Origin of the sequence: Methanorbis furvi, from assembly GCF_032714615.1 — an archaeon.
Taxonomy (GTDB): Archaea; Halobacteriota; Methanomicrobia; order Methanomicrobiales; family Methanocorpusculaceae; genus Methanocorpusculum; species Methanocorpusculum furvi.
In genome coordinates, this window is the sequence record NZ_JAWDKA010000007.1 from 57672 (window position 1) to 100038 (window position 42367).

At 50.9% G+C, this 42367-nt stretch carries 51 protein-coding genes and 1 tRNA gene (1 of these 52 running past the window's edge); 19 read left to right on the top strand and 33 right to left on the bottom strand.

Features of this window, described 5'->3' with window-relative positions; genetic code table 11:
* Positions 1-172: the 5' end (the start) of an HD domain-containing protein gene (locus McpAg1_RS07050; protein ID WP_338094598.1), read on the bottom strand. It extends 380 nt beyond the left edge of the window; 172 of the gene's 552 nt are visible here — the first part of the coding sequence; the start codon lies at positions 170-172; its stop codon lies off the left edge, out of view.
* A 55-nt stretch (positions 173-227) separates the two neighbouring features.
* Between McpAg1_RS07050 and McpAg1_RS07055 the strand changes: the two genes are divergently transcribed.
* Complete coding sequence (locus McpAg1_RS07055; RefSeq protein ID WP_338094599.1) at positions 228-407, top strand: hypothetical protein; 180 nt, start codon at positions 228-230, stop codon at positions 405-407.
* Positions 408-449: 42 nt separating this feature from the next.
* Here the strand turns inward: McpAg1_RS07055 and McpAg1_RS07060 are convergent, their stop codons facing one another.
* From McpAg1_RS07060 to McpAg1_RS07080, 5 genes are all read right to left on the bottom strand, one after another.
* Positions 450-2090: a class I adenylate-forming enzyme family protein gene (locus McpAg1_RS07060; protein WP_338094600.1), complete on the bottom strand. Its 1641-nt coding sequence runs from the start codon at positions 2088-2090 to the stop codon at positions 450-452.
* Between the two features lie 123 nt (positions 2091-2213).
* Complete coding sequence (locus McpAg1_RS07065; RefSeq protein WP_338094601.1) at positions 2214-3263, bottom strand: DNA primase large subunit PriL; 1050 nt, start codon at positions 3261-3263, stop codon at positions 2214-2216.
* A gap of 2 nt (positions 3264-3265) precedes the next feature.
* The gene (locus McpAg1_RS07070) at positions 3266-4009 is read right to left on the bottom strand and encodes a DNA polymerase sliding clamp (protein WP_338094602.1); all 744 of its coding nucleotides are present in this window, start codon (positions 4007-4009) and stop codon (positions 3266-3268) included.
* Positions 4010-4282: 273 nt separating this feature from the next.
* Positions 4283-4843 (bottom strand): TATA-box-binding protein, encoded by a 561-nt coding sequence (locus McpAg1_RS07075; protein ID WP_338094603.1) that lies wholly within the window; start codon positions 4841-4843, stop codon positions 4283-4285.
* Positions 4844-4934: 91 nt separating this feature from the next.
* Positions 4935-5255, bottom strand: a complete 321-nt coding sequence (locus McpAg1_RS07080; RefSeq protein WP_338094604.1) for a transcription factor S — start codon at positions 5253-5255, stop codon at positions 4935-4937.
* Between the two features lie 167 nt (positions 5256-5422).
* On the opposite strand from McpAg1_RS07080, the gene artA reads away from it, so the two are divergent.
* On the top strand, positions 5423-6286 hold the full coding sequence (gene artA / locus McpAg1_RS07085) for an archaeosortase A (protein WP_338094605.1): 864 nt from the start codon (positions 5423-5425) through the stop codon (positions 6284-6286).
* An 8-nt stretch (positions 6287-6294) separates the two neighbouring features.
* On the top strand, positions 6295-6660 hold the full coding sequence (locus McpAg1_RS07090; protein WP_338094606.1) for an HIT family protein: 366 nt from the start codon (positions 6295-6297) through the stop codon (positions 6658-6660).
* A 63-nt stretch (positions 6661-6723) separates the two neighbouring features.
* Here McpAg1_RS07090 and McpAg1_RS07095 read toward each other — a convergent pair whose 3' ends face one another.
* The 4 genes from McpAg1_RS07095 to McpAg1_RS07110 all read right to left on the bottom strand — a co-directional run bounded on the left by McpAg1_RS07095 (position 6724) and on the right by McpAg1_RS07110 (position 11717).
* Positions 6724-8634: a beta-CASP ribonuclease aCPSF1 gene (locus tag McpAg1_RS07095; RefSeq protein WP_338094607.1), complete on the bottom strand. Its 1911-nt coding sequence runs from the start codon at positions 8632-8634 to the stop codon at positions 6724-6726.
* Between the two features lie 28 nt (positions 8635-8662).
* Complete coding sequence (gene psmB, locus McpAg1_RS07100) at positions 8663-9310, bottom strand: archaeal proteasome endopeptidase complex subunit beta (RefSeq protein WP_338094649.1); 648 nt, start codon at positions 9308-9310, stop codon at positions 8663-8665.
* Positions 9311-9491: 181 nt separating this feature from the next.
* Entirely contained in the window at positions 9492-10769 is a 1278-nt protein-coding gene (locus McpAg1_RS07105; protein ID WP_338094608.1) for a hemolysin family protein, read from the bottom strand.
* Positions 10770-10892: 123 nt separating this feature from the next.
* A complete protein-coding gene (locus tag McpAg1_RS07110) occupies positions 10893-11717 on the bottom strand; it encodes a sugar phosphate isomerase/epimerase family protein (RefSeq protein ID WP_338094609.1) in 825 nt (274 codons plus the stop codon).
* A 68-nt stretch (positions 11718-11785) separates the two neighbouring features.
* Between McpAg1_RS07110 and xseA the strand changes: the two genes are divergently transcribed.
* Complete coding sequence (gene xseA, locus McpAg1_RS07115; RefSeq protein WP_338094610.1) at positions 11786-13213, top strand: exodeoxyribonuclease VII large subunit; 1428 nt, start codon at positions 11786-11788, stop codon at positions 13211-13213.
* Positions 13182-13382, top strand: coding sequence for an exodeoxyribonuclease VII small subunit (xseB, locus tag McpAg1_RS07120; RefSeq protein ID WP_338094611.1), 201 nt, complete (start codon positions 13182-13184; stop codon positions 13380-13382). The genes xseA and xseB overlap by 32 nt, the downstream gene beginning before the upstream one ends.
* On the opposite strand, the gene McpAg1_RS07125 is transcribed toward xseB, so the two are convergent.
* Positions 13357-13797 carry a DUF371 domain-containing protein gene (locus McpAg1_RS07125; RefSeq protein WP_338094612.1) on the bottom strand — a complete coding sequence of 147 codons (441 nt, stop codon included), beginning with the start codon at positions 13795-13797 and terminating at the stop codon, positions 13357-13359. The two genes, xseB and McpAg1_RS07125, sit on opposite strands and share 26 nt — an antisense overlap.
* Before the next feature lie 330 nt (positions 13798-14127).
* Between McpAg1_RS07125 and McpAg1_RS07130 the strand changes: the two genes are divergently transcribed.
* Complete coding sequence (locus McpAg1_RS07130) at positions 14128-14715, top strand: HVO_0476 family zinc finger protein (RefSeq protein ID WP_338094613.1); 588 nt, start codon at positions 14128-14130, stop codon at positions 14713-14715.
* Between the two features lie 107 nt (positions 14716-14822).
* On the opposite strand, the gene McpAg1_RS07135 is transcribed toward McpAg1_RS07130, so the two are convergent.
* Entirely contained in the window at positions 14823-15536 is a 714-nt protein-coding gene (locus tag McpAg1_RS07135; RefSeq protein WP_338094614.1) for a hypothetical protein, read from the bottom strand.
* 227 nt (positions 15537-15763) lie between these two features.
* On the opposite strand from McpAg1_RS07135, the gene McpAg1_RS07140 reads away from it, so the two are divergent.
* Complete coding sequence (locus McpAg1_RS07140; protein ID WP_338094615.1) at positions 15764-16252, top strand: Hsp20/alpha crystallin family protein; 489 nt, start codon at positions 15764-15766, stop codon at positions 16250-16252.
* Between the two features lie 125 nt (positions 16253-16377).
* Positions 16378-17919: a CBS domain-containing protein gene (locus McpAg1_RS07145; RefSeq protein ID WP_338094616.1), complete on the top strand. Its 1542-nt coding sequence runs from the start codon at positions 16378-16380 to the stop codon at positions 17917-17919.
* Between the two features lie 223 nt (positions 17920-18142).
* Here McpAg1_RS07145 and McpAg1_RS07150 read toward each other — a convergent pair whose 3' ends face one another.
* Genes McpAg1_RS07150 through McpAg1_RS07195 form a run of 10 tightly spaced genes read right to left on the bottom strand, consistent with a single transcriptional unit; the run spans position 18143 to position 25191 of the window.
* The gene (locus tag McpAg1_RS07150; protein ID WP_338094617.1) at positions 18143-19261 is read right to left on the bottom strand and encodes an endonuclease Q family protein; all 1119 of its coding nucleotides are present in this window, start codon (positions 19259-19261) and stop codon (positions 18143-18145) included.
* A gap of 5 nt (positions 19262-19266) precedes the next feature.
* Positions 19267-20028: a proteasome assembly chaperone family protein gene (locus McpAg1_RS07155; protein WP_338094618.1), complete on the bottom strand. Its 762-nt coding sequence runs from the start codon at positions 20026-20028 to the stop codon at positions 19267-19269.
* Positions 20016-20177, bottom strand: a complete 162-nt coding sequence (locus McpAg1_RS07160; protein WP_338094619.1) for an RNA-protein complex protein Nop10 — start codon at positions 20175-20177, stop codon at positions 20016-20018. The genes McpAg1_RS07155 and McpAg1_RS07160 overlap by 13 nt, the downstream gene beginning before the upstream one ends.
* Positions 20178-20191: 14 nt before the next feature.
* Complete coding sequence (locus tag McpAg1_RS07165; protein ID WP_338094620.1) at positions 20192-20965, bottom strand: translation initiation factor IF-2 subunit alpha; 774 nt, start codon at positions 20963-20965, stop codon at positions 20192-20194.
* Positions 20966-20983: 18 nt separating this feature from the next.
* A complete protein-coding gene (locus McpAg1_RS07170) occupies positions 20984-21172 on the bottom strand; it encodes a 30S ribosomal protein S27e (RefSeq protein ID WP_338094621.1) in 189 nt (62 codons plus the stop codon).
* Between the two features lie 7 nt (positions 21173-21179).
* Positions 21180-21458: a 50S ribosomal protein L44e gene (locus tag McpAg1_RS07175; RefSeq protein ID WP_338094622.1), complete on the bottom strand. Its 279-nt coding sequence runs from the start codon at positions 21456-21458 to the stop codon at positions 21180-21182.
* Between the two features lie 41 nt (positions 21459-21499).
* Positions 21500-22201: a hypothetical protein gene (locus McpAg1_RS07180; protein ID WP_338094623.1), complete on the bottom strand. Its 702-nt coding sequence runs from the start codon at positions 22199-22201 to the stop codon at positions 21500-21502.
* Complete coding sequence (gene priS / locus McpAg1_RS07185) at positions 22202-23350, bottom strand: DNA primase catalytic subunit PriS (RefSeq protein ID WP_338094624.1); 1149 nt, start codon at positions 23348-23350, stop codon at positions 22202-22204. It abuts the gene before it with no gap.
* Positions 23347-24909, bottom strand: a complete 1563-nt coding sequence (locus tag McpAg1_RS07190) for a tRNA uridine(34) 5-carboxymethylaminomethyl modification radical SAM/GNAT enzyme Elp3 (RefSeq protein WP_338094625.1) — start codon at positions 24907-24909, stop codon at positions 23347-23349. Before McpAg1_RS07190 ends, priS begins: the two co-directional genes overlap by 4 nt.
* An 18-nt stretch (positions 24910-24927) precedes the next feature.
* A complete protein-coding gene (locus tag McpAg1_RS07195; RefSeq protein ID WP_338094626.1) occupies positions 24928-25191 on the bottom strand; it encodes a UPF0058 family protein in 264 nt (87 codons plus the stop codon).
* A 213-nt stretch (positions 25192-25404) separates the two neighbouring features.
* On the opposite strand from McpAg1_RS07195, the gene McpAg1_RS07200 reads away from it, so the two are divergent.
* Positions 25405-26268, top strand: coding sequence for an ADP-ribosylglycohydrolase family protein (locus McpAg1_RS07200; protein ID WP_338094627.1), 864 nt, complete (start codon positions 25405-25407; stop codon positions 26266-26268).
* Between the two features lie 56 nt (positions 26269-26324).
* On the opposite strand, the gene McpAg1_RS07205 is transcribed toward McpAg1_RS07200, so the two are convergent.
* Positions 26325-26786, bottom strand: coding sequence for a UPF0179 family protein (locus tag McpAg1_RS07205; RefSeq protein WP_338094628.1), 462 nt, complete (start codon positions 26784-26786; stop codon positions 26325-26327).
* Between the two features lie 6 nt (positions 26787-26792).
* Complete coding sequence (locus McpAg1_RS07210; protein ID WP_338094629.1) at positions 26793-27881, bottom strand: NAD(P)-dependent glycerol-1-phosphate dehydrogenase; 1089 nt, start codon at positions 27879-27881, stop codon at positions 26793-26795.
* A 14-nt stretch (positions 27882-27895) separates the two neighbouring features.
* Here McpAg1_RS07210 and McpAg1_RS07215 point away from each other — a divergent pair, with 14 nt between their 5' ends.
* The 6 genes from McpAg1_RS07215 to hisE all read left to right on the top strand — a co-directional run bounded on the left by McpAg1_RS07215 (position 27896) and on the right by hisE (position 33337).
* A complete protein-coding gene (locus tag McpAg1_RS07215; protein WP_338094630.1) occupies positions 27896-28753 on the top strand; it encodes a DUF63 family protein in 858 nt (285 codons plus the stop codon).
* A complete protein-coding gene (locus tag McpAg1_RS07220) occupies positions 28753-29331 on the top strand; it encodes a stage II sporulation protein M (protein ID WP_338094631.1) in 579 nt (192 codons plus the stop codon). Before McpAg1_RS07215 ends, McpAg1_RS07220 begins: the two co-directional genes overlap by 1 nt.
* Before the next feature lie 155 nt (positions 29332-29486).
* Positions 29487-30689, top strand: a complete 1203-nt coding sequence (locus tag McpAg1_RS07225) for a M24 family metallopeptidase (RefSeq protein ID WP_338094632.1) — start codon at positions 29487-29489, stop codon at positions 30687-30689.
* Between the two features lie 300 nt (positions 30690-30989).
* Positions 30990-32423, top strand: a complete 1434-nt coding sequence (proS, locus tag McpAg1_RS07230; RefSeq protein ID WP_338094633.1) for a proline--tRNA ligase — start codon at positions 30990-30992, stop codon at positions 32421-32423.
* Positions 32424-32576: 153 nt separating this feature from the next.
* Entirely contained in the window at positions 32577-33023 is a 447-nt protein-coding gene (locus tag McpAg1_RS07235; RefSeq protein WP_338094650.1) for a NusA-like transcription termination signal-binding factor, read from the top strand.
* Positions 33023-33337, top strand: a complete 315-nt coding sequence (gene hisE, locus McpAg1_RS07240; protein WP_338094634.1) for a phosphoribosyl-ATP diphosphatase — start codon at positions 33023-33025, stop codon at positions 33335-33337. The genes McpAg1_RS07235 and hisE overlap by 1 nt, the downstream gene beginning before the upstream one ends.
* A gap of 101 nt (positions 33338-33438) precedes the next feature.
* Here the strand turns inward: hisE and McpAg1_RS07245 are convergent, their stop codons facing one another.
* The 8 genes from McpAg1_RS07245 to McpAg1_RS07280 form a co-directional block, all read right to left on the bottom strand.
* Entirely contained in the window at positions 33439-33588 is a 150-nt protein-coding gene (locus McpAg1_RS07245; RefSeq protein WP_338094635.1) for a hypothetical protein, read from the bottom strand.
* Between the two features lie 38 nt (positions 33589-33626).
* The gene (locus McpAg1_RS07250; protein WP_338094636.1) at positions 33627-33773 is read right to left on the bottom strand and encodes a hypothetical protein; all 147 of its coding nucleotides are present in this window, start codon (positions 33771-33773) and stop codon (positions 33627-33629) included.
* A gap of 19 nt (positions 33774-33792) precedes the next feature.
* The gene (locus McpAg1_RS07255) at positions 33793-34308 is read right to left on the bottom strand and encodes a hypothetical protein (RefSeq protein WP_338094637.1); all 516 of its coding nucleotides are present in this window, start codon (positions 34306-34308) and stop codon (positions 33793-33795) included.
* A gap of 304 nt (positions 34309-34612) precedes the next feature.
* Positions 34613-35539, bottom strand: coding sequence for a DDE-type integrase/transposase/recombinase (locus McpAg1_RS07260; protein WP_338094638.1), 927 nt, complete (start codon positions 35537-35539; stop codon positions 34613-34615).
* Positions 35540-35802: 263 nt separating this feature from the next.
* The gene (locus McpAg1_RS07265) at positions 35803-36423 is read right to left on the bottom strand and encodes a 30S ribosomal protein S3ae (RefSeq protein ID WP_338094639.1); all 621 of its coding nucleotides are present in this window, start codon (positions 36421-36423) and stop codon (positions 35803-35805) included.
* 56 nt (positions 36424-36479) lie between these two features.
* Positions 36480-36686, bottom strand: a complete 207-nt coding sequence (locus McpAg1_RS07270) for a KEOPS complex subunit Pcc1 (RefSeq protein ID WP_338094640.1) — start codon at positions 36684-36686, stop codon at positions 36480-36482.
* Positions 36677-37891: a DHHA1 domain-containing protein gene (locus McpAg1_RS07275; RefSeq protein ID WP_338094641.1), complete on the bottom strand. Its 1215-nt coding sequence runs from the start codon at positions 37889-37891 to the stop codon at positions 36677-36679. The genes McpAg1_RS07270 and McpAg1_RS07275 overlap by 10 nt, the downstream gene beginning before the upstream one ends.
* A 15-nt stretch (positions 37892-37906) precedes the next feature.
* A complete protein-coding gene (locus McpAg1_RS07280; RefSeq protein ID WP_338094642.1) occupies positions 37907-38365 on the bottom strand; it encodes a 30S ribosomal protein S15 in 459 nt (152 codons plus the stop codon).
* A gap of 299 nt (positions 38366-38664) precedes the next feature.
* On the opposite strand from McpAg1_RS07280, the gene McpAg1_RS07285 reads away from it, so the two are divergent.
* The 3 genes from McpAg1_RS07285 to McpAg1_RS07295 all read left to right on the top strand — a co-directional run bounded on the left by McpAg1_RS07285 (position 38665) and on the right by McpAg1_RS07295 (position 41187).
* Positions 38665-39876, top strand: a complete 1212-nt coding sequence (locus McpAg1_RS07285) for a BaiN/RdsA family NAD(P)/FAD-dependent oxidoreductase (RefSeq protein ID WP_338094643.1) — start codon at positions 38665-38667, stop codon at positions 39874-39876.
* A 117-nt stretch (positions 39877-39993) separates the two neighbouring features.
* Positions 39994-40066 (top strand) — tRNA-Thr (locus tag McpAg1_RS07290).
* A 662-nt stretch (positions 40067-40728) separates the two neighbouring features.
* Positions 40729-41187 (top strand): hypothetical protein, encoded by a 459-nt coding sequence (locus McpAg1_RS07295; protein WP_338094644.1) that lies wholly within the window; start codon positions 40729-40731, stop codon positions 41185-41187.
* Positions 41188-41470: 283 nt separating this feature from the next.
* Here the strand turns inward: McpAg1_RS07295 and McpAg1_RS07300 are convergent, their stop codons facing one another.
* Positions 41471-41710 (bottom strand): hypothetical protein, encoded by a 240-nt coding sequence (locus McpAg1_RS07300; protein ID WP_338094645.1) that lies wholly within the window; start codon positions 41708-41710, stop codon positions 41471-41473.
* Between the two features lie 280 nt (positions 41711-41990).
* On the opposite strand from McpAg1_RS07300, the gene McpAg1_RS07305 reads away from it, so the two are divergent.
* Positions 41991-42365: a hypothetical protein gene (locus McpAg1_RS07305; RefSeq protein WP_338094646.1), complete on the top strand. Its 375-nt coding sequence runs from the start codon at positions 41991-41993 to the stop codon at positions 42363-42365.
* Positions 42366-42367: the final 2 nt, after the last annotated feature.

Genomic DNA, 42367 nt, shown 5'->3' on the forward strand with positions numbered 1-42367 from the left:
TTTCCTCAAAGTCAATATCATGCAGAATGCCTATCGACTCCCAGAGCCTGACGTCCTCGCCAAGCTCTTCGGCAAGTCCTTTCATTACGGCAGCTGTTGCAATGCAGTGGCCGCGAAGAGAGTCTGACGTCACGTGCGACTGCATGAGAACAAGAGCCTCATCTTTTTCCATGCATATACTTGCGTTATCAAAACTCATAAAAGCACACACGCCAATTCATATAATCATGAAAGACTGGCTTCTGGATATCATTGTCGGGGTATCGTCCCTGATAGTGTTCGGCATTCTGCTGTTTGTCCTGCCGATGGTGATGCCTGCGGCATATGGATATATCGGTGCACTAATCCTCTTTATCGCATACCTTGCGGTTGCGGGTCTCACGGTTATCAAAAACTCAATCACCTGAAAATATTTTCAGGAAAAATAATTTTTTTGTTTTGGTTCGCCCTTATCGGGACATGTTTTTCTTTGATTCCAGTTCTTCGAGAGCCCGGTAATCGGTTTTTTCCATTTTGGTTCTGGGAAGTGCGGCAACAACTTCGACAACAGCCGGAACGCTCCACCGGTTGAGTCTGGCAACTGCGTACTCGATCAGTTTCCGTTCAGCATCAGCCGGATCCATCTTATGTTTCAGCGTAACATACAGCTTGATTCTCGTGTCCCGCTTCCAGGGGATACCGATCGCACAGACCTCCTTGACATCCGGATGCGTCTGCATCACCTCTTCGATCATCATGGGGTAGACATTGTAGCCGTTGACCTTTACCATCCGCTTGTGCCGCGACCGGAAACAGATGTTGCCGGTTGGAGGATCAATTTTGACGATGTCACCGGTGTGCAGCCAGATGCGGCCGTCATCATGAAGTTTCAGCACTGCATCGGTTGCCTCCTTGTTGCGGTAGTAGCCGGTCATGGTTGCATCGCTGAAGAGACAGAGCTCTCCTTCCACACCGTCGGGAACAACCGTAGTCGTCCCCGGCTCAACCGTACAGATACGGTTGCCCTGCAAAGGAACGCCGACGCACCCGGTAGGAATTGTCTGGTACTCGGCACTGGTCAGAGCACAGACACTGCATGCCTCGGTCAGGCCGTAGCCAGGCCTGAACTTTGCGGTGCAGTTTCCCTGCCGCAGAAGCTGGTTGTACCGGTTGATCAGACTGCCGCTCACACTGTCACCGCCGGCGACGATCAGTTTGATGAAGGAGAGATCCTTTCCATCAAACTCGGTGTACATCCGCTCATACATCGCAGGAACTCCGGCGATGAACGCGGTCTTTTCTTTCAGAATGGTGTGGGCACATTCCTTCGCATCAAACCGCGGCAGAAGGACAACCTTGAGACCGGCAGAGAGCGGGGTGTGGGCGGTGACCGCAAGGCCGAACGCATGAAACATCGGAAGGATTGCAAGAAACGCGTCGCCAACCTTGATCAGCTCGGCACCGACACCAACAACCAGCTGCACGGCAACGGTGTTGACCGCAAAGTTGGAGAGCATGACACCTTTGGACGTGCCGGTCGTTCCGCCGGTGTACATGATAACAGCTGTGTCCTCAGGTTCGCCTGCATGAATCGGAAGCCCGTCGTTTGCAATAGCAGCTCTGCCGTCATCCAACAGACTCTCCCACTCGGTTATTTTCTTGACGTTTTCTCCGGTGAGATATTTTCTGACAGCACGGCGGTAGACCCATCCCATCAGATATCCTTTCGGTGATTTGGGGAAGTAGGACGGAGTCCTGCATCTGATGATCTCCACATCCATTCCTGAACAGAGACCTTCGTTTATCTCGCAGGTCAGAACAATTTTGCTCTGGGTCAGGTCCACGGCATAACCGATCTCACCGGTGGTTGAGAGCGGGTGCACCATGTTTGAGACAGCACCAATCATGTTTACCGCATATACGGCGACGACACACTGGGGAATGTTTGGAAGAAAAACCGTTACATGATCCCCCGCACGCACTCCGTGAGCACGGAGTCCTGCAGCGCATGCATGAACTTCATCCAGAAGTTCACCGTAGGTGATAGAGTGGCCGTAGTAAGCGATAGCTGGACCGTTCGGTCCAGCCTGCTCCGCGCCGAATTTGAGCATTGTATAAAGGGACTTTTTGACGTCCTCCAAATAAGTTACCACTGCCAAGTTATTCCTCCATGCACCACACAATTCACTATAATTAATTCAGGCTGAGTCTATAAATATTTACGGAAAATGCGTTTAATCGTTCGGATTTTCCGCAGGGATATTTTCAGCTGCGACCTTTGCGGCAGCTTCTGCCCGAAGACGTTTTCGCTCAAGCAGTTTTTTCTTTGCCCGGTAATAATTCAGCGGATGAGACACTTTGTCGCACTGTGCGTCGCGATTAACGCAGATGCCGTGAGTGAGCATCGTCTGGCAGGCAGGCGTTGTGTACTCATGTGTGGTGATATGATCCACTTGATATATGGTCATGTCAGGATTAAAATCTGGGCTTCGTGCGAAAATTCCTGCAACCTGTGCAGGCGTCATGCCGATGTTGTTCAAAAACGCGGTCATGGCAAACCGTCCCGAGTGAGTGAGGTTGACGCCTGCTGCAGCTCCTGCAATCAGCGCCTGAATGCAGGGAGGATATGCAGACTCATCGATTGCACCGAACTCGGCAAGGGTCCTCTCCTGCAGGGACGCGGATATCTTTTCGCACCATGGTGCAAACTCGTGTTCCATCGAAGGCGGGATGGAGAGGGGGAGCTGGGAAGAAAATACTTTTCTGATCCGTTCGCGAAGCAGAATGTCCTGCTCATCATCAGAGATTTTCACCGTTCCCGCTTCCACCTCACGGTTGATCAGCCGCCACTTGGGTTCGCGGACTGCTGAGGCAAGCTCCACGTACCTGATGACCGGCATTGCGCCTGTGCCGAAACTGATGCCGAGAGTCTCACAGACATGGTTTTTCAGTTTGGCATTCTCCTCCTCCTGCAAGTAATAGTAGGCACGTTTTGCTTCCATTCTTGCAAGACGGTCGGTGAGACTGCGGTCTTTGATACAGGAAACTAAAACACGGGCAAGCACATAAGTGGCAATGTCTGCGACAAAGTCCTGGGATTCGGGATACATCTCTTTGCCGTCGATTGCATACTTTACCCGCTCAACTGCTGAGTCAAGATACTTTCGTCCAAGGACTGATGAGGCGAGCTCGTTCATCTTGATGCCGCGTGCGGCAAGGAACTCCTGGGACTCTTTCAAAAAAGGATAGTGGGTTAAGTCGCGCGGCTCGACGGCGAGACGCATGGTCAGTCTGCCTCGATTCTCGGGGCGAGGAGGTAGCCGATTTTTCCTTTGCCGTCAGCGTAGACAAAGGAGAACTGTACCGGGTGATCGTTGCCGAGACGGATCTGGACTTTGTCTGCTCTGCCGATCGACTTGCCCATGTCTTTTAAGTAGTCGAGGGAGAAGAGAGAGCGTGCAGCTGCACAGGTGATGTAGTGGACATCGTCTCCGACGAGCTCGCGTTTGATTCTGTCGCTGTCGCCTTCTGCGTTTAAGGTGAAGACTTTGGTGTCCGGGTTGACGGAAAGGGAGATTTTGTCGGAGACCATTGCGGCAGCTTTTATGGAGTCGTTGAACATTGCTCCGGAGATCTCAAAGGTTGCCGGCAGTTCAAGGTTGGGTGCGTTCGGATCTTTTCTGATGGTCTTGGTGTCCAGCAGCGTTATTGAGTATTCGTATCCGCCGAAACTGATCTTCAGTTTTTTGCCTGAGTCGTCGAGTTCGAGTGCGACGATATCGGATTTGCCGATCATTCCCATCATGGAGCGGATCTTTTCGATGTCGAGTCCGAGCTCTGCCGGTTCTGCGGCATAGGTGGTAAATGCTCCAGCCTCCAGTTCAAGGGAGACCATGGCAACATTGGAGGTATCAACCGTGATTGTACGGATGCCGCTTTCGGTGACATGAAGTCGGCATTCGTTCACCAGTGCAGAGACTGCGTCAATTGTCTCCCGGAAAATATCTGCTTCGATTGTTGCTTTTAACATCAGTGTATACCCCTTGACACACTGAAAAATGCAGTGTGACGGTCCTTAGTGGTAATATTATGTGTTTTATGTACATATATATTGCCGGTATCTTTGGGTGTTGCAGCATTATTCATCAGCAGCCACGAAAAACACACGACGCATGCCTTTCACACGCCGTTGTGTGATGCTCACTGCTTAGCAGCCTCGCAGGGACACACGAAAATTTCACCGAAAAAAAATCACGGAATCTGAAAAAAATAGAGAGCTGATGAATCTTTGTCAGGAAAATTTTCAGAGCATCTTCATTTCAGAGAGATCTTTGTAAATTTTCTGTACCGCACGTTTTGCATCCTCGGGCTTTTTGCCGCCGGTGATGATCAGTTTGCCTGACCCGAACAGTAACACGACAACTTTTGGATCATCGAGCCGGTAGACGAGACCCGGGAACTGCTCAGGTTCGTACTCGATTTTGTCGAGATTGAAGCTCATCGCAATTTTATTGAGATTGATGCGCGAGCCGAGATCGGCTGAGGTGACAATATTCTGAATGCTGTAGGTCGGGTTGTCGACGATTTCAATATTGAGGTCGCGCAAAAGACCGACCAGATATTCAAGGCCTTTGTTGAGGCTGTCAATACTTTTTGCACCGGTCAGTACAACTTTTCCTGAGCCAAAAACCAGTGCGGCAATTTTTGGATTCTGCATTCGCAGAACAACTCCCGGAAACCGTTGTTTATTGTACTCTGCACCGGGAATTTGCGCTGCTAATACAAGGAGATCCAGCTTATCGTTTACCTTTGTCGATGCGACCACATTTTCGATCTTCAAAGATTCATCGGGCAGGCCTGACATATTTATATCTAACACAAGTAACTATTTAAATACTCGGTTGATGGGTACCGGAAAAAAAGGTACGGAGATACTGCTCCGCAAATTTATCGTATTAATCGTATTCACGCCAGGTGTGTTTGCATTTGGTGCAGCGGAAAAACCGGACCTCGGACTCATCAGCACTGCGGAGCTGACGAAGCCACCACTCGGCAACACCGTGGCCACAGTTCGGGCACTTGACTGCGCAGGTGGGTTTTGTCTCTATGGACATGTCATCATCGACGATCAGGATATCATTTTCCTGCATGTAGGCAACTTTTTTCATCTGTTCCTTTTCAGTGGAGCTGATCTCTTCCACATATCCGCACTGTGCACAGCATAGTTTCCCTTCCTTGGACTTCATTAATTTCCCGCAATTCGGACAGAACATCATAGAGTTAAATTTTGGTTTTGCAACCATATATATCCTTGACCTGTCCGGGTGCTGCCCGTGGTCTCCGGCTTATGTTGATTTTTGTTTTTGGTACCGTTTGGAGTTCCTACAGAATTCCCGCAACAAAACCATATTTATCCATCAGGGAAAATATATACCAGGTTCTTATGCTGGAGCAATTGATCGAAGTTGTTGTCATCTTATCCTGTATTGCGTTCCTGCTGTTCCTGATTCCCGGGAGACATCAGAACTATGTGGCAATTGTCGGATGGGTTGCAATGGAAGCGGTGCTCCTGCTCATGCTGCCTGAGTTTTATGCAGAAGGCAACTTTGTGTATCCGCTGATTGCAATAGTAGTCATTCCCTGTATCTATATTACCGTAAAGCGGCTTCTTGCAAACGATTACAATATCCGGAGGCTCACGTATGCGGCCTCGATCGCATATCTGATCTATGCACCGTTTGCGTTTATTCCGGCTCTGGGGAACTGGCTCATCAGTGTGGTCGTGGCTCTGGTGGCCGATGTTCTGACTGCGATCGGAACACCGTATACGATGTACAACTGGAACACGTTTATGGGAGAGGTGATTCCTGGCCTTGACTTTGGTTTCCGGGTTGAGGTGGTTCTCGGCTGTACCGGCATTCAGGCGATCGCCATTCTTCTTGGTGTGGTTGCAATTATTCCGTCCAGCTGGAAAAGAAAAATCGGTCTGTTCTTTTTGGTGACGGTGCCGATTTTTGCGGTGAATATTTTCCGTAATGCCTATGTTATTACGGCATACACGCAGCAGTGGTATCCGTGGTTCCAGGAATGGTTCCCGGAACCTGAGATGTACGGGTATGCAAGTTTCTTCTGGGCACACAATGTGTTCTGCGAGCTTCTTGCGCTTGCGGTTCTGGTGGGTGTTGCGTTCGCTCTCTTCAAACTCAATCCGATGATGGTGACAACACTCCGTGATATCGGCGAGGTGTATTATTATGATCTGATCGCTCTCCGAGACAACATCTTCGGACGGAAAAAATCCGAATAACTTTTTTTATGTGCGACTGTCCGTTCTGTGATCCTGATGAGATTGTTCTTGAAAACTCTCTTGCGTATGCAAAGTATGATCTCTATCCGGTTTCACTTGGCCACATGCTGATCATTTCCAAACGCCATGCGTCATCATGGTTTGATCTGACTCTGGAGGAGCAGTCAGCGGTTGTTGCTCTTGCAGACGCTGCAAAGGAGATGCTGGATCAGAAGTATTCACCTGACGGTTACAACGTCGGGATCAACTGCGGGGTTGCGGCAGGCCAGACGGTGATGCATGTTCATCTGCATCTGATTCCCCGCTATACAGGCGACGTGCCAAATCCGCGAGGCGGGATCCGTGCGGTGATTGCGGCGAAGCAGAGTTATTGATATTCATTCTGATGCCGGATTTGAAACGCGATTCGCGTTTTAAATTTTTTTCAAAAAAAAAGTTTAGACCAGCCGGTAGGTCTCAAGATTCTGAGGAGCCACCGTCTGGATATGATATTTTTTGTAGATCGAGCTTGCAAGATCGATCGTCTTTGACTCTTCGCCATGGATCGTGAACACACGCTCCGGTTTTGGCTGGAGATACTGGACATAGTTCATCAGCTGGCGGCGGTCTGCGTGACCGGAGAAACCTTCCACCGTCTGGACCTCCATATTGATGATGATACTGCCACGTTTACCGACCGGAACCTCACGCCATCCTTTCTGGATTCTGCGGCCGTAGGTACCGTCCGCCTGATATCCGACAAAGATCAGCATGTTCTTTTCCGACTCTGCAAGATTGCTCAGGTACTCAATAACCGGTCCGCCGTTTAACATACCGCTTGTTGAGATGATAACGCAAGGGTCGTCTGAGAAGATGATCTGCTGACGCTTCTCCTGCGAGTCAACCTGCTCGAAGCACTCGGCAAGGAACGGGTTGTAGTTGTCACGGAAAATCTGATTTCTGAGATCATTGTTCAGATACTCCGGGTATGCAGTGTGCAGAGCGGTTGCCTCCTTAATCATGCCGTCAAGATAGATCTTGCACTTCGGCAGCTGGCCGTTTCTGAAACCTTCTTCAAGGGCAAGCATCAACTCCTGCGAACGTCCGACCGCGAACGCCGGAATCAGAACTTTGCCGCCGCGGGTCACGGTTGTATTGATGACCTCATACAGCCGCTCCTCTGCTTCTTTTCGGGATGGAGAGAAGTCTTCGGATCCGCCGTAGGTACTCTCCATCATCAGGGCTTCAAGCCGCGGGAACTGGGAGACCGCGGGGTTGAACAGCCGGCTCTTGCTGTAGAAAAAGTCGCCGGTGAAAGCGATGTTGTAGAGACCGTTGCCTACGTTGAAGTGGGCGATCGCAGAGCCGAGAATGTGGCCTGCGTTGTGCAGGGTCAGTTTCAGATCAGGTGCGATGTCGGTCACGTCGCCGTAGCCGAGAGCGATCGTGTGCTTGACAAACTCACGGATCTCATTGGATGAGTACGGCGGGACTTTGTCCTCTTTGTTGTTCACATCAAGGTAGTCCAGCTGCAGCATGGCCGCAGTGTCGCGGGTTGCAGGTGTGGTATAGACCGGGCCGTCGTAGCCGTAGCGGTAAAGCAGCGGAACGTAGGCAGAGTGGTCAAGGTGTGCGTGGGTCAGGACAACCGCGTCCAGGGTGGTGAACGGATAGATCTCCGGTACATTCAGGAACGGTGATGAGGCACTGCCGGTTGCGCCCGGCGACTCTCCACAGTCGATGAGGACTTTGCTCTCAGGTGTTGAGAGGAGAAACGCTGCACGGCCTACCTGACGGCAGCATCCAAGGGTCGTAAGGCGCAGCCACTGTTCCTTGTCGCGGCCCGAATACATCGAGTCACGGTGAATGCGGCGGCCGCATCTGCGGAGAAACTCTTTTCGTTCATCGCGGGTTTCGCGGAGAAACTGACGCACCTGTTTGATGGTGGTGGACGGAATCGGCGGAGTCCGGACAACCTTCGGGGTCCAGCCGGTCTTCATCGTGATGTCGCGGAGTGTTCCTCCGTTCTTACCGATCACAACACCGGGTTTTTCTGCTTCGATGAGCACTTCGCCGGTGTCGGTGTCGAAGAAAATATCGGTGATGCCTGCGGTGTCAGGGACGACGCTTTTGATCATGTCGTATGCCTGTTCCGTGTCGCCGAGGATGTTCGGTCTGACCACGATGCGTTTGCGCAAGTCACGTGCGAGGGTTCGGATGAGATCCTGTTCCTCGGCAAAGCGCTTGGGGTCGTCGGTGTAGATCACCATCTCCGGGCCTTCGTACTCGACGTCAGTTACCGTAACGCCGCGTGGTACTTTCCGGTTAATAGTATCTTTTAGTTCTTTGAGTCTGTCTTCAACCTGCATAGAAATCGTTTCCAAAAAAGTGTAAAAATCAGAGTGAGGCAGAGGATGCCGGGAGCATCCCTGCTATTTTCGCCTCTGGGATATGTTCAAATTTATCCCGGGTTATGACGACGACGTTGTATCCTTCGCCGGATGCTGCGTCACGCCGCATTGCTGCACGAAGTGCCCGGACCGCAAGGTCGACTGCTTCGTGTTCAGTCATGTTTGGTTTGAAGCGGTCTTCAAGGACACCGTACGCGGTGAGGGAGCCCGATCCTGTCGAGACAAAGTCTTCCTCAAGGGTTGCGCCGCCTGCTGCGTCGACTGAGTAGACCGAGGGGCCGCCGATGTCAACGCCGCCGACGAGAAGCTGGACATAGTATGGAGAGAACCGGTTCTGGTTCAGATAGTTGGAGAGAATGGTTGCGGCAGCGCCGACACTGATCTCTTTTCCGCGGCGGATCTGGTAGAGGTTGCACTCTACGTTGATGATGCGGACAAGCTGCTGGGCGTCGCCGACGCCGCCGGCGATGGTCATGCCGATCCGGTCGGTGATGCTGTGTACTTTCTTTGCCTTTTTGCTGGCGATGAGGGTGCCCATGGTGGCACGCCGTTCGGTCGCAAGGACAACACCGCCCTGGAAAACAATACCGACTGTGGTAGTTCCTGTTTTAACGTCCTGATATTCCTGTGACATGGAGACCTCGTGTAGGACACCGGCAGGGAAAACTCCGTGCTGGTAACGCTGAAAGTTCATGAGTAATACCGTTTGCAGTAAGCATACGGATAAAAGCGCTATTATTTTAATGTGCGTGGGATGAGATAAAGGTTCTCAAATATACAGAAAAAAGAACGAAAAATATTTTCAGGAAAATTGGTTACTCACCGCTGATGTCCTCATCGTCACCAGCGGTCTGGGGGAGAATCAGCTTCAGTTTCAAAATCTGCCTGCCCCGCATCTTGGTCACCACGATGGTGATATGCTGATCGGCAAGGGTGACCGACTCGCCGAGTCTGGGGATGTGGCCGAGCCGTGAAAACACAAGTCCGCCGACCGTCTCGTAACTCCCCGGATCCTCAGGAAGGCTGATTGAGAAGTGCTCATTGAGAAGCGTAACCCGGGCCTGGGCATCCACCATATAGAGACCTTCTCCGATCTCGATAATGTCTGCGACCTCATCGCCGTCCGACTCATCCATGATATCACCGACGAGCTCTTCTAAAATATCCTCAAATGTCACCACGCCGGAGAAGCCGCCGAACTCATCAAGAATGATCGCCATATGCATTCTCCGAACCTGCAGCTCGCGCAGGAGATCATCAATCTTCTTCGACTCAGGCACACAGTAGACATCAAACATCAGCGTCTTCACTGGTGCACGGTGATTTCCTGCCGTATAGGCATTGAAGATATCCTTGATGTTCAGGGTTCCGACAATGTTATCCGTATGTCCGTGATACACCGGCACACGGGAAAAACCGGTGTCGCGGAAGTGGGCGACCGCCTCTTCAAGGGTTGCGGTATCCTCAATCACTGCAACATCCGGTCGTGGCGTCATGATCTCCTTTGCGGTCGTATCATTAAATTTGAGGACCGAGTAGATCATCTCCTTCTCATCCTCCTCGATTGCCCCTTCCATCTCGCCGACATCAATCCACTCGCGAATCTCCTCTTCGGTTACTGCTGGAACATTTGCCCCGCCGTTTTTGCCGACTCTTCGGGCGCGGTCGTACACCCAGAAGAACGGGGAAAGTACAAGCGTCAGATAATAAATCGGCGTTGCAACAAGAAGTGCCACGCGTTCCATTCTGCGGGTGGCAAAGGTCTTTGGACCGATCTCACCAAAAATCAGCAGAAGCAGTGTCACAACACCGGTCGCAATCGCAACACCTGCGTCTCCGAACACCGTAAACGCAACAGCAGTCGCAATTGCTGACGCTCCGACGTTGGCGATGTTGTTTCCGATAAGAATCGTAATCAGGAAGTGATCCGGATTGTTTTTCAGTTTCTCAAGACGTTTTCCGGCGTTACCCTCTTCAGACAACGCACGAACCTTTGCACGGTTAATCCCAACAAGCGCAACCTCAGAAGCGGAGAAAAACGCGGAGAATACCAGCAGGATTATAAAAATAACGATATTCGAATATTCTATCATATTGTCCACGCCGCAACTGCGGCAGATCTATTCCTATGGCCTGAACCAGTAGTCATCATTTGCGAGTCTCTTTATAATTTATGTGAATCGTTTGGCTTAAAGTAATCGGAGATGGTGACTTTATCATGTGGCCGGCTCATCAATACAGCCGCAACTTCGAAGCTGCGAAAACCATCCCGTCTCCTTCGCAAGAATACCAATCTTATCCTCATACCCAAGACGCCGCCCGAAGTTCAGATCCTCCAGCTCAAACGTCACAAGACCCGAGTACCCGAACCTCTTCAGCTCTGTGAGGAGAGACACACCCTCCTCAGTTCCGGCAAGAGTCGTATGCATTGATGCAGCCCTGCCCGAGCTTGCATGAATATTCACTATACGGTCGCCGCACTCGGACAGAAACGAAAACGGATCTGTAGGAACAGCCGCAACCGCGTGTGCATAATCCCAGGTAAACGACAGCCACGAGTACTCATCCAGAATTCTCCGGACCGCATCAGGAGTAACCATCTGTGCATTCACCGCTGGCGGCATATTTTCAAGTGCAACCGTAACCGAAGTCCCGAACGCTGCATTTCCCACAGCATCAAGGTACGCGGTAAGGCGCGCACGATCCAGCGGGCCTGTCGGACGCTTCGCAGTACGTTTCCCCGGATGAATCGTCACCACCCCGCCGCCAAGTGAATCCATCATCTCAACACATCTGCAGGTGTACTCAATCGACAGCCTTGCAACCCCGGGATTAAACGAGCAGGGATTCAGATCAAAGATCGGAGCATGCATCGCAAGAAGTTTCGGCGAGGAAAACTGCTGCATCAGATCCAAAAGATTGCGCGGATCTGCGCCTTGCATCCAGAACTCAGGAGTCTCCATCCAGAACTCCACATAATCCAGGCCTGCTGTCTGCAGAGCAGAAAAAATTTCTCCAGGCTGATACTCATGAAAAAACATACTGGACGCACCAAGACGGATCATTGTGATCGTTACATTTCTTTCGTTCAAATACCAATCTATGTGTTATGGCAGGGAAGGGACAGCAGATGCAGCTGACATTTGATACAGCGGAGACAAACTGCCCCCAATCAAAACAGATCGCGCCGGTAATGGAAAACTCAACGCTTGATGCGGTTGCGCGCGAAGAGCCGAACGATCCTGCAGTGCTCAGCGTATCGCAGCTTGCCGAGCGGATACGTGACGCGATTGACACGCCGCAGCTGACCAATGTCTGCGTTCAGGGCGAGATCACCGGATACCGCCCGCACTCCTCAGGCCACCTCTACTTTTCGCTCTCCGAACATGGAGATGAGTCCGCCACAATGCCATGCGTGATGTGGAAGTACGCCGCAAAAACCGTATCATTCCCGGTAAAGGACGGTGCACTGGTTCAGGCAACCGGCTATGTCGATTTTTATCCGCCGTACGGCAAAATGCAGTTCGTGATAAAAAAACTCGAGCCCGCAGTCTCCGGCAAAACCGGTCTGTATCTTTTGAAGGAGCAGTGGAAAAAACAGCTGACCGAAGAAGGCACGATCCCCCGGACAGAAACTGCTCGCAGATGCCCGCCTCTGTTTCCGACAACGGTCGGTGTTGTGACATCACGGACCGGAGCGGTCTTACAGGACATCCGCAATGTGATCGGCAGACGCTATCCTCTAAACATCATCCTTGCTCACACAGCTGTTCAGGGTGAAGGAGCGCATCAGCAGATTGCAGCGGCTATTGCTTCGCTTCAGGGAAAAGCGGATGTGATCATTGTTGCACGCGGCGGCGGGAGCTTTGAGGATCTGTTCGAGTTCAATCATCCGGATGTGGTGCGGGCAATTGCAGGGTCAGCAGTCCCGGTCATCAGCGCGATTGGCCACGAAACCGACACAACGCTTGCAGACTTCGCCGCCGACCGCCGCGTGCCGACACCGTCTGCTGCGGCGGAGACCGTTGTCCCTGACAGAACGGTTCTGCTGCAGCAGCTTGAAGAGATGCGGAGATCCATCCGCGACAATCTTTCCGGGAGATTTTCGGATGAAAAGTCCTCACTTGCAGAACTTCGCGTGCGGGTGGACCCAATCAGACTTGCACGAAAACTGGATCAGATGCAGCAGCAGACCGCAGACTTTGCCGAGCGGATCACAGCGGCCCTGTCCAGAAAAATTTCTGCCGAGCGCGAGGCTTACAAAATCCAAAAGGAAAATATCATCCGCCTAACACGGACGAAGATTGCCACCGCACGGCTGGAGCTTTTGGCAGAGAAGGAGGTAATCTACGGGAGAAATCCGTATAAACCGCTCGAACTCGGGTATGCCCTTGTCTGGAAAGAGGGAAAACTCATTCGGACGGCAGCAAACATGAACGAACGCGACCAACTCAGTCTTCAGCTTGTGGACGGAATTGTGACCGCAGTTGTGGAGAAGATCAGCTATGACAGAGATACCACAGAACCAAACCTATGAATCCATGATCGCCGAGTTGAAGGCGATCGCAAAACAGCTTGACAATCCGGAAACCTCGATTGAGGATGCAGTCAGTCTGCACCAGCGCGGGTTAGCGCTCATTCAGAAGTGCGAGGAGTTTTTGCAGAAGGCAGAACTATCCATTACCGAAGTTCAGCCCGAAGAGTAACAGTCATCTCCTCTTCATTCTGCAGTTTTTCTATCAGCTCGCGCGGCAGCTGGTATGCGGTATGATCGCTGTAGACCGAGATGGTCCTCGAACAGACAAAGGTACTGCGCCGCCAGACGAGATCAGTCTCATGCGTTAAGGTAATGCCAACATATCCTTCTGAGCGTATGACAGCAGTCACGCCGCCGCAGGATAAGGTTGTCGTGAGAGTTGTGCGGGGATCCCCAAGTGCCATGCGGAATTCAGGCGAGAGATCAGCCGCGCCTTTGTCCGCACCGACCGCGATGATGCAGTCGCCGTTTGGCGAGAGGTCGGTCTCTTTGGTAATCTCAAACGTACTTTTGTGCAGCGCACGGACATTTTTGTGGCCGCGGCAGTGAATGGTCTCAACGATCTCCATTGCTTTTGGTAACATGGGGTCTGTGCGGACAAATAGATTGCTGATTTTTACGGCGTTGCCCATTAATTCTTGCCTCCCACGGAAAAGCGGAAAACACAGAAATAAAAACATCACTGAGAGGCGTGAACATCACGGAATCTGAAAAAACAATTCATTTCCGTGCTGTTCTCGTCTGCTCCGTGATGTTTTTTTCTGTGAAATTTCCGTGTGCTCCGTTTTTCCGTGGGCGGAGCTACAACGATATGTTAACTGCCAATAAACGAATTTATGGACAAAGTCGATTTTCACCACACCATTTTCTGTATCAGTAGCTTAACTATCTGGGAAAGCAACATAATCTGCACAATGGATAACGATAATGATCTGATAATTCTTGACTGTCCGGTCTGCGGGGAGGAGACGGATTTTGAAATCCTCAAAGAGCCGCCGGAAGCAGTCGTGCGCTGCACTGAGTGCGGGCACACCATGCGCATCACCTTAAAGGAGCCGAAAATTTACACCATCAAAACAATCGTCAGCTACGCCACCGAGTCGCACACCGGAACCATTGAACTGATGGAGGGTGACATCTGTGCGGTTGGCGACCTGCTGGTTGCAGAGGTCGGCGATGAGTCCTACGGTGTTGAGGTCATGTCGATTGAACAGAACGATGCACGCAGAACAAAACTGCCGGCAGAAAAGATCGATGTCCTCTGGACGCGGCTGGTAGACAAAGTCATCATCCGTGCATCACTCAACAAGGGTGCCCTCACAATTCCTCTCTACGAACAGGTACCGGGAGACAAGGTTTACACCGTGGATCACATCACCACCATCGGCGGAAAACAGTTCCGGGTCACCAGAATCAAACTGCGGAAAGGAAACGTGATCGAACGAAAGGATAAATCCGCCCAGGCGCGTGAGATCAAACGCATCTACGGCGAACGATCATAATCACTCCCCTTTTTTCTGACAGTTAACACAACAGCCGGTAATTTCATCAATCCGGCAATGTTACTGTGATGCAAAAGTATCAAAGAAAATTCAAAAAAAAAGTATTTTCAGGCAGTTGTTGTAGTGTATGCCTGAATGACCTTCATGTCAATGGTGTCATAACCATACTGAAGAACCATCTCTTCATCGGTCTTGCTGGTTACAAGAGCCGGGCGGATTGCCATGGTCACATTGCCGGTTGCATCCTCGGTCGGGAAATTCATAATTCCCATGGTGCCAACGGTCCAGTTCGCATAATCAATACCCATCTCTTCTGCACTTTCCTTGGTATAAACGGTCTTGAAGTAGTCGCCGGTCGACTGAACAGTGCGGGACTGGCCTGCACCGAGACCTATGACGCCTGAGGCAATCTGATTGTACTCCTGATTCAGCATCCGGAACGGATACTCATAGGAGGAGTTGATGAGAATTGCCGAGCCGTTCACAACATCAACCTGCTGACCTGCAATAACACCCAGATTCTGGGTTGCGGCTGGAAGTTTGTCTACAGAGGATGCGTTGAAGACGTCAATGGAGGAGGTCACCATAGGGGTATTATTGATGTACATGGTGTATTCGACCTCTACGAGATTGCCTGCCTCAACAACACCGCCGGTCGGCGTTGCGTTGCCGTTTTGATTAAAGATCGTGCTCAGACCTGAGAACGAAACAATACACATTACAACAATCAGGACACAAAAGCAGACAACGCCTATCTGGGTCCAGTTGATGTCTTTTTTCTGAGGCTTATCGCCTGAGTTACTCTTCGTCTGTACTGCCATTTCTCTATAGTATGGGAAGGGATGCCTCATAAAGTAGTTGCTGTGTTTTGTCGTCAGGTGCAGGGACGGTGCATTTTTTTTATGTATGAATCGTCCACGAAAAACGCGGGGCGAAATCTAAGAGACAAAGCCGACCACAAGATAATATTTATATAAAATTATAACTTACTATTAGTAAGTCACAATGAACCAACCCCTGAGCGAGTGACCATTGCGAGGAAAATATTATGCAACTCAAACCATACCTATTCAGTTTCAGCTCCCTCGGCGGAGAGATCGACTCACTCTTTGCAGAGATGGAAGCACGCGCAACAGCACTTATGAACCAGTCCGGAGCGGCAAATCTCCCGGCAGCAGTAAAAAGCGGAAACCTTTGTGTGTTCGGCAACGATTTTCATGTAGATCTCTGTGAAAACGAAAACGAGATCATCATCGTAACCGACCTGCCGGGAATTGAAAAAGAAGATATCACTGTCCGGCTTTTAAACCCGGAAACCCTGCTCATCAAAACCGAGCAGCGTGCGGAGATCGAAGAGACGGATGATGCAGGAACCTATCATCTGCGCGAAAGAAAAATGGGCAGCATGCAGAGAACCATTCACCTGCCGTCAGAAGTAATTGCCGACTGCGCAAAAGCAAGCTTCAAGAATGGTGTAATGGAGATAACGTTACAGAAAAAACCTACCGAAGAAGGAGTCGCAATCGATATCGAATAAGACACGATCCCCCTCAACCATTCTGCAGGACAACAATTTCCGATCCCAATAGTATACTAAAATACTCCCCTCTTTTTTCGTTCGATGCATTGATGATGTTCTGCCGCGAATAACTACCTCAAGCCATGGAAAAGAAGCAGGTCCGGGACTACATGACGCATGACGTCATCAGCGTTGATGCGGGTGAGACCATCGGTGATGTGATCCGACTGATCCGCACAACGCATCATGACGGATTTCCGGTCGTGCGGCAGGGCAAAGTCGTCGGCTACATCTCCGCACGCGACATTATCGGCGAACATCCGCTGACAACCGTGGATCAGAAAATGTCGCGCCACCCGATCAAGGCCACATCGGATCTGACGATCACCGAAGTTGCCCGCAGAATTTTCCGGTCCGGCATTCAGAAGCTGCCGGTTGTTGATGAAGATAATACTCTGATCGGCATCGTCTCCAATGTGGATGTGATCCGTTCCCAGATTGAACGGGTAACTCCGGAAAAAGTTTTCAATTTTATGAGCACGCTTCACACGCTCTATGGTGTCAATACCCATTTGAAGAGCGGAACAGTGCCGGTAAAAGATATTCAGCCGACCCAGGCCTGCGTATATCAGGACGAGCTTGAAGGCAGGATGTACGAATTGAAGATGCATCTCGCAGAGCCGGTGATCGCAGTGAGTTTCCGCGACCGGTTGATTCTCGTGGACGGGCACCATCGCGCGGTTGCGGCGCAGCGTCTGGGCCTGCCTGAGCTTGATGCGTATGTTGTGAATATTGATGCAGACATTGAGCTTGGTCTTGAAAAGACCGCTCACTCGATGGGCATCTACTCTCTTGAGGATGTTAAGATTGATGACAGCCCGGAACACTCCCTGGTAGGTCCTACGCATCCGGGTCTGATACCGTCCGAGAAAAAACTGGTTTCTGAGTATATGACGATGCATGTCTTCAGTGTGCCGGTCTTTGGAACGGTGAAGGATGTGATCCGGCTGATACGCGAGACCGGTCATGACGGGTTTCCGGTTGTGAACCGCGAGTCAAAGGTTGTCGGGTTTATTGCAGCCCGGGATATTGTCGGGGCTGCTGCTGCAGATCCGATTGCGTCAATTATGGAGAAGGTTCTTCTGAAGACTTATCCTGACAGCGGGATGACGGATGTTGCACGCAAAATGTTTCGATTCTGCATTCAAAAACTGCCGGTGATCAATCATCAGGATGAACTTATCGGCATCATCACCAATGCGGATGTGATCCGTTCCCAGATTGAGAAGGTGACGCCCGGAAAAGTTTTTGACTATATTCAGACGTTGAAGACGCTTTATGATGTGCAGCCGGTGCTTTCGTCAGGGATGGTGCCGGTCAACCGTCTGATGCCGACGCAGTCGAAGGTGTATATGGATGAGCTGGACGGCAGAAGCTACGAGATCACGAAGGGTCTTGCAGAACCGCTGATCGTTGTGCGAAGACAGGGAAAACTGATTCTGATCGACGGACACCACCGTGCGGTTGCGGCGAACAGGATGCGCCTGAAAGAGCTTGACGCATACATCATCGATATCGATCTAGAAGAGGAGCTCGGTATTGAAAAAACAGCGCGGAACATGCATCTGCGGACGTTGTCTGATGTGCAGGTGGTCGATGAGTCGCGCTGCGCATTTCTTGCGTGATGAAACGCGAATAACGCAAATAGCGCGAATAAAAAATCGCCAATGGCGATTTTTATGGAGTTATCATAGTAATATATTTTTAGACGATTCCCTCTGTTCAGAAAAAAAACGCAAACAATTTTTTTTTATTTTGAAAAATCGCCATTGGCGATTTTTTTTTTATTCGCGCTATTCCGCGAAGCGGTGAGCAGGCCGAAGGCATGCGATTCGCGCTATTAGCGTTTCAAAATTCAAACGATCCGTACTTTCCGCCGCCGCCGGGAATCAGTGTGACGCGCCCCTCACGCATTTTCACAACAGCCTCGGCAACCTCGGGCGACACCGAACAGAGATCAGCGAACGGGACCTCAAGCAGCACAGCAATCTCATTATCGAACGCCTCGATAAATCTGCAGTACATCGCCGCACACTTTTTCGTGTTCGGTGAAGACACAGCAAGCACGCGGGCAATCACTTCGCCGAGCGGAATCATCTTCACATACGGCGGCCGCACTGTCGGCTCTGTCAGCGTCGAAAGCTTCTCCGCACGCTCGCGCACGCCAAGTTTAATCCTCCCCTTATCATGCGGACATTTCCAGTGAAGAGTGTTTGCTTCAGCAAGGGAAAACTGCGTATAACAGCGGGTGCATGCCGTGCGGTTGTACTTTCCTTCCTCTGGGAAAAATCCTGCATTCAGTACAACCGCATTGTTGCAAATTGCGGCAAGGACAGCCTTAGGCGTATCGCCTGAGATCTCCATCCGCGTAAACTCTCGGCCGAGCTTCACCGGCGTCGGGCTGTGGGCATCAGAGTTCGTCAGAAAAGGAACATCAGCAAACTCAGCAATCCCTGCGCCATACGTTGAATCAGCGGAAAGGCCAAGCTCGCAGAACTCAAAACTCTCCTCACCGTAACACTCAGACGGCGCAGCGTACGCCGCAAACAGGGACGTCCACGGCGTGAACGCGTGCGCAGGGCCGATGACTCCTCCAACCTCATGTACGGCTGATGCAATCTCCTCGCCGTTCATATGCAGGTGCGGCCTGCCGGACGTTGCAAGATGCGTGCAGGATGGGGTGAAAAGCTCCTGCAACTCAGCAAACTGATCAAACGTCTCTGCCAGAATAACATGATGCACGCGTGACGAGTCCTCAACCTCGGTCTGCGGCACCACCGTAATACCGTAGGCATTGTCCACAAACGGCTCCCACATCCTCCGCCACTCAGGATGCAGCGCATCCCCGCTGCCGATCACATGAATTCCTTTTATCCTGCATCCGGCAAGAATATTTTCCGGCAGCATATCAGGTGACGTTGCCATCGAAAAACAGGAGTGAAGATGAAGATCGATATTTTTCTGCATGAAACTCACCCAATGTAGCTGAGATCATCTGGCGGGCGGGGGCCGACAGCAGACGCCGCCGCGGCTGCAAGATCTGTCATCATCTGCTCTGCAAGATCCGTCAGCTCCGTGCGGTCTGCGTGGAGGTGAACCAATCGCTCCAGCACATCAAGCACCGCAGTTGAACTGACCGGATCCACCAGATATCCTGAGGTCTCGCCAAGAAGCGCAATCCCTTCCATCCCATGCAGCCGTCCGAGCGTGATTAACAATCCTGCCGCACCGATGATTCCACCGACCGGCTCCTCAGGATTGATCACAGCGCCTGCTGCAATCACCTCCTCCTTGAGTTTTGATGAACTCAGAGCCGAGAGAACACGTGGATGCTCAATCATCCTGCCAACCCCGTAGCCGCCGAGAGTGTAGACCCGCTTAACGCCCAAGAGATCAAACACCCGCAGGTATGCCTCGGCAAGCGTGTAATGGCCTTCGGGTGTTGTGCTCTGACAGTCGCCTGCAAGAAAAAGCAGAGGCTGATGGTTTTCTGTCTCAGGCACAAAAAATATTTCATTCCTCGGCAGCCTGAGAACCGAATCCTCAGACAGATACATCTGCGGAGGAAACAGGGTTGAAGTTATCTCAGCAACCTTTACTGCGGACAGTGCACGGATGAGATGATCCACGACCAGTTTTCCAACGTGCCCCACGCCCGGCAGTCCTGCGACTGCAACCGGACATGAGTGGGCGGACACATCCTCCACATACCAGCGGACGTTTACCTGTTCCATTCGCGCACCATCCGCCGATACTTTCCATACCGGTCCTGTACAGAGTAGCGGGCAGGATGCACACTAACCGTCTCGGCCCCGCATTGGGGGCAGACGTTCAAAAGAGTATAGGTGTGATCAATCGGGCATTGCCGGATATGACCAGTCATAAACTACTCCGAAATTATTTCTGCTTACGCACCAGTTTCCCGGTACCGTCAGCACGTTCCAGAACTCCGATTGCGGCGTCTGCAGCTTTTTCCAGAACTTTTTCTGCAGTCTTGTAATCGGGTGCAACAACCTTTACCCGGTATTTGGGTGCGCCCAAGTACAGAATTTCGATCTCGGCTCCGTCAACCTTCGGCTCGGCTGAACGAAGAGCGCGGCGGATCACATTCACACCGTCGGGTTTGCTGGACGTAAGTTCAAGGACAGCAGAAACCGTAACTTTTGGAACTTTTACGTTTTCTGATGCAACCTTCATCAGCGCAGACTTTGCAGAGTCTGGAAGCGCGAACTTTTCTAATGTTGCATCACCGTAAACGACGATGTCCTCAAATGCGGCATAGAGAGATGAGAACTCCTTATACATCGCATCCTCGATCTCCTTTTCTGCAACTTTGCTCTCTGCAGAAGCGAAACCTATCCACTTGTGAGCTTTTTGTTCGTTTTTCCAGTCCTGAATTTTTTCACGGCGCTGGTGTTCATTCACATCTTTGAGGGAGAGATCAATATGGCCACGGCCTGCGTCTACGTGAAGAACTTTACAGACAACTTTTTGTCCCTCACGAATATAGTCCCGGATGTATTTGATCCATCCACGGGCAATCTCCGCAATCGGGATTAAACCCTGACGTCCTTCATACTCATCCAGGGCAACGAATGCCGCAAAGTCCTTGACCTCTGTAACGCTGCAGACGACAAGTTCTCCTTCTATTGGCCAGTCTCTTTCACTCATTGATTACATTTCCAGAATTTATTCGTAGGAGGCTACGACATCTGCTTTGATGTCTGCCTTGCCGCCGGTCGGCTCTGCAAGGACGCGTCCGCAGACGATGCACTCTACTTTGGAGGATGCTTTGTCGAACACGAGCTGTTCATGCTCGCAGTCCGGACACTTTACCTTCAGAAACTTGCTCCGGTTTTCGCGGGTTGCTTTTACCATTTTGTTCTCACTCCGTAAGTTCGAATTTGCCAGCGCGGTATCCTGCTCTCAGGTGTGCCTTACCGCACTCTTTGCACCGGTAGCGCACGTTGATCTTCTTGGTCGGCTTGTCTCCTCCCGGAACCTTGCCGAACTTACCGCGGTTTCCAACGGAGCTGCGGCGTGCCTTCTGCCGGTCAATCCAGTGGAGGCCGGTTGTCTTACCCTTCTTTACCTTTTCTACCTCGTGCTCGGTATGCTTCCGGCAAAACGGGCAGTAGGTGTTGAATTTTACTGGTCTTTTCATAATTATTGTCCCCTCTAAATCAAGGATACCGAATACCATACTTATTTGCGAAGCCTGATATTTAATGCTATGTTGCGGTTGCAAAGAATTTCTGCCATGGGTTGTGGCAGCGAAACGATATCTCCTGGCGAAAGAGCATAGCACCGTCCGCTATAATCTTGAAATTCCTCGACTTTTTGTTGTACCATGATAACGCGGTACGATTCGGGAGCAGTTTCTGCATCGGCGTTTCCATTCTGGAACACTTCATCTGCATGCGCGTCCGCAAATGAAACCTCATCCACTAAAAGCGGCTCGTCTGCTGCCGAAACGGCAGAGGCCGGAGTGAAGTGGAATGCGGTTGTGGTATCTAATATCTGTTTGCCGTCAAGAAGAGCCTTTCTGCATGACGTGGCAGAATCTGCAACAACCTCATAGAGAGTTCGCTCACCCGGAACCATTGATCTGAGCTCTTCGCGGTTGATCTCCTCACCGGTTGCTTTGGCAAGGGCAAGGGAGAAAATTTTCCTGGTCCGCTCTGCATACAGGTCGCGGATGTACTCGCGCAGGCTTTCGCGTTCCTTTAAGAGAATCTGCACTCCTTCACCGAAGGGGTCTCCCATGCTGCGGGCTTCGGCGGTGAGAGCGGTAAGTGCTGTATGAACGTCCTCGTAAAGTGCTGCCGGAATGTCAGTTAACGAGCCGCTGTTGCGTTCGTCGATTAAGTAGCCGTGCAGTTCAGAGATGCTGATGCGGTCAGGCATTTACGCACCTCCGATCTCTGCAATGCCGCGGGCGCAGAGAAACACCGCAAGAGCTTCGGGAACGGTGTTGAACCCTGCCTTCAGATCATAACGGGTACCAAGAATCGGCATGGAAAGTGCAAAAGAGCACTCGATTGGAATCTGTCGCTCGCCGAACACGACCGCATCAATAAGAGGGTCAAAGGAGTCAAGGCGAGAGATCTCAAGCGGAGTTACCCGCATGCCGGACCCTCCGTGCAGAGAGCCGGGGTGGCGGATCAACCGTTTGATGTCGGTTGTGACCGGCTCATCAGCCTGCGCTGCATAGCTGAGAATATTTTCCTGAAATGGTTTGTTCTCAGCGTCAGCAATTGCGCGGATGACCTTGTTTTCCAGAAGTTTTTCCGGGTCGGTCGCTACTGTTGCGCGGGTTGCATCAAGATTTTTCACAAATCCTGCGGCGAACTTGTCGGAAATTCCCCGAAGACCGGTGAGATATTCGGTCTGTTCCAGCTCATCCAGAGATGCAATGCGGTCGAGTTCTGCGGTGAGTGCAGACCGGTAGCGTTTCTGCCAGCCGCGGCCGTGAATTGCTGGGCCAGTGAGCATGCTCTCTGCGAAAAGTCCGGTTCCTGAGACATAGTTCACCAGTTCGCGACGTTCGGCGCTGTCCCAGCTGCGGACAGCAAGAGTCGGGATATGGATGTGATATCCGCGACCGCCGGAGAAGTTGATTCTGAGATCACGTTCAAGAAATCCAAGTTCAGCGGTCAGCATATCGATGAGTTTGAAGAGCTCCTCTTTGACCCGTGCAAGCATGACATCGTACGGCCCTCGAACGATATGGTCAGCGTCCAGATCAAAGATGAGGTCTGCACCAAGCCATCCTTTATCGCTCATCTGGGCAGCGCCCGGATGTGCATAGTAGGCGGTTGAGTAGTAGACATGCGCAGGCGTCATGGTCTTAAGGTAGGTGTGCACCTCTTCAGGAGAACTGAAGGACAGATGTCTGCGCATGCCTGCAGGCTTTGCGGCGTTTGAAAAGAAGATGAAACCCCATTCACGTTCGCTAAGCGCGTCAGGAACATACACCGCTCCGGCTCCCTGGACTTCTCCGTTATAGTAGGCAGAGAAACGCTGCCTGAGAAACTCATAGGTTGCCGGTTTCATAGAGTCTTGATCATATATGGACCTGAACGCAGATATCCCTGTTTACGATAGTAGGGCCGAACCCCGACACCGCTCATGACAGCGATGCGGGAGTAGCCTGCGTCTTTTGCGGTCTGTTCGGCGCGTGCGAGAAGTTTCTGGCCGTATGACCGGTGCTGGCGTGCGTCGCCTTCACCGTGTTCACCAAGCGGCACAATGCTCCCGTAGACATGCAGCTCACGGACAAGCGCGGCCCCGTCAAGTTCAGAGCGAAACACCTGCCCGGGATAACGAAGCCTGACAAATCCGATCAGGGCATCGCCCGCGGTTGTTGAGAGGAACTGTTCGGTTCCGCCGCAGCATTCGTAGACAAGAGTTTTATCCTCTTCGACTGCGTTGCCCATCCGTCGCCCGATCTCACGGCAGCGGATGCAGCGGCACTGTTTTTTGTTTTCCGCAAGACGTTTCTGCGCCATCTGGCGGATGTGGCCGTGGATGGAGCCGGACACGATCAGTTTTGCGGGAATGTCGCGCTGAATTCTCTGAAGCCGCACGTACTCAGGCAGCCGCTCTTTTGCATAAGCGAGGAGGTCAACAAGCTCGTCCTCGTCATAGGTCTGGTATACCCCTGCTTTCCAGAGCTCTTCAAGCTCCGCGCCCGGGGTCACCAGGGTCGGGTAGATTTTGAGGAAATCTGGGCAGAACCTTGGATCGGTGAAGAGGGTGTCGAACATGTGCCGGTCGCGCTCGATCGTACTCATGTAGAGGTTCGGCATGACATGAAACCCTACCTTGATCCCTGCATCGCGCAGCAGACGGTTCGCCTCAACACTGTCTGCGACCGTGTGTCCGCGCTTGTTTGCAAGAAGCAGTTCATCATCGGTGTGCTGAAAACCAAGCTCGACCTTGGTGACACCGAGGTCCAGCATCCGGTTGATGTGATCTTCTCTGCACCAGTCGGGCCTTGTCTCAAAGGTGGTTGCGATGCAGCGGACGTCTGAACTCTCGTTTTCGGTCATCAGCTCTGCAAGATTTGACGCAGCGGAAATGTGTCCCGAGAACTCGTTCATGCCTCTCAGACATTCGGAGACGAACCACTCCTGATAGGACGGTTCCCTCGCGGTCATGGTTCCGCCCATAACAATCAGCTCGGCCTTGTCGGTGTGGTGGCCGAGCAGTTTGAACTGTCCGAGGCGTGCGATCACCTGACGGTAGGGATCGTACTCATTCTGGCGGGCACGAAGGGCCGCAGGTTCTTCGCCGGTGTAGCTCTGCGGAGACTGAAAAATATGGTCCGGCCCGCCGGGGCAGGGGAGACATTTACCGTGTGGACATGCGCACGGGGAGGTCATGACGGCAACCGGCGCAACACCGGAAAGTGTCCGCGTCGGTTTTACTAAAAGAACCGTCCTGACCCGTTCGTACTCCTCAGGTTCTGCCGCAGCAAGAATTGCCGAGTTCTTCGGCATCACGTCAAGCGAGTACTTCCGGCATACGGCAAGCTTGATGCTCTGAATATCCGGATTGGGCGAGGAAAAAATGAGGGAAATTATTTCCCGGAAAATATCGTGCTCGTCCATTGCTGTATTGGGGACGGTTTAGTGTTCTGCAACGACACTGGTGCCGGAGTCCTGAGGGAACGAGGTCTGGGTTTTTTTGTGGGAATTCATCTCGGTGACGATCTCATCGCCAAGCGCAAGAAGGGCCACGCGGTGAAGATTTTTGTTTTTGTGAATATGGATCGGTGAGATCTGCAGAGCGTCGTATTCCGTTGTAGAGACGGTATTTCCTGAAACTGATTCGTAATATTTCTTAATCTGAACCATGAGCATATGTAAATGGAGCAACTCTTCTTTTTGCATATTTCAAAACACCTCGTATCAAAAGATTACTTACATTTGTCTGCTCATTTACAGATATAGGTTATTGGTGACGTTTATATCTGAGAAGTTGCAATGCCACCTGACACACTGTAGCATGCAGGATTTCCAGCCATACAACAACGTATTTTCACGAATAAACCGTGCGTGATGGAAAGCGCTGGGGAATGCACCTGCACCCATATGAGGTTTTGGATGAGATTTATATCTGAGAATGATCGGATCAGCGGAGGCATGTTTGGTGCGGCAGCAGGGGACGCGGTCGGTCTTACGTTTGAGGGAATGATGCCCGCACCCCGCCGCAGTCTGACGGTTACGGGCGGCGGGCAGTTTGGTCTGGTGAAAGGGGCGGTGACGGATGACACGCTGATGATGCTTGCAGTTGCCGAGGCATGCAAATCCTCTGGACAAATCGACCGTGATCTGTTTTTCCGAAGGATGATTCTGACGGTTGCCGAAGAGCCGCAGACGTTTGGGCGGACAACAAAGATGTTCTGTTCTCTTTTGGAACAGGGATGTTTTGCAGATGCTGCGGCAAAAACAATTGACCTGCTGTTTGGGAGCAGGACGAACGGCAGTGTGATGCGGACACTCCCTGTTGGTCTGATATGTCAGATGGATTGTGCGGCAGAGACGGCGCGGAATGTGTCGGCGTTCACGCACTTTTCTCCTGCAGCTGGTGACTGCTGCGCTGCGGTCTCGGTGATGGCATCCGTACTTCTGAACGGAGGAGGCAAGCAGGAGGCATGTGATGCAGGGATGCGTGCCGCCGGGTATGATATCATGACCGGGAAACTGATTCCTTCGGTTGATGCAGTGGAGTCGACGCGGTGTGCGGTGTTCTGTTTTCTGGAAGGAAATTCGGTGCGGGATGTGATCGAGCGGGCAGTATCGCTTGGAGGGGACACAGACACCATTGCTGCGATCGCCGGAGGACTTGCCGGAGTTTATTATGGAGTGAGTGATGTTCCAAAAGAGTGGATGGAGATGATTCTGATCCGCAAACGAATTGCAGCGGCTGCGGAAAAAATTAGTCGGGCGGGCAGGATGAGATTTTGAACCGCGATTTTTGCAATTCACGTTTGCGTTCCTGTTTCCTTTTTTTCCAAAAAAAATTATGTTGGAACGTGCCGCAGCTCAACAAGTTTGAGATTCTTTTTTCCTTTCGGACACATCTCATTGTAAGAGCCAAGGACCTCCAGCACAACATACCTGCCTTTCTCAGTCATACCGTCGGGATGGCAGAATGCATAGCCTCTGCAGAACCGGTCATCACAGACCGGCGTATAGGTGATGCGGGTCCGGCGTGTTGCCTGACTCGTCGGAATAACCGCAGTTATCTGGCACTCCGACACCTCAACTGCCACAGAGCCGCCGAGATGAACCAGACACTCATGCTTTGTTGGTCTGACCGCAACAACGCGATATCTGCGGCCTTCTTTGAGCTTTGCGTTGTGGCAGACTTTAGCAACTTTACAGCTGCTGCACTCACCTGCTTTGCCGGCATACACAAACTCTGCCCCTTCGTGAGCAAGGATAGACCCGACAATTGTTACGATTTTTTCAGCTTCGTCCATGATTATTTACACCTCGTAGAGCGCTTTGACTGCCGCAAGAGCCGCCTCGCGGGTGATACCGGTGTCAAAGATAGTAAACCGTTCGGGTCTGATTTCGCGCGCCCGAAGGACCGCCTGCACACACACCTCATCGCTGATGCCAAGATCTGAAGGAGTCGTTGGAGCGCCGATCTGTTTGAGAGACTGGCTGATAGACTTCCAATCACCACCGTGCAGGTACATACCAAGAATTGTCCCGATACCGCAGGCCTCTCCATGCAGCGCAACACCCGGAGCAAGCCGTTCAAGCATGTGCGCAAACTTATGCTCGCCGCCTGAAGCCGGCCGTGAACTCCCGGCAATACTCATCGCAATTCCTGAAGAGAAAAGGGCTTTGACCACAATCCATACAGCAGTCTCATCATTGTGGGCGATGAGATTCGCATTTTTCACGAGAATTTCTGCCGTGATCTTTGAAAGCGTCACAGCATACTCACTGATCGACTCGCCGGTAAGCCGGTGGGACAGCTCCCAGTCAAGAATTGCGGTGTAGTTTGCAATAATATCCGCACATCCTGCGGCAAGGAGCCGGTGCGGTGCGGTCGCGATCACGCCGGTATCGGCAACGATTGCAAGCGGCGGCTGGGCGGCAACACTGACATTGCCGGCTTCTGTCACAACCGAAGCGCGGGAGGATGCGATGCCGTCATGGGACGCGGCTGTTGGAACGCTGATAAACTGGATATCAAGATTGTAGGAGACCACCTTTGCCGTATCAATCACACGGCCGCCGCCGACGGCAACGATCAGAACAGCATGTGCTTTTTGCACAACAGTCTCGATGCGCTTGATCTCATCATACGTAATGCGGCCGACAATGCCTGTGACGAGGTCAAAACCTTGTTCTTGCAACAGATCCTGCACCTTTGCTCCGACGGTTTTCATGGTGGTGTCTCCTGACAGCAGCATGATTGGACCATTGATGTTAAGGTCTGCAATAATGCCTGGAATCTGGAGAAGAGCGTCGTGACCAACGATCACGTTCCGCGGCATCTGAATCCATCGGGATTTGTCAAAGGTTTTATCCTTTAGTATCCTATTATTCTCTAAGTTCACGGTCAGGGCCCCACATGTTTACTGGAATAAATGCGTTCATACAAAAATATTATATCGATGCGGTCCTGGAGGATCAGCCGTATAATATTTACTTGACGATCACGTGTGCAATCTTGTTGCTCGTCACCCTTTATCTTCTTTACCGCTGGACACGGGCAAATAATATCAAAATTGATACACAGCTGATTGTTGCAACAATGCCGTTTGTGATTTTCGGCGGAGTTCTTCGTGTTGTTGAAGATACGGGCTGCATTCCTGAACCATGGTGGGTGCTGTTTGTTACGCCGCCGATTTTTTTTGTTGTGCTGCTGTACACGATTTTTGTGCTGGTGATTTCCCGGTCTCTTGAGAGTCACGGGGTTGTTGAGTCGTATGCAAAGCCGTATTTCTGGATCGGTGTTGCGTCAAATCTTGTGACGCTGGCGTTTCTGTGCTGGTGGGGACTTACGCAGACTGAGCTTGCCCTCTGGGTTGCGGGATGTATTCTTGCGATGGCGGCGGTCGTGTCCCTGATTTTCTGGGCCTTGGTGCGCTACGGGTTGAACTGGGAGTATGTGACGCATCCGCTGTACAAGATTCTGATCTTTGGTCAGCTGCTGGATGCGTCTGCGACAAGTTTTGCGCTGGAGCTGCATCCGATGCATTATATTGAGCAGCATGTTCTCGGCGACGGGCTGATTCAGCTGACGGGAACGGCGTTTGTGATGTTTCCGCTGAAGGTTGTTGTTCTGCTCCCCGCGATCTGGATTTTAGAGAAGTTTCGTAAAGAAGAAGGAATGGATGAGATCTGGCATCTGGTGCTGCTGGCAATGATTACGGTCGGGTTTGCACCGGGCGTGCGGGATATTTTGAGGATGGTGCTTTTCATCTGATGATGTCTGATCGGCGCATGTATTTGATCGCGTTTGCGGTGGTGGCGGCCCTGTTCTTTGGGTCTTGTATCTCTGGATATGCTTCGTCTCTTGATGATCCCGGGGTCGCGGATGATATTGTGGTGACGTTTCAGAGTTCGACTACGGAGCTGGATGCGGATGCTCCGGGGCTGTTGTCCTGGCAGATTTTTTTCAATAATCTGAAGGTCTGCCTGATTCTTTTCATGGGAGGAGTGACGTTTGGGGCGATGACGCTGTTTGTTTTGATCTCAAACGGTTATGTTATCGGCAATATTTCAGGTGTTATGCTTCGCGGATATGATCTGTCGGTGTTTGCGGCGACGATTGTTCCCCATGGTATTTTTGAGATTTTTGCGATGCTGATGGCATCCGCCCTCGGGTTGCAGATGGGCAGGTCGCTGTATCTTGATGCGCAGGGCAGGGATAATGCAGGGACTACATGTCTTTGGTACGGGACGCGGTTTTTGCTTGTTGTTCTGCCGCTGCTGGTGGTTGCGGCTGTTGTGGAGACGTTTGCAACGCCGGTGATCTCGGTGATGGTGTTTACCGGATTGTGACCGGGTGCTCCGTGTGTTCAGTGTTTTCCGTGGCTACTCAAAGCAAGACCGCATACCAGAAATCCATATTTTTCGTAGAGTAGATGAGTTTTCAGATATTTGATGCAAAACCATTCAACAACCCGCAATCTTAAAACCGGAAACAACAAACCTGTATGAAGATTTTGATGGACCAGACACTTCCCAAATCCGAGTCGAAGAACAGGATATCCAATCTTATTTCGGCGCTTGACTCCTCCGGCATGGACTGGGACACGGCGCTTGTTTTCAGCAGAGTGAACCTGTATTATCTGACCGGCACCATTCAGGACGGGGTTCTCGTTCTGCGGCGAAATGGCGATGTGCAGTTTTTTGTGCGGCGCAGTTTTGAGCGGGCGAAATCTGAGTCGCCGGTCGATGAAATTTATCCGATGAAAAGCTATCGCGAAATGCGGGAACACCTGCCGCAGGATCTGGGGAAAACATTTGTTGAGACCGAACAGGTGCCGCTTGCGATGATGGAGCGGCTGCGAAAGTACTTTTCTTTTGAAAATATTTTACCGCTGGACGCTGTTCTTTTGAACCTGCGGGCAGTGAAAAGTCAGTATGAACTCACGTTCCTGCGGGAAGCCGGCCGCGAACATGACAAACTCTTCATGGAGGTTGTTCCTGAGATTTTGTACGAAGGAATGAACGAGGCGCAGATGTTTGGCGAGCTCTATCGCGCGATGATGGACATGAACTATCAGGGGATTGTGCGATTCTCCGGGTTTGGAACTGAGATGCAGATCGGCCAGATTGCTTTTGGCACGCAGACGCTTGAGCCGACCAACTTCGACGGCCCCGGCGGCATGGGCGGCATGTCGGCTGCAATTCCTTCAGTTGGGAGCCGCAAACGAGTTCTTGGAAGAGGGGATATGGTGTTTGTTGACATTGGGTATGGTATCGGCGGCTATCACACCGACAAGACACAGGTCTACTCGTTTGGCGGACGGCTGCCTGAACATGCCCTCGAACTGCATGAGGAGTGCATCAGGGTTCAGAGGGACGCTGCATCCCTCCTTGCACCGGGAAACATTCCTTCAGAGATCTATGCAGAAATTGTCGCGAGTCTAAGCCCGGCACTTGCAGAGAATTTCATGGGATACAAAGAACGCAGGGTTTCATTCCTCGGCCACGGCATCGGTCTTGTGGTGAACGAGTGGCCGGTGATCGCACGAGGATTTGATGCACCGCTTGCAGAAAATATGGTCATCGCTCTTGAACCAAAAGCAGGTGTTGCGGGAGTTGGGACAATCGGCGTTGAGGATACGTATGTGGTCAGACCGGGCGGCGGAGAATGCATCACCGGCGGCGGACGAAGCGTTATTGAGCTGTAAGGGTTTTCATCTCTCCGATGTGGTTCGCCTCTGAGCCGCCCACGGATGGATACCACCTCGTCAGGAGACACGAGCCACCCACGGAAAAACGGAAAACACAGAGCTTCACGTCTGCTCCGTGATGTTTTTTTTCTGTGATATTTCCGTGTACTCCGTTTTTCCGTGGGCGGCTCAGACGCGAACCACATCGGCGGCATCTGTTTTTTTTCATGGACTACTCATACTGAAAAATGCAAAACCGGTTGGTTATCTTAATACTCTTTCGGCGCATAGATCTACTGCTTCAGGTGTATATACAACATGGCAGATGAAACGGAAGGATTACCGCCGCGGAGTGATTTCAGCGCGTGGTATAATGAGGTTATCCGGCGTGCGGAGATCATGGATGTCCGCTATCCGGTCAAAGGACTGTATGTATGGTATCCGTTCGGATTTGCGCTTCGCAACCATACCTACACGCTTTTACGCAACCTCTTAAATCGGGATCATGAAGAAACACTGTTTCCGCTTCTGATCCCCGAAACTGAGTTCATGAAAGAGGCTGAGCACATCAAGGGCTTTGAGGACGAGGTGTACTGGGTTACGCACGGTGGTCTCTCACCGCTTGATGTCAAACTCGCACTGCGCCCGACTTCAGAGACGGCAATTTACCCAATGTATGCGCTCTGGATCAGATCTCATGCTGACCTCCCGCTGAAACTGTATCAGGTTGTGAACACGTTCCGGTATGAGACAAAACACACCAGACCGTTGATCCGGCTTCGCGAGATCACCTCGTTTATGGAGTCCCACACCGTTCACGCAACCTGGGATGAAGCAAACGAGCAGGTCGAGTATGAACTTGGCCTGTCGCAGGAGTTCTACCGCGATCTCGGTGTCCCGATCATCATCTCAAAGCGGCCCGACTGGGACAAGTTCCCGGGCGCTGACTTTACCATGGCTGTTGATGCGGTGATGCCGGACGGCAGAACGCTTCAGATTGGAACAGTCCACCATCTGGGAGATCACTTCTCCAAAACATTCGGCATCACGTATGAGGATGTGAACGGCGAGCAGCAGTTCGGTTCGCAGACCTGTTATGGTATCTCTGAGCGGTGCATTGCTGCGGTGATCGGTGTTCACGGTGATGACAAGGGTCTGATCCTCCCGGCAACGGTTGCACCAACCCAGGTTGTGATCATTCCGGTGATTGTCGGCAAACGCGGAGATGAGATTCTTGCAGCGGTAAAAGATCTGGAGAAGGAGTTGAAGGCAGCAGGTATTCGCGTGAAGACGGATGCCCGTGACATGCGGCCCGGTGCGAAGTACTATCACTGGGAACTGCATGGTGTTCCGCTCCGCGTGGAGCTTGGTCCCCGCGATCTTGATAACAAGCAGCTGGTCTGCGTGAACCGCCTCGGCGTGAAGACGGTTGTCCCGCGTGAAAATGCGGCTGAGTCGGTGAAGAGACTTCTTGATGAGGCGCATGATCAGATTCTTGAGCGTGCGGAGGACCATCTGGAGAGTCATCTGATGACTGCGACAACTCCTGAGGAGTGTAATGAGAAGCTGGACGGCAATGTGGTGGTTGTGCACTGGTGCGGCTGCCGCGAGTGTGCGGACAAGCTTGAGGAGCTGACGAACTCGAGTCTTCTTGGGACAGAGGTTCGAAGCCAGTATGTGAAGAATGATGAGGGTGCCTGCATTATCTGCGGAAAGCCCGGTAAGGCTGCTCTTGTGGGCAGATCCTATTAACCATTTCCGAATACTGTGGTGCTGAGTGTTGTTCGGTTTCCACGGAAGAGATAATTTACCAGGCAACAATCGAATACTGCGGGAGTTTTCCCGCATTTCATTATTTGAATAGAGAAATTTCTGATATTTATGGATTCTATCGACAAATATGCAATGGAGCGGAGTATCGGGTTCAAGGAACGCCGGTATATTGAGGAGCTCAGAATTTTAACGAAAGCAACGGCGTTCGACTGTCTGATTGATGATCGGTTTGAGCGGATTATTTATGTGATTAAGCCGGGAGATATGGGTCTTGCGATCGGGAAGAGTGGTGATAATATTAAAAAGATGTCACGTGTTCTCGGGAAGCGGATTGAGATGGTGGAGTTTGCGGAGGATCGCGAGCAGTTTGTTGCGAATATGTTTAAGCCTGCGGAGGTTTCTGCGGTGCGGTTTGGTGCGGATGATGAGCCGGTGACGGTGATTGTTCCTGATAAGGGCGATTTTGGTATTGCAATCGGGAAGAATGGGTCTACGATTGAGAAGGCGCGTCAGCTTGTCCACCGGTTCTATGGGAAGGAGGTCGGGGATATTGCTGTTCCTGAGGAGGAGGTTTTGTGATGACGGACGGACTGGTGTTTGATGAGCTGTGGAGGATTATCTGTGAGCGTGCTGATGTGGATCCCGGGAAAAAGTCGTATGTGCGGCATCTGCTGTTCCATGAGAAGGGGATTGATAAGCCGCTTGAGAAGGTGGGGGAGGAGGCCTGTGAGTTTGTGCTTGCGGTGAAGAACGGCCATGAGGAGGAGATTGTCGGAGAGGCGGCGGATCTGCTGTTTCATATGATGGTTGCGCTGAAGGCTGCGGGTGTGGATTTTAAAAAGGTGGAGGAGGAGCTTGAGGTCAGACAGGCCGGTATGCACCTCCACGACTGATTTTTTTGTGATTAATTTGAATTCGCATGCTGTCCTGCTTTGCTCGAAGGCGGCGGTTGAACGGGATACTGAGTTTTATAAAAAAAAAGAGTGTCGGGATTTTATCCCCGATCTTCATCGGCAGTTGTTCGATGAGTCCGATCAAGCCACCGGTCGTTCCAGGCATAAATTGGACCTGCGAGAACCAGTGCGGCGCAGGCGATGCCTTGAGCTGCAATGCCGATGACAAGAATGGTAGTAAGTGTGTCCATAATGATTCTCCTTTTGATTATGTTTGAACAGTGATATCTCAATCAACCGTGTGACCGAGTCCCGCAGGGACGATTCCTGAAAGGAATCGTAAAGCAGGCCGAAGGCATGCGGCTACGAGAGATGCCGAGCCGATACATTTGTGTGGGGTTGCCCGCCCGGTTCCCGGGCGGATCCAACCCCACATTACGAATGTGTCGGGGCGGTTAGTTTAGGGTTGTAATCGTATCAGCCCATTCCTCAACCTTAGCAAGAATCGCATCGGCCTCGTAAGAACTGATCTTCAGCTCCTTCCTGTTGAAATCGAGCTGGTAATTCTCACCGGTCGGATCATGGACCCTCACCCTGACACTCCAAGAATCCTTGGCAGCATCGTGGTCAACGATCATATTCTCGCCGAAAAGTCCGGTGAGGGTATCATTCTCCAGAAGAGAAGCAATAATCGCATCATAAGCCTGTCTGGTCGGAGCAGTGAGAACAATACTGCCCTCCACTTTCCCAAGAGAATTCAGATAAGCAATGGTCGCTTTATAGACCTCCTTACTCACAAACACCCCGTCCACCGTCTGGCCGGAGGTCTGATACGCAGCTGCACCAAGCGGATTCTCCTCGCTCTTCAGCGCAGCAATGTTTGCATCAAACGCAGTCGCGTTCGTGATCGGTACCGTGAAGACACGCTTTGCGCCCTTCACAACAGAAGTTGGGACGAAATTGAGTGGCATTTTTCTCTCCCGAGACTGTTGGTAAAAATGTCCGGACAGATCTCCTTGGTCTCTATCTATTTTGTGGGATTTTCTGGCGTATCAACCTGAATTTTTTCAGGATAATTGGGAAAATTTCCTGATTGGTTACCGTGTGAAATCTTTGGAGATGAAATTTTTTTTGGCATTGGACGTACTTGGAATAACCACGTGACGCATGCCTACGGCCTGCTTACCGCTTCACGGGAATGCACGGAGCACACTGAGCTTCACGGAAAAAAAAGATTTAGTCGCTTTTTTTGGCTCATGTAGTTTCCTCCGTAAGTTATTTATTAAATAAATAATTGCAGTTTCTCATAATATGTCCTTGCACTCTATGCCAAAATGCTTCATTTGGCGTTCTCATATCTCCATTTTCATCATCGAGACTTTGATGCGACCTGATCTCATTGTACCAATGAATAAACTCCTCAAACGTCGGATATTTCGATCTGAACTGTTTGTACGTTCCAAACCATCTCTCGATTTTTCCGTTGGTCTGCGGATGTTTTACTCTGGCGAGGATGTGATTGATCTCCATCTCCCGACATAATTTTTCAAATGCATGCTCCGCATTTCCCTGAGAATCTCTGGTATTCGCATAAAACTGCGTCCCATGATCGGTAATCACCTCACGAATTGGTGCGATGTACTCGTATTTTTCATAGGCTTCGCGCAGTACCTGAATCGAGAACTCCGTTGTTGCCCGGTCAAATTCTCCTCCAGCAAGGATCATACGGCTCGCATCGTCCAAAACAACGCAAACCTGCTTGCCATTGCATTTACTCTGATGCCAATCCATATGGACGGCGGACAAGCTCTCGTCACGTTCGTAACGAATCCAAGCAGGGCGACGAAATCCTTTTTTGGGTTCAGGGGAAGTCAAGTTTTCCTCCAAGAGGACACGATGGATCGCGCGTTCTCCAATCACTATTCCGAGGCGAGAACGAAAATACTTGTGCAGGCAACGACTCCCTACGCCAAGACGGTGTTTTTCCGAAATGATCAGAGAACGATGTTCGGGTGAGGGAATGATCGGAGGGCGACCTAAACGTTTCGGAGCAGGATATAATCCTGTTTTGCGATATGCTTGAACGAGTTGGTAAACTCGTTCGGTCGTAATCTGATACATTGCGGCCACCTGAACCACAGGGAAGTGCCAGTCAACCACCAGGGTGATGATTTGGATGATTTCATCTTGACTGAGAACCACGCGATAACCCTGCCGAGATGGGCGCAGAGAACTACTAAATCTTTTTGTGGCAGCACAGGAAGAGGGATTTTTCGGATTTATTTATTTGGAGTAAACACTTGAGAAATTTTTCCATCTCCTTTGCTCTTCTGTGCATTCCGGCGCCGCAGGCGTTCTCCGTGCATTCAGTGTAGCTCCGTGGAACTCCGTGGTTACTCCAAGCAAAGCCGCATGCATCAAAATCGCCGCCACGTAATTTCAAAAAAAAAGAGTAGTCCGTAAATTTAACGGACAAGAGCTGCTGCACGCTCTGCTGCAGAGCTCACGGACTCGGACTTAATGATCTCGATTCTGCGGACCGGGAAAATCGGCTTGCATGCCTCGAGCATCTTTTTCGACAGATCGCCCTTGACCATTGCGGAGACAAAAGTTTCAAAGTCTGCCTCCTTTGCGTAGTCCTGCACAACCTTCACCATCATTGCACGAATCTCGTGAATCTGGGACAGTCTTGCATGATTGATCGTAAATGCCGTGATCGTCACCTGAAGCTCACGAACACTGCCGAGCGGCTGAATCGTGATAGTGCTGTCAACACGGGATGCCCGCCTCTTGACCATTGCGCGGATGAAATCTTTTGTCATCTCGTGACCGTGGAACTGCGTATATGCTGCATCTCCTGCGACCGCATTGATCTTAAAGGACATCTTTATGTTCTGTTTGGAGTAGTCCTGGATTAACTCGCCAAGACTCGTCGACATTACGCGACCCGGCAGATTTGCCGTGTCAGAGGAGACAATCTCTCCGATAAACTGCTTACCGAGGAACTCTGGGGCATAGACCTTGAACCAGCTCTTTGCCTTCCATCCCTCGACTTTGCGTCCACCACTCTGCTTTTTTCTTGCCATGGTATCAACCTTAATTTTTGAAATTGGAATTCTATATCTCGCAAACGGCCATTTTTTTATGACAGCCGCTCCGATACTGACAGATTCACCAGATAATCATCCACCGTCGCAATCACTGATCTCAGTGACTCCCCGCTTATCTTTGCCACCACACAACCGTCGACTGCTGTAACGGTCATGAACCCGCCGTTGTCCGGAGACAACGACTGTGCCACATTCTCCGCATTCGCATGCACGGACGTGATAGTTCCACTCACGTGCATGATGCTGCCGCCTCCAGTTTTTTCAGGAACTCATTCTCGCACTCAAGCGGAACGTCTGCGCCGGCTCGGGAGTAATGCCCGCCGCCGGAACCGCCGCATGACTCTGCAGCAGACTTCATAATCTGCTCCAGATTCACCGCACATCCTGCTGGAGCGCGTGCTGAAACCCGGACCGAGGCTGACCCTCTGCCGACAACAAACATCGGAACGTCCGCGGACTCGATAAGAACATCAGCAGCATCACTTGCGGATGACGCATCGTTCACTCTCCAGATACACGGAGTCTCGGATATTTTCTCAGCAGATTTCACCGCCTCGATGATATGGTTTCTGTGGGCGATTGCTGTATTCCATGCCTCGTCCACATAGGAGGCGTCCCCGCAGCAGAGAGCATACGCAATGCCGGACTTACCGACTTTGCCGCATGCATCAACCACCGCAGTGAACGCGTGAGCATTCTGGATAACCTCGCGCTCAAGACTCCACGACTCTCCATACAGATTCATCAGGGCCTGATAGGACGCATCCGACTCAAGAGCGATTCTTGAAAGTATGCAGGACGTATAATCATCGTCCGATATTTTTGATGTGCATGCACTCTCAATTGCCTCGGCCTTCTTCGTCTCGCCGGATAAATTCGGCAGAAACGGATGCAGCGAGATTGCAATCTGCTCTTTTGTGGTTCGTCCCGGCATCAGAATGCCCCGGCCCGGATTTATCAGATTGTTTGCCACCGCATCACCGACAATTTTCGCATTCCTTCCAGAGATGCTCTGATTGTCGCCGATGATGCCCAGCATCACAAGACCTGCGAGGTCGCGGTTGTCTCCAAGCGCGTTTGCCACCAGATAGGCACAGCCTGCGGCTGAGAGTTCGGTCTCGCCGTCCTCGCCGCAGCTGCGCGGATTGACATGATTGGGGGAGGTGTTGTAGGGCACGTGATGATCAATGATCATCGTGCTTTCCACCAGACCAGTACACGACGCACCAAAGTCACAGAGAAGAGAACATTCAGGGTTCTCCACGTCATCCTCGTGTATTCCCGGTAGAATCCGGAGTTTGAATGCGATGTTCGCCCGATTGAGGGCTATTGACATGATCGCAGCTGACGCTATGCCGTCTGCATCGTAATGGGAGTAAATTTCCACGTACTCCATGGATGCAAGACGTTTTGCAAGGGTTTCAGCTGCGGTTTCCAGTGACATGAGGGGTGAGTGACGTTATCTGGAGAGGAGAATCTCTGCGGTCTCCGGTTTGTAGGTCCAGCCTGCGGGCAGGCGTTTGTTGCCGACATAGTATTTTACCAGTCTGCGGACTTTGGACTCGGTCAGCTGGAGCTGACGCTTGTTGTGGAGATCTTTTTTGTTCTCGCCAAGGTGCTTGCGCATTGCGAGTGCCTTGTACATCAGGTTGCGAAGGTCTTCGGGGATGTCGGTGTCAAGGTCGTGTTCACGCACGATTGCGTTGACTCTCTTGCCGGTAACCAGCTTTACGTTCGGAACACCGAATTTGTCTCTGAGGACGAGTCCAATCTGAGCGCAGGTAAGACCATTCTTACGAAGCTCAACGATTTTCTTCTCAATTTCCTGTACGTCGGTGTTGGACCACTCAGGTACTTCCTGGCGGAATGGTCTGACCGAGGAGGCGATTCCTCTTCTTCTTGCATGTATGCGTGCCATTGTTTTCACCTCCGAAGGGACTGTCCGCCCGTACAGCGGATAACCGTTTCCTTTGCGGAATCAAATGGAAACAGCCGTAAGTCACGAAAAGAGCAGTTGCATTAGCAGTTTTTTCCAATGCATGTCGCGTTTCCGCAGGTTTTCTGCGGAGCCGAACTGACTCGTCGTAATCCCAAAGCCGCAGGGTTGCGGCAGTGTCGTAGTGACAGACACGTCGGACTTACTTCAGTCAGCACTATAAAGTGCTCCTTTGATATTGGAGAGAAGACGAGATAAGGGTTGCGGGTGCATATACTTTCATGTACGACTGCATTGTTGTGGGGGCAGGGCCCGCGGGTCTTTTTTGTGCGGCAAATCTTTCACCGCTGCGGGTACTTGTTCTGGAAAAGATGATTCTCCCGGGGAGAAAACTGCTGATTGCAGGTTCCGGCCAGTGTAATGTTACGCATGCGGGCGATGTGAAGAGTTTTGCTGTTCATTACGGAGATCATGGTGCGTTTGTGAAGCCGGCACTGATGGCGTTTTCCAACTCTGCGATGCGGGAGTACTTTGAGAGCCGCGGTGTTGAGCTCATCGAACGCGAGTCAGGCAAGGTGTTTCCTGCGTCTCTTTCCGCGGATGATATTTTGGATGCGCTGCTTGATGCTTGTGATGAGGCAAATGTTGAGATTATGAGTTCTCTGCCGGCAGAGTCGGTGTCGTGCGAGAATGGTGTTTACCGAGTGAAAACCGCGCTTGGTGTTTTTTCCGCCAAAGTTCTGGTGATTGCGACTGGGGGAAAATCGTATCCGCAGACCGGTTCTACCGGAGATGGGTTTTTGTTGGCTGAGCTGCTTGGACACACCGTCATAGAGCCGCATCCCTCACTTGCTCCGGTGTATGTTGTTGATCACCGGCTTGCTGATCTGTCCGGCATTTCGTTTGCGAGTGTGAGTGTTGCAATCTGGCGGGATGGAAAAAAGATTCTGACGCGTTCAGGTGATCTGCTGATTACGCGGTTCGGCTACTCAGGGCCGGTGATTCTTGATTCATCGCGATGGATGCGGGATGGTGATGTGTTGAAAATCGCGTTTTCCCCAAAAAAGTCTGAGGAGTTGGATGCATTGATTCGTGCGGCGTGTGCGGCGTCCGGGGCAAAACAGGTGCAAAATCTTCTTTCGTTTGCAGGAGTTCCTGAACGGCTGCTTCGTCTGCTGGTGAGGGAGGCAGGAGTTCCTGAGGGCACGACCGGCGGACAGCTGACTGCCTCGATGCGTTCTATGCTTGTTCGAAATCTTGCCGAGTATCCGGTCAGAATCGATCATGTGGGAGATTACAAGGTTGCGATGGCAACTGCGGGCGGTGTGAGTCTTGAGGAGGTCAATAAGAAAACCTGCGAGTCAAAGATCTCGCCCGGACTTTTTTTCATCGGCGAGGTGCTCGATATCGACGGAGATACGGGCGGCTACAATATTCAGGCATGTTTTTCGACGGCGTTTCTTGCGTCGATTAGGATTCGTGAGTTGTTCTAATGCGCGAAGTTTGTTTTACGGCTGCGGATTTTGTCCCGGGGTATATTTTTTTGGCTGATTTGGATTTCAATCCATAATGTTTAAATTTGTATACTTCCTATCTTGTTATCACGCACTGCCTCAGTGGCTTAGCTGGCATAGCGCGTCCTTGGTAAGGACGAGGTCACGAGTTCAAATCTCGTCTGAGGCTCTTCTTTTTCGTTGTTTTTCAAAATTAAGACAAAATTTGCCTTTGTTTTCGTTCTGAGTTCAGAAATGGCTGTATCAAGCATTTTGCCTGCGTTTAAGCCTCCGTTCTTGATAAACTCGTAAGTCTCGGGATCGATTGTTGTGTGTAACCTTTTTCTAATCCTTTGGATTACCGTTTTTTTCGCTTTTCCTCTGTTTTGCATTTCTCTTTTCTCCTGTCCGGACACGTCCAGACACATGTGGACATTTTTGTATGCATAATGATCGGTCTGGCCGGTCATAAAACAGGGTTCCTCAATGGTTACCTGATCATCGATAGTGGTCATCGGGCACTTTCACATCGCGCGGTCTGGGATTTATCATGATACGGGTCGATGATTTCAGAGCCTATGAAAAAATTAACATCAGACGGTTGTGCTGATGTGATCCCGGAACCCGATCATAGGCGCAACAGAGGTTTAGAGAAGGGGAGCCGAAAACGGCAGCAACCCGGATCACGGGATCACGAGATGCACAAGAAGAAAATAGATTACAGTGATCCATTCGTCCGGGCGCTGTTATCTCCTGTTATCATCGGACGGTTAAGAGAAATTCTTGCAGAAGAGGACACCTAATCCTCTCTGTTTCAGATGGTATTATGTCACCTCGGGTAAATGGTTATTCATGGCGGTGAATGCAAAACTCAGTTTATCCCTCATGATCATGGTGAGTATGATCTTCGTGTTTTGTGCAGGTTGTGTATCAATGTCGGATCCGATTGTTGGAACATGGCATATGAAAGAAGGGGGTATGGGAACGATAGATCTTGAGTTCTACGACAACGGTCAGGGAACTGCCCATGCCTATGTCGATAAAGGTGTAGAATCTGCTTCTGATTATGGTTTAAATGGATATGTGAAGAAGATTGTTTTCGATTTCGCCTATCAAAAAGTGGGAAATCTCACATATTCGGCGACTATATTAGGGGCACATGTTGAATCATATACGGGACAGAGTACTTATATTTCCGGTAATCAGCTACCCGATACCTCATTTGGCATGTTTGAGATTCATTTTGGGGCAAGATTGAAAAAAACCCTTGAATGGACTTGGCACGGCGAAACGGATATTCTAACAAGATAATCTCCTTATTTTTAAGCCCATGTGTATGTGTGTGGGTAAGAAAAAAAGTGTATCTCTGAAAAAGTCCGACCGGACGGTCTGTCTGTGTGTATGTATGTGTGTGTCTGTTTCTTCTTTCTTCTTCTTTCTTGTACTGTACTTAGTACTAGTACTAAATAATAATAATATAATATAAAAAAAAAGCTATTGATGAGAGGTTTTTCCGGTCGGACGTCCGCACGTCCGGTCGGACTTTACCGTCCATAGAGATTTTTTCTTAAGCCCGTGTGTATGTGTGTGGGTATCAGTCTTTGAGCAGTCGCTTGATCTCTTTCTGAATCTCGGGGTTTTTCAAGAGTTCAAAAAATTGGTAGGTTACTGCGTCCACTCCCATTTCACGACGGGCAAGATCTGAGATGATGAGCGTATAGAGATATTCGCTCATGGACTCAAAGGGTGCATCATCCTTTTCAATGAGGGTTTTCACCTTCCCTAATGTTTCTGGACTCAAGCGGCAAGCAATTTGAGCCTTTTTCGTTACCATACTATGAGGTGTGGCGTATGTGTTATTAAAACGACACCCATAAATAGAACCCATGTGTATGTATGTATGCACTTGTGTTATCTATGTGTTATAACTCTCGTGTAAACAGACCGCGAGCGCGGAGGAGTTGAGAAAAAAATAGCATCAAACTTTAGCCTATACATCGGAGATTCCGATGCTAAAATTTGGAATAAATTTCTGGAAATGATACCCAAAGGAAAAGCGTCCAAAATAATCATGGCGCTCATTCGTGGGTATGTAGAAGGGAGATTTGTATTGAATGCCTGATCTGAAGATTTACTTCACAGATGATGAAGACGACCTGAGAAAATGGTTCAAACAGACCTATGGAGATCGTTGTTCTGCAGTACTTAAGGACTACATCAAGACTCTTGCGAAGGGTTCCGAGGGCGGCGGTGGATCCACACCGATCACAAACGGCCCGGCTGATATCATCCGGCGGGCTTTCGCTGACGTGACCAACGAAGCAAGATGGATCTCTGAGATGCGATCCTGCGAACTGAACCCGAGTGATGTTGTTAGGCGGCGTTTGTCCGACATGAAAGTAAGATATCCCGGTCTGAACATCGAACTGATAGAAGAGATGAAGAAAACATATCCGATCCTTGCGAAAATCGGAGGACTGACAGAATGACC

Bases quoted from the DNA above. Each gene is read 5' to 3' on its own strand.
- McpAg1_RS07055 (WP_338094599.1), top strand. From the start codon at position 228: ATGAAAGACTGGCTTCTGGATATCATTGTCGGGGTATCGTCCCTGATA.
- McpAg1_RS07060 (WP_338094600.1), bottom strand. From the start codon at position 2,090: ATGCTCAAATTCGGCGCGGAGCAGGCTGGACCGAACGGTCCAGCTATC.
- McpAg1_RS07065 (WP_338094601.1), bottom strand. From the start codon at position 3,263: ATGCGTCTCGCCGTCGAGCCGCGCGACTTAACCCACTATCCTTTTTTG.
- McpAg1_RS07070 (WP_338094602.1), bottom strand. From the start codon at position 4,009: ATGTTAAAAGCAACAATCGAAGCAGATATTTTCCGGGAGACAATTGAC.
- McpAg1_RS07075 (WP_338094603.1), bottom strand. From the start codon at position 4,843: ATGTCAGGCCTGCCCGATGAATCTTTGAAGATCGAAAATGTGGTCGCA.
- McpAg1_RS07080 (WP_338094604.1), bottom strand. From the start codon at position 5,255: ATGATGTTCTGTCCGAATTGCGGGAAATTAATGAAGTCCAAGGAAGGG.
- artA (WP_338094605.1), top strand. From the start codon at position 5,423: ATGCTGGAGCAATTGATCGAAGTTGTTGTCATCTTATCCTGTATTGCG.
- McpAg1_RS07090 (WP_338094606.1), top strand. From the start codon at position 6,295: ATGTGCGACTGTCCGTTCTGTGATCCTGATGAGATTGTTCTTGAAAAC.
- McpAg1_RS07095 (WP_338094607.1), bottom strand. From the start codon at position 8,634: ATGCAGGTTGAAGACAGACTCAAAGAACTAAAAGATACTATTAACCGG.
- psmB (WP_338094649.1), bottom strand. From the start codon at position 9,310: ATGTCACAGGAATATCAGGACGTTAAAACAGGAACTACCACAGTCGGT.
- McpAg1_RS07105 (WP_338094608.1), bottom strand. From the start codon at position 10,769: ATGATAGAATATTCGAATATCGTTATTTTTATAATCCTGCTGGTATTC.
- McpAg1_RS07110 (WP_338094609.1), bottom strand. From the start codon at position 11,717: ATGTTTTTTCATGAGTATCAGCCTGGAGAAATTTTTTCTGCTCTGCAG.
- xseA (WP_338094610.1), top strand. From the start codon at position 11,786: ATGGCAGGGAAGGGACAGCAGATGCAGCTGACATTTGATACAGCGGAG.
- xseB (WP_338094611.1), top strand. From the start codon at position 13,182: ATGACAGAGATACCACAGAACCAAACCTATGAATCCATGATCGCCGAG.
- McpAg1_RS07125 (WP_338094612.1), bottom strand. From the start codon at position 13,797: ATGTTACCAAAAGCAATGGAGATCGTTGAGACCATTCACTGCCGCGGC.
- McpAg1_RS07130 (WP_338094613.1), top strand. From the start codon at position 14,128: ATGGATAACGATAATGATCTGATAATTCTTGACTGTCCGGTCTGCGGG.
- McpAg1_RS07135 (WP_338094614.1), bottom strand. From the start codon at position 15,536: ATGGCAGTACAGACGAAGAGTAACTCAGGCGATAAGCCTCAGAAAAAA.
- McpAg1_RS07140 (WP_338094615.1), top strand. From the start codon at position 15,764: ATGCAACTCAAACCATACCTATTCAGTTTCAGCTCCCTCGGCGGAGAG.
- McpAg1_RS07145 (WP_338094616.1), top strand. From the start codon at position 16,378: ATGGAAAAGAAGCAGGTCCGGGACTACATGACGCATGACGTCATCAGC.
- McpAg1_RS07150 (WP_338094617.1), bottom strand. From the start codon at position 19,261: ATGCAGAAAAATATCGATCTTCATCTTCACTCCTGTTTTTCGATGGCA.
- McpAg1_RS07155 (WP_338094618.1), bottom strand. From the start codon at position 20,028: ATGGAACAGGTAAACGTCCGCTGGTATGTGGAGGATGTGTCCGCCCAC.
- McpAg1_RS07160 (WP_338094619.1), bottom strand. From the start codon at position 20,177: ATGACTGGTCATATCCGGCAATGCCCGATTGATCACACCTATACTCTT.
- McpAg1_RS07165 (WP_338094620.1), bottom strand. From the start codon at position 20,965: ATGAGTGAAAGAGACTGGCCAATAGAAGGAGAACTTGTCGTCTGCAGC.
- McpAg1_RS07170 (WP_338094621.1), bottom strand. From the start codon at position 21,172: ATGGTAAAAGCAACCCGCGAAAACCGGAGCAAGTTTCTGAAGGTAAAG.
- McpAg1_RS07175 (WP_338094622.1), bottom strand. From the start codon at position 21,458: ATGAAAAGACCAGTAAAATTCAACACCTACTGCCCGTTTTGCCGGAAG.
- McpAg1_RS07180 (WP_338094623.1), bottom strand. From the start codon at position 22,201: ATGCCTGACCGCATCAGCATCTCTGAACTGCACGGCTACTTAATCGAC.
- priS (WP_338094624.1), bottom strand. From the start codon at position 23,350: ATGAAACCGGCAACCTATGAGTTTCTCAGGCAGCGTTTCTCTGCCTAC.
- McpAg1_RS07190 (WP_338094625.1), bottom strand. From the start codon at position 24,909: ATGGACGAGCACGATATTTTCCGGGAAATAATTTCCCTCATTTTTTCC.
- McpAg1_RS07195 (WP_338094626.1), bottom strand. From the start codon at position 25,191: ATGCAAAAAGAAGAGTTGCTCCATTTACATATGCTCATGGTTCAGATT.
- McpAg1_RS07200 (WP_338094627.1), top strand. From the start codon at position 25,405: ATGAGATTTATATCTGAGAATGATCGGATCAGCGGAGGCATGTTTGGT.
- McpAg1_RS07205 (WP_338094628.1), bottom strand. From the start codon at position 26,786: ATGGACGAAGCTGAAAAAATCGTAACAATTGTCGGGTCTATCCTTGCT.
- McpAg1_RS07215 (WP_338094630.1), top strand. From the start codon at position 27,896: ATGTTTACTGGAATAAATGCGTTCATACAAAAATATTATATCGATGCG.
- McpAg1_RS07220 (WP_338094631.1), top strand. From the start codon at position 28,753: ATGATGTCTGATCGGCGCATGTATTTGATCGCGTTTGCGGTGGTGGCG.
- McpAg1_RS07225 (WP_338094632.1), top strand. From the start codon at position 29,487: ATGAAGATTTTGATGGACCAGACACTTCCCAAATCCGAGTCGAAGAAC.
- proS (WP_338094633.1), top strand. From the start codon at position 30,990: ATGGCAGATGAAACGGAAGGATTACCGCCGCGGAGTGATTTCAGCGCG.
- McpAg1_RS07235 (WP_338094650.1), top strand. From the start codon at position 32,577: ATGGAGCGGAGTATCGGGTTCAAGGAACGCCGGTATATTGAGGAGCTC.
- hisE (WP_338094634.1), top strand. From the start codon at position 33,023: ATGACGGACGGACTGGTGTTTGATGAGCTGTGGAGGATTATCTGTGAG.
- McpAg1_RS07245 (WP_338094635.1), bottom strand. From the start codon at position 33,588: ATGGACACACTTACTACCATTCTTGTCATCGGCATTGCAGCTCAAGGC.
- McpAg1_RS07250 (WP_338094636.1), bottom strand. From the start codon at position 33,773: ATGTGGGGTTGGATCCGCCCGGGAACCGGGCGGGCAACCCCACACAAA.
- McpAg1_RS07255 (WP_338094637.1), bottom strand. From the start codon at position 34,308: ATGCCACTCAATTTCGTCCCAACTTCTGTTGTGAAGGGCGCAAAGCGT.
- McpAg1_RS07265 (WP_338094639.1), bottom strand. From the start codon at position 36,423: ATGGCAAGAAAAAAGCAGAGTGGTGGACGCAAAGTCGAGGGATGGAAG.
- McpAg1_RS07270 (WP_338094640.1), bottom strand. From the start codon at position 36,686: ATGCACGTGAGTGGAACTATCACGTCCGTGCATGCGAATGCGGAGAAT.
- McpAg1_RS07275 (WP_338094641.1), bottom strand. From the start codon at position 37,891: ATGTCACTGGAAACCGCAGCTGAAACCCTTGCAAAACGTCTTGCATCC.
- McpAg1_RS07280 (WP_338094642.1), bottom strand. From the start codon at position 38,365: ATGGCACGCATACATGCAAGAAGAAGAGGAATCGCCTCCTCGGTCAGA.
- McpAg1_RS07285 (WP_338094643.1), top strand. From the start codon at position 38,665: ATGTACGACTGCATTGTTGTGGGGGCAGGGCCCGCGGGTCTTTTTTGT.
- McpAg1_RS07295 (WP_338094644.1), top strand. From the start codon at position 40,729: ATGGCGGTGAATGCAAAACTCAGTTTATCCCTCATGATCATGGTGAGT.
- McpAg1_RS07300 (WP_338094645.1), bottom strand. From the start codon at position 41,710: ATGGTAACGAAAAAGGCTCAAATTGCTTGCCGCTTGAGTCCAGAAACA.
- McpAg1_RS07305 (WP_338094646.1), top strand. From the start codon at position 41,991: ATGCCTGATCTGAAGATTTACTTCACAGATGATGAAGACGACCTGAGA.